The 57,671-nt window shown below is 35.3% G+C and carries 60 protein-coding genes, 1 pseudogene and 1 riboswitch; of the genes and pseudogenes, 25 read left to right on the top strand and 36 right to left on the bottom strand.

Going from position 1 to position 57,671, the window contains the following annotated elements; translation table 11 throughout:
* Positions 1-233: 233 nt before the first annotated feature.
* The 5 genes from hemL to BOQ62_RS23135 all read right to left on the bottom strand — a co-directional run bounded on the left by hemL (position 234) and on the right by BOQ62_RS23135 (position 5,212).
* Complete coding sequence (hemL, locus tag BOQ62_RS10185; protein WP_129039186.1) at positions 234-1,523, bottom strand: glutamate-1-semialdehyde 2,1-aminomutase; 1,290 nt, start codon at positions 1,521-1,523, stop codon at positions 234-236.
* 19 nt (positions 1,524-1,542) lie between these two features.
* Positions 1,543-2,511: a hypothetical protein gene (locus BOQ62_RS10180; protein ID WP_129039184.1), complete on the bottom strand. Its 969-nt coding sequence runs from the start codon at positions 2,509-2,511 to the stop codon at positions 1,543-1,545.
* A gap of 16 nt (positions 2,512-2,527) precedes the next feature.
* Positions 2,528-3,586 (bottom strand): glucosaminidase domain-containing protein, encoded by a 1,059-nt coding sequence (locus BOQ62_RS10175; RefSeq protein WP_129039182.1) that lies wholly within the window; start codon positions 3,584-3,586, stop codon positions 2,528-2,530.
* A 66-nt stretch (positions 3,587-3,652) separates the two neighbouring features.
* On the bottom strand, positions 3,653-4,561 hold the full coding sequence (locus BOQ62_RS10170; RefSeq protein ID WP_129039180.1) for a 1-aminocyclopropane-1-carboxylate deaminase/D-cysteine desulfhydrase: 909 nt from the start codon (positions 4,559-4,561) through the stop codon (positions 3,653-3,655).
* Between the two features lie 324 nt (positions 4,562-4,885).
* Complete coding sequence (locus tag BOQ62_RS23135; protein ID WP_129039178.1) at positions 4,886-5,212, bottom strand: hypothetical protein; 327 nt, start codon at positions 5,210-5,212, stop codon at positions 4,886-4,888.
* 40 nt (positions 5,213-5,252) lie between these two features.
* Here BOQ62_RS23135 and BOQ62_RS10160 point away from each other — a divergent pair, with 40 nt between their 5' ends.
* The 3 genes from BOQ62_RS10160 to BOQ62_RS10150 all read left to right on the top strand — a co-directional run bounded on the left by BOQ62_RS10160 (position 5,253) and on the right by BOQ62_RS10150 (position 8,285).
* Entirely contained in the window at positions 5,253-5,435 is a 183-nt protein-coding gene (locus tag BOQ62_RS10160) for a DUF5522 domain-containing protein (protein ID WP_047434227.1), read from the top strand.
* A 1-nt stretch (position 5,436) separates the two neighbouring features.
* The gene (locus BOQ62_RS10155) at positions 5,437-5,964 is read left to right on the top strand and encodes a DUF4136 domain-containing protein (protein WP_089690099.1); all 528 of its coding nucleotides are present in this window, start codon (positions 5,437-5,439) and stop codon (positions 5,962-5,964) included.
* Positions 5,965-6,494: 530 nt separating this feature from the next.
* Complete coding sequence (locus BOQ62_RS10150) at positions 6,495-8,285, top strand: endonuclease (protein WP_129039176.1); 1,791 nt, start codon at positions 6,495-6,497, stop codon at positions 8,283-8,285.
* 200 nt (positions 8,286-8,485) lie between these two features.
* Here BOQ62_RS10150 and BOQ62_RS10145 read toward each other — a convergent pair whose 3' ends face one another.
* The 19 genes and pseudogenes from BOQ62_RS10145 to namA form a co-directional block, all read right to left on the bottom strand.
* The gene (locus BOQ62_RS10145; RefSeq protein WP_129039174.1) at positions 8,486-9,196 is read right to left on the bottom strand and encodes a hypothetical protein; all 711 of its coding nucleotides are present in this window, start codon (positions 9,194-9,196) and stop codon (positions 8,486-8,488) included.
* Between the two features lie 105 nt (positions 9,197-9,301).
* Positions 9,302-9,955: a hypothetical protein gene (locus tag BOQ62_RS10140; protein ID WP_129039172.1), complete on the bottom strand. Its 654-nt coding sequence runs from the start codon at positions 9,953-9,955 to the stop codon at positions 9,302-9,304.
* 90 nt (positions 9,956-10,045) lie between these two features.
* On the bottom strand, positions 10,046-10,354 hold the full coding sequence (locus tag BOQ62_RS10135; protein ID WP_129039170.1) for a hypothetical protein: 309 nt from the start codon (positions 10,352-10,354) through the stop codon (positions 10,046-10,048).
* Positions 10,335-10,895 carry a LemA family protein gene (locus BOQ62_RS10130; protein ID WP_129039168.1) on the bottom strand — a complete coding sequence of 187 codons (561 nt, stop codon included), beginning with the start codon at positions 10,893-10,895 and terminating at the stop codon, positions 10,335-10,337. The genes BOQ62_RS10135 and BOQ62_RS10130 overlap by 20 nt, the downstream gene beginning before the upstream one ends.
* A complete protein-coding gene (locus tag BOQ62_RS10125; RefSeq protein ID WP_129039166.1) occupies positions 10,895-11,677 on the bottom strand; it encodes a hypothetical protein in 783 nt (260 codons plus the stop codon). Before BOQ62_RS10125 ends, BOQ62_RS10130 begins: the two co-directional genes overlap by 1 nt.
* A 69-nt stretch (positions 11,678-11,746) precedes the next feature.
* Positions 11,747-12,517 (bottom strand): hypothetical protein, encoded by a 771-nt coding sequence (locus BOQ62_RS10120; RefSeq protein ID WP_129039164.1) that lies wholly within the window; start codon positions 12,515-12,517, stop codon positions 11,747-11,749.
* Positions 12,518-12,520: 3 nt separating this feature from the next.
* Entirely contained in the window at positions 12,521-13,108 is a 588-nt protein-coding gene (locus BOQ62_RS10115; RefSeq protein WP_129039162.1) for a hypothetical protein, read from the bottom strand.
* A 10-nt stretch (positions 13,109-13,118) separates the two neighbouring features.
* Positions 13,119-15,911, bottom strand: coding sequence for an OmpA family protein (locus BOQ62_RS10110; RefSeq protein ID WP_129039160.1), 2,793 nt, complete (start codon positions 15,909-15,911; stop codon positions 13,119-13,121).
* A gap of 11 nt (positions 15,912-15,922) precedes the next feature.
* Positions 15,923-16,411: a DUF4280 domain-containing protein gene (locus BOQ62_RS10105; protein WP_129039159.1), complete on the bottom strand. Its 489-nt coding sequence runs from the start codon at positions 16,409-16,411 to the stop codon at positions 15,923-15,925.
* 29 nt (positions 16,412-16,440) lie between these two features.
* Positions 16,441-16,824, bottom strand: coding sequence for a hypothetical protein (locus BOQ62_RS10100; RefSeq protein WP_129039157.1), 384 nt, complete (start codon positions 16,822-16,824; stop codon positions 16,441-16,443).
* A gap of 296 nt (positions 16,825-17,120) precedes the next feature.
* On the bottom strand, positions 17,121-17,483 hold the full coding sequence (locus BOQ62_RS10095) for a LysM peptidoglycan-binding domain-containing protein (RefSeq protein ID WP_129039155.1): 363 nt from the start codon (positions 17,481-17,483) through the stop codon (positions 17,121-17,123).
* A 75-nt stretch (positions 17,484-17,558) separates the two neighbouring features.
* Positions 17,559-18,524 carry a DUF2931 family protein gene (locus tag BOQ62_RS10090; protein WP_228413924.1) on the bottom strand — a complete coding sequence of 322 codons (966 nt, stop codon included), beginning with the start codon at positions 18,522-18,524 and terminating at the stop codon, positions 17,559-17,561.
* Between the two features lie 258 nt (positions 18,525-18,782).
* A complete protein-coding gene (locus BOQ62_RS10085; RefSeq protein WP_129039151.1) occupies positions 18,783-20,246 on the bottom strand; it encodes a phospholipase effector Tle1 domain-containing protein in 1,464 nt (487 codons plus the stop codon).
* Between the two features lie 41 nt (positions 20,247-20,287).
* Positions 20,288-21,289, bottom strand: a complete 1,002-nt coding sequence (locus BOQ62_RS10080; protein WP_228413922.1) for a DUF2931 family protein — start codon at positions 21,287-21,289, stop codon at positions 20,288-20,290.
* Between the two features lie 64 nt (positions 21,290-21,353).
* Positions 21,354-21,524, bottom strand: coding sequence for a hypothetical protein (locus BOQ62_RS22460; protein ID WP_164723274.1), 171 nt, complete (start codon positions 21,522-21,524; stop codon positions 21,354-21,356).
* Between the two features lies 1 nt (position 21,525).
* Positions 21,526-23,456 (bottom strand): annotated as a pseudogene (locus BOQ62_RS10075) (type VI secretion system Vgr family protein).
* Between the two features lie 148 nt (positions 23,457-23,604).
* Positions 23,605-24,009 carry a type VI secretion system tube protein TssD gene (gene tssD / locus BOQ62_RS10070; RefSeq protein ID WP_121488640.1) on the bottom strand — a complete coding sequence of 135 codons (405 nt, stop codon included), beginning with the start codon at positions 24,007-24,009 and terminating at the stop codon, positions 23,605-23,607.
* A 189-nt stretch (positions 24,010-24,198) separates the two neighbouring features.
* Positions 24,199-24,477 carry a DUF2752 domain-containing protein gene (locus tag BOQ62_RS10065; RefSeq protein WP_129039147.1) on the bottom strand — a complete coding sequence of 93 codons (279 nt, stop codon included), beginning with the start codon at positions 24,475-24,477 and terminating at the stop codon, positions 24,199-24,201.
* A gap of 28 nt (positions 24,478-24,505) precedes the next feature.
* Positions 24,506-25,558 (bottom strand): NADPH dehydrogenase NamA, encoded by a 1,053-nt coding sequence (gene namA / locus BOQ62_RS10060; RefSeq protein ID WP_129039145.1) that lies wholly within the window; start codon positions 25,556-25,558, stop codon positions 24,506-24,508.
* A 98-nt stretch (positions 25,559-25,656) separates the two neighbouring features.
* Between namA and BOQ62_RS10055 the strand changes: the two genes are divergently transcribed.
* Positions 25,657-26,139, top strand: coding sequence for a cytidine deaminase (locus tag BOQ62_RS10055; protein ID WP_121488642.1), 483 nt, complete (start codon positions 25,657-25,659; stop codon positions 26,137-26,139).
* Positions 26,140-26,355: 216 nt separating this feature from the next.
* Here BOQ62_RS10055 and BOQ62_RS10050 read toward each other — a convergent pair whose 3' ends face one another.
* The 7 genes from BOQ62_RS10050 to BOQ62_RS10020 all read right to left on the bottom strand — a co-directional run bounded on the left by BOQ62_RS10050 (position 26,356) and on the right by BOQ62_RS10020 (position 30,397).
* Positions 26,356-26,661: a barstar family protein gene (locus tag BOQ62_RS10050; protein WP_129039143.1), complete on the bottom strand. Its 306-nt coding sequence runs from the start codon at positions 26,659-26,661 to the stop codon at positions 26,356-26,358.
* The gene (locus BOQ62_RS10045; RefSeq protein WP_228413920.1) at positions 26,658-27,281 is read right to left on the bottom strand and encodes a Zn-dependent protease; all 624 of its coding nucleotides are present in this window, start codon (positions 27,279-27,281) and stop codon (positions 26,658-26,660) included. Before BOQ62_RS10045 ends, BOQ62_RS10050 begins: the two co-directional genes overlap by 4 nt.
* Positions 27,282-27,350: 69 nt before the next feature.
* Positions 27,351-27,854 (bottom strand): ribonuclease domain-containing protein, encoded by a 504-nt coding sequence (locus BOQ62_RS10040; protein ID WP_129039141.1) that lies wholly within the window; start codon positions 27,852-27,854, stop codon positions 27,351-27,353.
* 27 nt (positions 27,855-27,881) lie between these two features.
* The gene (gene nadE, locus BOQ62_RS10035; RefSeq protein ID WP_129039139.1) at positions 27,882-28,673 is read right to left on the bottom strand and encodes an NAD(+) synthase; all 792 of its coding nucleotides are present in this window, start codon (positions 28,671-28,673) and stop codon (positions 27,882-27,884) included.
* A 12-nt stretch (positions 28,674-28,685) separates the two neighbouring features.
* Positions 28,686-29,219, bottom strand: coding sequence for a GNAT family N-acetyltransferase (locus tag BOQ62_RS10030; RefSeq protein WP_129039137.1), 534 nt, complete (start codon positions 29,217-29,219; stop codon positions 28,686-28,688).
* Positions 29,216-29,746 carry a GNAT family N-acetyltransferase gene (locus tag BOQ62_RS10025; protein WP_228413918.1) on the bottom strand — a complete coding sequence of 177 codons (531 nt, stop codon included), beginning with the start codon at positions 29,744-29,746 and terminating at the stop codon, positions 29,216-29,218. Before BOQ62_RS10025 ends, BOQ62_RS10030 begins: the two co-directional genes overlap by 4 nt.
* A gap of 12 nt (positions 29,747-29,758) precedes the next feature.
* Positions 29,759-30,397, bottom strand: coding sequence for a leucine-rich repeat domain-containing protein (locus tag BOQ62_RS10020; protein ID WP_129039133.1), 639 nt, complete (start codon positions 30,395-30,397; stop codon positions 29,759-29,761).
* 52 nt (positions 30,398-30,449) lie between these two features.
* On the opposite strand from BOQ62_RS10020, the gene BOQ62_RS10015 reads away from it, so the two are divergent.
* The 13 genes from BOQ62_RS10015 (at position 30,450) to BOQ62_RS09955 (ending at position 41,476) form a co-directional block, all read left to right on the top strand.
* Complete coding sequence (locus BOQ62_RS10015) at positions 30,450-31,433, top strand: gliding motility protein GldB (RefSeq protein WP_129039131.1); 984 nt, start codon at positions 30,450-30,452, stop codon at positions 31,431-31,433.
* A gap of 133 nt (positions 31,434-31,566) precedes the next feature.
* Positions 31,567-32,469 carry an ABC transporter ATP-binding protein gene (locus BOQ62_RS10010; protein WP_129039129.1) on the top strand — a complete coding sequence of 301 codons (903 nt, stop codon included), beginning with the start codon at positions 31,567-31,569 and terminating at the stop codon, positions 32,467-32,469.
* 9 nt (positions 32,470-32,478) lie between these two features.
* Positions 32,479-34,680, top strand: a complete 2,202-nt coding sequence (locus BOQ62_RS10005) for a thioredoxin-like domain-containing protein (protein ID WP_129039127.1) — start codon at positions 32,479-32,481, stop codon at positions 34,678-34,680.
* A gap of 31 nt (positions 34,681-34,711) precedes the next feature.
* Positions 34,712-35,035: a gliding motility protein GldC gene (gldC, locus tag BOQ62_RS10000; RefSeq protein ID WP_121488652.1), complete on the top strand. Its 324-nt coding sequence runs from the start codon at positions 34,712-34,714 to the stop codon at positions 35,033-35,035.
* Between the two features lie 135 nt (positions 35,036-35,170).
* Positions 35,171-36,310 (top strand): cystathionine gamma-synthase, encoded by a 1,140-nt coding sequence (locus BOQ62_RS09995; protein WP_027374511.1) that lies wholly within the window; start codon positions 35,171-35,173, stop codon positions 36,308-36,310.
* 19 nt (positions 36,311-36,329) lie between these two features.
* Positions 36,330-36,806, top strand: a complete 477-nt coding sequence (locus tag BOQ62_RS09990; protein ID WP_129039126.1) for a DUF4440 domain-containing protein — start codon at positions 36,330-36,332, stop codon at positions 36,804-36,806.
* Between the two features lie 6 nt (positions 36,807-36,812).
* On the top strand, positions 36,813-37,262 hold the full coding sequence (locus BOQ62_RS09985; protein WP_129039124.1) for a GNAT family N-acetyltransferase: 450 nt from the start codon (positions 36,813-36,815) through the stop codon (positions 37,260-37,262).
* 99 nt (positions 37,263-37,361) lie between these two features.
* Positions 37,362-37,874: a DinB family protein gene (locus tag BOQ62_RS09980; RefSeq protein WP_129039122.1), complete on the top strand. Its 513-nt coding sequence runs from the start codon at positions 37,362-37,364 to the stop codon at positions 37,872-37,874.
* Positions 37,865-38,158: a hypothetical protein gene (locus BOQ62_RS09975; protein WP_129039120.1), complete on the top strand. Its 294-nt coding sequence runs from the start codon at positions 37,865-37,867 to the stop codon at positions 38,156-38,158. Before BOQ62_RS09980 ends, BOQ62_RS09975 begins: the two co-directional genes overlap by 10 nt.
* Before the next feature lie 157 nt (positions 38,159-38,315).
* Positions 38,316-38,933 (top strand): hypothetical protein, encoded by a 618-nt coding sequence (locus tag BOQ62_RS09970; RefSeq protein ID WP_129039118.1) that lies wholly within the window; start codon positions 38,316-38,318, stop codon positions 38,931-38,933.
* Positions 38,934-39,020: 87 nt separating this feature from the next.
* The gene (locus BOQ62_RS09965) at positions 39,021-39,569 is read left to right on the top strand and encodes an L-threonylcarbamoyladenylate synthase (RefSeq protein WP_105701788.1); all 549 of its coding nucleotides are present in this window, start codon (positions 39,021-39,023) and stop codon (positions 39,567-39,569) included.
* A 106-nt stretch (positions 39,570-39,675) separates the two neighbouring features.
* Positions 39,676-40,020 (top strand): nuclear transport factor 2 family protein, encoded by a 345-nt coding sequence (locus BOQ62_RS09960; protein WP_129039116.1) that lies wholly within the window; start codon positions 39,676-39,678, stop codon positions 40,018-40,020.
* A gap of 37 nt (positions 40,021-40,057) precedes the next feature.
* Positions 40,058-41,476 carry a CCA tRNA nucleotidyltransferase gene (locus tag BOQ62_RS09955; protein WP_129039114.1) on the top strand — a complete coding sequence of 473 codons (1,419 nt, stop codon included), beginning with the start codon at positions 40,058-40,060 and terminating at the stop codon, positions 41,474-41,476.
* Positions 41,477-41,643: 167 nt separating this feature from the next.
* Here BOQ62_RS09955 and BOQ62_RS09950 read toward each other — a convergent pair whose 3' ends face one another.
* The 4 genes from BOQ62_RS09950 to BOQ62_RS23130 form a co-directional block, all read right to left on the bottom strand.
* Positions 41,644-42,699, bottom strand: a complete 1,056-nt coding sequence (locus BOQ62_RS09950) for a YncE family protein (protein WP_129039112.1) — start codon at positions 42,697-42,699, stop codon at positions 41,644-41,646.
* A 20-nt stretch (positions 42,700-42,719) separates the two neighbouring features.
* Positions 42,720-44,546 carry a TonB-dependent receptor plug domain-containing protein gene (locus BOQ62_RS09945; protein WP_129039110.1) on the bottom strand — a complete coding sequence of 609 codons (1,827 nt, stop codon included), beginning with the start codon at positions 44,544-44,546 and terminating at the stop codon, positions 42,720-42,722.
* Positions 44,547-44,579: 33 nt separating this feature from the next.
* A riboswitch (cobalamin riboswitch) is annotated at positions 44,580-44,758 on the bottom strand.
* Positions 44,759-44,893: 135 nt separating this feature from the next.
* Entirely contained in the window at positions 44,894-45,625 is a 732-nt protein-coding gene (locus BOQ62_RS09940; RefSeq protein ID WP_228413916.1) for a T9SS type A sorting domain-containing protein, read from the bottom strand.
* Complete coding sequence (locus BOQ62_RS23130; RefSeq protein WP_228413915.1) at positions 45,558-45,980, bottom strand: hypothetical protein; 423 nt, start codon at positions 45,978-45,980, stop codon at positions 45,558-45,560. Before BOQ62_RS23130 ends, BOQ62_RS09940 begins: the two co-directional genes overlap by 68 nt.
* Positions 45,981-46,134: 154 nt before the next feature.
* Here BOQ62_RS23130 and BOQ62_RS09935 point away from each other — a divergent pair, with 154 nt between their 5' ends.
* Positions 46,135-47,763: a helix-turn-helix domain-containing protein gene (locus tag BOQ62_RS09935; protein WP_129039108.1), complete on the top strand. Its 1,629-nt coding sequence runs from the start codon at positions 46,135-46,137 to the stop codon at positions 47,761-47,763.
* The gene (locus tag BOQ62_RS09930) at positions 47,723-48,892 is read left to right on the top strand and encodes a tetratricopeptide repeat protein (protein ID WP_129039106.1); all 1,170 of its coding nucleotides are present in this window, start codon (positions 47,723-47,725) and stop codon (positions 48,890-48,892) included. Before BOQ62_RS09935 ends, BOQ62_RS09930 begins: the two co-directional genes overlap by 41 nt.
* Before the next feature lie 62 nt (positions 48,893-48,954).
* On the opposite strand, the gene pafA is transcribed toward BOQ62_RS09930, so the two are convergent.
* Complete coding sequence (pafA, locus tag BOQ62_RS09925) at positions 48,955-50,601, bottom strand: alkaline phosphatase PafA (protein ID WP_129039104.1); 1,647 nt, start codon at positions 50,599-50,601, stop codon at positions 48,955-48,957.
* A gap of 95 nt (positions 50,602-50,696) precedes the next feature.
* Between pafA and BOQ62_RS09920 the strand changes: the two genes are divergently transcribed.
* The 6 genes from BOQ62_RS09920 (at position 50,697) to BOQ62_RS09895 (ending at position 57,617) form a co-directional block, all read left to right on the top strand.
* Positions 50,697-51,491, top strand: coding sequence for a DUF6896 domain-containing protein (locus BOQ62_RS09920; RefSeq protein WP_129039102.1), 795 nt, complete (start codon positions 50,697-50,699; stop codon positions 51,489-51,491).
* 94 nt (positions 51,492-51,585) lie between these two features.
* On the top strand, positions 51,586-52,122 hold the full coding sequence (locus BOQ62_RS09915) for a GNAT family N-acetyltransferase (protein ID WP_129039100.1): 537 nt from the start codon (positions 51,586-51,588) through the stop codon (positions 52,120-52,122).
* A gap of 115 nt (positions 52,123-52,237) precedes the next feature.
* Complete coding sequence (locus BOQ62_RS09910) at positions 52,238-52,471, top strand: hypothetical protein (RefSeq protein WP_126651879.1); 234 nt, start codon at positions 52,238-52,240, stop codon at positions 52,469-52,471.
* Positions 52,472-52,803: 332 nt separating this feature from the next.
* Positions 52,804-54,411, top strand: a complete 1,608-nt coding sequence (locus BOQ62_RS09905) for a T9SS type A sorting domain-containing protein (RefSeq protein ID WP_129039098.1) — start codon at positions 52,804-52,806, stop codon at positions 54,409-54,411.
* Positions 54,412-54,480: 69 nt separating this feature from the next.
* Positions 54,481-56,808: a hypothetical protein gene (locus BOQ62_RS09900; RefSeq protein WP_129039096.1), complete on the top strand. Its 2,328-nt coding sequence runs from the start codon at positions 54,481-54,483 to the stop codon at positions 56,806-56,808.
* Positions 56,796-57,617: a hypothetical protein gene (locus BOQ62_RS09895; RefSeq protein WP_129039094.1), complete on the top strand. Its 822-nt coding sequence runs from the start codon at positions 56,796-56,798 to the stop codon at positions 57,615-57,617. The genes BOQ62_RS09900 and BOQ62_RS09895 overlap by 13 nt, the downstream gene beginning before the upstream one ends.
* The last annotated feature ends 54 nt before the right edge of the window (positions 57,618-57,671 follow it).

Here is a 57,671-nt window from a genome sequence, read left to right as displayed (position 1 = left end):
AAAGGGACAACCTTTACTTTTTGTATAAAACTAAGACTAGCAATTACGACTTGTATAAAAATAATACACATAGTTTATCATTCCGTATGAATCTGGATGATGATGCTTTTACGTTGCCGAGACTCCTACGGAGTGACAACAAACATTGCGTGGAACATTTTGTAATCTCAACTATTGGAATCAATTTCTTTTGCATAAAAAAACCGGATTTAAAAATCCGGTTTCATTTATTACTATTTATTTGAATATTCAAATTTTCTTACAGCTTCCAGTGTTCTATCAATCTCTTTATCTTTGATGGCATCACTGATGAAGTATGTTTCATAGCCACTTGGTGGAAGATATACTCCGTTCTGCAACATTTGATGGAAGAAATTATTAAACAATGAATGATTTGCTTCCTGTGCTTCATCAAAGTTGGAAACACTTTTGATATGGAAAAATACGGACATCATAGAACCTTTTCTGTTGATTCTGTGAGCGATTCCTTTTTCGTTCAGAATTTTTCCGATTTCAAAATCTAATGTTTCTGTTGTCTTCTCTAATCTGCTGAAAAATTCAGGATCATTTTTAATAAGCTGAAGTGTTTTTAATCCGGCTCTCATCGCTAAAGGATTTCCACTTAATGTTCCAGCCTGGTAAACACCGCCTTTTGGTGCCAGATGGTCCATAATTTCATTTCTTCCTGCGAAAGCTCCTACCGGAAGACCTCCTCCGATTACTTTTCCATAAGTCACTAAGTCTGCTTTCACATTGAAAAGCTCCTGAGCACCTCCGAACGCCAATCTGAAACCGGTCATTACTTCATCAAAAATTAATAAAGCTCCATTTTCATTACAAATTTTTCTCAGCTTTTGCAAGAAATCATTTTCAGGCAGTACGCACCCCATATTTCCTGCTACAGGCTCTATAATTACGGCTGCAATTTCTCCCTGGTTGTGACGGAATAAATCCTCAACCTGTTCAAAATCGTTATAACGGGCTAACAAAGTATCTTTTGCTGTTCCGGCAGTTACACCTGGTGAATTGGGATTTCCGAATGTTGCAGCACCACTTCCCGCTTTGATCAGGAATGAATCCGAATGCCCATGATAGCAGCCTTCAAATTTTACAATCTTATCTCTTCCTGTATATCCTCTTGCCAGTCTAATGGCGCTCATACATGCTTCTGTTCCTGAAGAAACCATTCTGATCTGGTCAATATTCGGGACATTTTCTATGATGAATTTTGCAATTTCTGTTTCCAGTTCTGTAGGGGCTCCGAAAGAGAATCCTTTCTCTGCCTGTATTTTCAGTTCTTCCAATACTTCAGGATGAGTATGTCCTAAAATAGCAGGCCCCCAAGAGTTGATATAATCGATGTAAGTATTATCATCTGCATCGGTAAGGTAAGCTCCTTTTGCCGATTTCATGAAAACGGGCACTCCTCCTACGGATTTGAATGCTCTTACCGGAGAGTTTACGCCTCCCGGAATGTATTTGTAGGCTTCATCAAATAAAGCCGAACTTCTTTGATACTTCATTTTTCTTTTATTTTATTATTTACCCCTCAAAGTAAAGGGTTCCATCTTCTCCTGCATAATTTTTCTGCCCATTACTTATCATGTAATATATCTGAAAAGGATTGCCATTTTTCAAAACTATCATAGCTGGCTCAAATTTTCCGTATAAAACCTTATTATTGGGAAGAATCGTCTTAAAAATCACATTATTTCTGTTATTCGAATCAGGTTCTGAAAGAACAACTAAATGGCTGTCATCTATCAGATTGATTGTTTCATATCGTATAGGATAAACCTCCCGCAAGTTTTCATCTGCTAACCCCAAAAAACCTGAAACGTTGGTTGTCAAAATATAAGGTTTATCTTTATAAAACTTCCATCCTACGTATGCTATATCCTGTGTATTGAGAAATATTTTCTTCAGTTTAGGGACATACATCCCGACATAGGTATTTCCGTCCATGATCTCCAGAAAATCAGCTTTGTAATTCCATTGATAATCATCATTATCATATGGCTCCAGCATATCCAGATCGTCATCATCAAGATTTTGCCTGCTTAATGTCAATTTTGCGTTATTTCTGTTAAGCGGACTATAATTTTCCCAGCCACTGTCTCTTACAGGATAACTTTCTTGCTTAATATATTTGTCAAGACGCATTTTGGTCTTGATGGAATAGTAATAATAATCCCATCCATCAAAAACCAGATATTTATCTCTTTCTACAGATATAGGTGTATTGGAAATAAATGGCATGATGATAACAGCATTTCGATCTACAATTCCAAATCTTCCATTTTGTTCTGCATGAAATCCTCCTATGGATTCATCATAGCTGCTTATACTACTATATTGCGGCTGTACAGCTATAAATTTATTAACATCACACAATCCCCACAACTTTCCTTTTCTGTAAGGAATATAATTTTGATCCTGTGAAAATATTGTACACGACATGAATATCAGAAATATCGACAGATATTTAGATTTCACATTTAATATTCTCATGGCTTTGGAATCGTTATTAGTTTCGTGGTTTTTTGTCTATTAAATAAATCAGCTGTCCTGCAGAAGGCTGCTGTCCTTCATCCATTCTGTTTTTAGCATATAATTTATTTAATTTGATTCCGAATTTCTGTGCAATATCATGCATATCTTCTCCAGACAACGCTTTATAGGTAGCTGTATTTCCTGTAGAATTTTTTGATTCAAGGAAAACGATGTCATTTTTCTTCAACGTTTCATTTTCCAGTTCATTCCATTTCATCAGTCTGCTCTCGCTTACTTTGAATTTATTGGCAATGAATTTCACATCGGTATCTTCAGGAATGACGATATATTTCAGCCCGTCGTTAGGGTGGCTTTTGATAAGAATAGAATTCAGAATTTCAGCTTTCGTTTTGATTCTCTCTACTCTTTTTTGCTGTTGTGCATAAGAAGTCTGTTTGTAAGGAACTTCTACCGTAACCGGTTCTTTAACTTTTCTGGTGGCTTTTGAAGGCTCCAGTTGTGCCATGAAAGTTCTGTCGTCTTTCAGATCCGGGTACATCTTAAGAACAGCATACAATACTTCGTTTGAATTGGTATTGTCGTATTCGTATAATTTATACTTTTCAATTTTGGTGATCAGAATAGAAGCATAGCGTGGATTGGTAGCATAACCTGCTTTTTTTAATCCGTAAGCCCATGCTTTGTAATCTTTCATATCCAATTTGAAAAGGTTTGCGTAATATTTTCTTGTGGATAAAAATATAGAATGGTCTTCATAAGACTGTCTTGGATCGTCATACACACGGAAACACTCATTGGGTGCATCATCGGTATGCTTCATTGTTCTACCGGTCCAGTCTTCTTTACATTTTATACCAAAGTGGTTTTTACCTTCCTGTGCCAATCTGCTTTGCCCGCCCCCGGTTTCTAATAATCCCTGGGCAAGGGTAATAGAAGCCGGAATTTTATATTTTTCCATTTCTTCTACGGCATATTTAGCAAATTTCTGAATATACTGATCTTCAGTTGCCCAAGTCTGGGCAGAAAATTTTGATAAAACTAAAAGGCTTATGGATAGGAAAAGTCTTTTCATCTTATAATTTTTATTGTTTTAAAATGAAAGATGGAACACCAGGTGTTTCATGTTTTTCAATTTTACTTATATAATTAAATTTCTATTCTGTTTTTCTAACAGTAAATTAGCTCCCTCCACTCCCTGTAATCCGCCAGTGTGAAAGCATAAAATCTTACTGTTTTCAGGAAAATAATCTTCATCTATCAATTCAAAAACCTTCTCCATCATTTTCCCTGTATAAATCGGTTCCAAAGGAATACTGTATCTCTCTTTGAAATCATTGATAAAACGGATGTTTCCATCACTTATTTTACCATAACCTCCAAAACATGAATCTATTAGATTAAAATTCTGTCTCAAAGTTAATTCAAAAATTTTATTCTCCAGTGAAGCATCGTTAACGGCCTTAAATCCTATAACTTTCTGATTCTCTTTACAAAATTTTGAAATCCCTGCAATGGTTCCTCCGGTTCCGACTGCGGTGCAAAGATAGTCAAAATCTTTTGTTTGTTCATTGAGCATCATTTTCACCCCTTCTACTGCCTCTTCATTGGTACCTCCTTCAGGAACCACCAATGCTGCCGGGAACTCCTGTTGAAGGAATTCTGTGAGTTTTTCTTTGTGGCGGTATTCTTCACGGGTGACAAATTTCAGGTTCATCCCGTTTCTTTTCGCAAAAAGTAGGGTTGGATTATCCAGCCATTTATTCGCAAGCTCTTCTCCTCTGATGATTCCCAGTGTTGGAATACCTGCCAGACTGCCTACAGCTGAAACTGCGGCAATGTGATTGGAAAAAGCGCCACCAAAAGTGATGATATAAGGATTATCAGGATTTTTTTCCAGATAGTGATTGACATTATAAAAGAGTTTCCAGTATTTATTCCCTGAAATTAACGGGTGAATCTGATCTTCCCTTTTAATGAAAAGTCTTACTTTTTTATGAATTGGAATTTTCTGGATGGAAACAGGTTCTGTGGGAAGTTTTAATAGCATTTCAGTTTTACGAATCAGGGTTTATTCTTTGCAAAAGTAACAAAAGATTTAGTGTTGTAAGGGTTTTCTTTTTTCCCACAGATAACGCAGATTTACACAGATGATTTTTAAATTTTTAGGCTTTTAAGTTTAGGCTAAAGCCAGATAAAACCTGTTTTTTATAAACCGGGCTTCCTTCGTGAACTGACGTTCGTAACCTGTCAGGTTATGCTATGGATTATAGCCCGCTCCTATTCAATATTGTAATCGTTAACCGAAATCCCAAACCCAAATCCAAACCTCGAATCCTGAAAACACGCAACTCATCACTCATTATTTATAATTTCAAAGATATTTCCTGAAATTCCAGAATTTTCTTTTTTTGAGATAATTCAAATTCCTTTCATTTGCGTAAGCTTCCCTTTCAAATGAGATTCTTCTATAAGCCAGATAACTGTCTTTGAGTTTAAAAAACCAGTAATAATATTCAATAACATAGAAAATATAGAAGAAAATAATGAGCATTTCCAGCTGTTGGCGCAAATGAATTTTTTCGTGATTGATCAATACATTATTTTCCTTATCTTCGGGTTTCCTAATGAAGATAAAGGGAAAAAGAGCAATGCCATTAATTTTTAATTTTTTTAAGGGCTTTTGGCATACAATTATCATACTAACAAATATAAAAAGTTTTTTGACTAGCATTTAACTTATGGCCCATTATGACATCAAAGAAGGTGAAGACTTCTACTATAATGAACAGGGGTACAAGGTTTTTACAGAAAAATTCCATCTAAAAAGAGGTTATTGCTGTAAAAGCGGCTGCAGACACTGTCCTTACGGGTACGATAAAAAGACTGATACATTCATTAAAAGTGATAAAAAAAATAAATAAAATGAAAAAATATATTTTTATTTTGTTGGCATCTGCTACTTTAGGTTTAACTTCTTGTAGCCCGTTTCAGGTACGTTCAGATTATGCTGAAACAGCCAATTTCAATTCTTTCAAAACTTATAAAATAAGAATTGATGATTTAAAACTGAATGATATTGATAAAGACAGAGTACTGAATGAACTGTCCAGACAACTTCAGAGCAAAGGACTTCAGTCTGGAGAAAATCCGGATCTGATTATCAACGTAAAAGCTAACCATAAAAAGGTTACCGATATCAATTCTTCTTCTCCTTACGGAATGTGGGGATGGGGCGGACCATTCGGATGGGGTGTTGGTATGAACAGAACGTGGACAACGAATTATAACGAAGGTGCTCTGATTGTAGATTTAATTGATGCAAAAACCAACAAATTGGTTTGGCAGGGTATCGGAAGCGGAATTTCTGTAGATTCTCCAAAAGCGAAACAGAGACAGATTCCTGAAATTATGGCTGAGATTATGAAGAATTATCCGCCACAAAGAAAATAAGATGTAAGTCATCCATTATATAAGCCGGTACTTTTGTACTGGCTTTTTTTATGTTTCTTTCCTGAGAATAGCAAGAACTTGTATGGCTGCTTTTATTTTTCCCACGGATTACGCAGATTTTCACAGATCTTTATTTTTGAGTTTTTTTAATTGAGAAATTAGGTTTTGGCTAAAGCCGGATGAATGGATTTATAATTTATAAAGTGGGCTTCCTTCGTCTACGCTCTGGATTATAGCCCACCCCTATTGAATTTATTTTAACCGCAGACAGCAAAGATTTGCACAGATCAGTTTTTTTGATTTTGATGGATAGCCCAGTCATATTGAATATAGAAAATATTGAGATTCAAAACCAAAACGCAAAAACTCTAAACCCAGATCTCAAACCCTGTAACCCGGAACCGAAACCTCATCCCCACAACCCTAAATTCACCACCTAAAGCTTCTTACATGCAATACATTTCAAAATTAACGATTCCGTAATTTTTTATTCACAAAAATGTGGTATTCTTGTTGAAACTTGTATTGATATGAAAAAAATCATCTTATTTTCTGTATTTGCGGGACTTGCCCACGCTCAGGCTCCTGCAGGATACTACAATTCTGCCAATGGGCTGAGTGGTGCGGCACTGAAAACTGCATTAAGCAGCATTATCACCAGCGGACATCAGGATAAAGGCTACAGCGGATTGTGGACCGCCTATAAAACTACTGATATTGATAAGGACTACGAAAATGACGGTTCTATTCTTGATATGTATTCTGAAAAGCCGAATGGTACTGATCCTTACAAATATACTCCGGGAACGAACCAGTGCGGCACCTATTCTACGGAAGGAAATTGCTATAACAGAGAGCACGTTGTTCCTCAAAGTCTTTTCAGTGAGGCTTCTCCAATGGTTGCGGATATTCATTTTATCAGAGCTACGGACGGAAAAGTAAACGGAATGAGAAGTAATTATCCTTACGGAAAGGTTGGAAGTGCTTCTTTCACTTCAATGAACGGATCAAAGCTTGGAACATCTGCTTCTTCTGGGTATTCGGGGACGGTTTTTGAGCCGATTGATGAGTTTAAAGGAGATGTTGCCCGTATGATTTTCTATTTTGTAACTCGCTATCAAAGCAAGCTTTCTTCTTTTTCATCAGGGAATATGCTGGGAAATTCTACTTTCCCGGGATTGCAGACATGGGAGTTGAATGTTCTGCTGGCATGGCACAATCAGGATCCGGTTTCTCAGGCTGAGATTAAGAGAAATAATGCTTCTTATACTTATCAGGGTAACAGAAATCCGTTTATTGACAATCCTAATTATGCGAATCAAATCTGGGGTTCTCAACAGCCGGCAAGCGATACTCAGGCACCTACTACAGCAACAGGTCTGAATATTTCAGGAAAAACTTCCAGCAGTATTTCTCTTGCATGGAACGCTTCTACGGATAATGTAGGGGTTACGGCTTACAATGTTTATATGAACGGAAGTCTGAAAACTACAGTTAGTTCAATTTCAGCAACCATTTCAGGATTAGCTCCTTCCACTACTTACAGCTTTTATGTTGTTTCAAAGGATGCAGCAGGAAATTCTTCGTCAAATAGTTCTACTGTTTCCGGGACAACCAATGCAGGAACAACTACTCCGACTACCAACTGTGTGAATGAAAGTTTTGAAACCATTCCGGCTTCCAGCGCTTCTTATGCAAGCAGAACATGGAGCAACGGTAGTATATCATGGACGGCAACGGATGCAAGAACTGATCAGACTTTAAATAATAAAGCAATTACAGTACGAAACGGTTCATTAACTTCAAGCAGTTCTGCTAATGGTATCGGATCTTTAACGGTAACTACACAGCTTAAATTTACAGGTTCTAATGATACTTTTGATGTAAAAGTAAATGGAACAACTGTAGGAACAATTCCTTACAGTGCTTCAGCAACAACTACAACCATCAATAATATCAATATTTCCGGAAATGTAACGGTAAGTCTTGTAAATAATTCAACCAGTAACAGAGTGGCTATTGATGACCTTACATGGACCTGCTATTCCGGTTCTTCAGCAAGAATGGCTCCAAGTACAGCTGCAGAAACAGCTTCAAATAGCTTTAAAATTTCTCCAAATCCTATTACGAATCAGGAGATCTTCGTAAAAGGAGATCTTCAAAAGGTAAAGAAGGCTGAAATTTATAATCTTCAGGGGAAAACTCTTCAGACGATAGATCAGCCTTTCCGAAATGGGAATTCTATTAAAACAAGAAATCTTGGTCAGGGAGTGTATATTTTAAAACTGGATCAGGTGACGATGCAGTTTATAGTGAAATAATTCGAATAGTCATTTGATATAAAAAAATGCCGGTCTTTTTAGGCTGGCATTTTTGTTTTTGAAACTCTTGCAGATTGAGTGGATTTTTTTGATGCAAATGCTTTATTTTTTTAACGTGTTATTTTAGGGAGCAAAGAGGAATCAGCAAGCTGATTGGATTAAGCGAATGTTTTATTTTTTTTGTTTGTTTTTATTTTAATTCAATGAATTTTATCCAAATCGGGATATCCTGATCCTTTTAAAAGGTCTTTCCATTCTTTATTTTTGAATACAAAGAGGTTGCAGCGGTATTCGTCTGGTCTGTTATCTATTTTGGTTTCGCAATAGTAATAGAGCATATCTTTATCTCTCCAGATCGCTACCTCCTGTCTGAGCTTGTTATGAGTCTGAATGATCTCATTGTCTTTCACTTCTGATTCAAATCCTTCACGGATGGTATCAAAGCTAGGTTTCTGTAATGTTTTGTTCAGGTTATCCAGGAGTGCTGTTTTTTCTTCCTGTGTATAAATATCAAGCTGATACATTCCCAATTGGTCTTCTTTTTCGTTGGCAAGAGGGCCTATTTCCTCGTCTACTTTTCCGAAGTGTAGAATTACTTTATTGGTATTTTTATCATTTTTCCCTTCTAGATCTATTCCGTTGAAGTGTAATAATTCTTTGGATGAAAAAGCCAGTTTTTCATTTCCAATCAAGGTAACATCATTGGTGCGTACAGCTTCTTTTGCTGTGGCTCCGGCAGATTTTAAAATTTCATTGATATTTTGTCCTACAGCAATTTTGGCAAGATTAAAGGGTTCTGTCTGTGTACTCCCCTTTGTTTCAAGCATCAATTCAGTATCTTTATTTTTCTGATCACCACATGAAACAACAGTAAAACAGATTATTGGCAGTATATATTTTAGTCTTTTCATAATGTTAGTGTTAGCATCAAGTTATTAATAATAGAACAGAAAAACATGGATTCAAGTATCTGGAAATGTTTTTTATTCGTTTTTTTCTAATTTAACTCCCTTTATTTACTTCATATACTTGTACCAAGGAGAAGCAGGAGGCGTGGGATATTTCAATCCAAAAACTGCGTTGTTACGGTAGGCATCTTTGGTTACAGAAATGTATTTATTTCTTATTTTCCCATCACCTTCAATGGAGATACTTAGTATAGAGTAATTTTTCCCGTCATCCCAAAAGAAAGAGGTAGGATATGTAAAGGAATTTTTCTCATTCTGATTCCATGAAACTTTTTCCGGAGAAAGTTTTTTAAGCTTTTCAAAAATCGGTTTTACCAGTTGGGTATCTACAGTTGCTTTGTCTGTGATAGAAGCAGTAGGGTTTCCATTCCTTTTTACTATTTTTTCTACGAAATCCAAAGAATATTTTTCAGCAGCATTGGTATCTACAGCGCCTACTTTTCCTTTGTATACTGTAATCCTTGTACCCATCGTATTATCTAATGGTATATTTCCATAGGTTATTCCTTTGTTTTCATCAGCATAATATTGAATGATCTCCGGTTTTGCTGCATCCTTCAGAAATAAATCTTTGTTTTCAAAATCATACTTTTTTGCATCATCACCCAAGGAAACTGATGAAAGATCAAATGATTTATTTCCACAACAGATATTGATCAATACAACAAAAACCAATATCAGCACTCTTGCTTTTTTCATCATGTTCAATGTTTTTTCAAAATTACTGATTTTCTTTTTCTTTAATTATTTTAGACCAATCGGTAAACATTTTGGTAATGGTATTGGCATTGATTAGGCTGAAAAAAACATTCCCACGAGTACCGTAAGCCAGCAATAGGCCAATTTCACTCCATTTTTATCAGTAATAAAGAAAAGGATGAATATGGTTAGAGTTCCTATTATAAATGTAAAAAGCAAAGTATACATCAATACATGAATGATATACATGTTGAATTTAAGCTTTCTGAAAATCCATCCTATTACTGCAATCGGAATAAACAACAAAAGCGGCAGAAACATCGCTCCGAAAATGGTTACTTCCGGATATTCAGCTATTTGACCTTCCAATCCGAAAAAGGTATTAAAACTGAACCCCGTCATACTGTTTTTCTGCGTTTGTAATTTCCAGTAACGTTTTGTCTTTATAGCCTAACATTTTTGCCAGTATCACATTGGGAAATTCATGAATTCCTATGTTATACAGGTTAACGCTGTCATTAAAAAATTCTCTTCTGTCTGCTATTTTGTTCTCCAGATCGGAAATTCTTTTCTGCAGTTCAAGGAAATTATTATTAGACTTCAGTTCGGGATAATTTTCTGAAACGGCAAAGAATGAAGAAAGTGCTTTTGAGGTTTCATTAGCAATCTCTGTTCTTTTATCGGCATCCGTACTGTTATTATAAAAAGTTCTAAGCTCTGTAAGGCGGGCAAGGAGCTTTTCTTCGTAGTTCATAAAGTGTTTGGCAACGGTGACAAGGTTAGGAATCTCATCTGCACGCTGTTTCAGCACGACATCAATATTTCCATAGGCTTTATCAACATTAAATTTAAGCATGATCAGCTTGTTATAAAGATTGATCAAAAAGCTGATGATAACTACTCCCAGCAGAATAAGTAATATGATTGCGACCGTCTGATTCATTATTGTGTAAGTATATAAATAATTATTAAAAGGATGATGGAACAGGTAAACATAAATGACCTCAGCAACGGCTGGTATTTATTCCAAACCGTGATTCCTGATGAGGAAGTAATCCCGAGGACTTTATAATGTTCATCTTTTCTTATGAAAGGTATTCCGTTTCTGGAATCAACATAGCCTACCAGCAGCATCTTCTGACCTTCTTTTAAAAGGGTTTCTTTGTACCTTTTACCACTATGACTGCTTATATTGGTTTCTTCTAATAAAACCAGCTCTATTCCCTCCGGCTCTACTTCTATGGTTCCTGTATCGTCTTTAACCTGAAAGATATTGCATTTCGTTTCCCGGTGGATGGTTCTGTAGCTTTCTTTGCCGTCTGAATCTCGATCAATATCCTCAATGGTATAATAATATCCTATGCAGGCTTCATTATTTACGGGTGAAAATAAAGGGTTCATCATCATTAATGTTCCTTCAATTTCTGCGAGCCCTTTTGCTACAGAATGGATCTTCGAGGTGGGAAGTGATGACTGCAGACGTAAAAAACGTTTGGCAGCATTTGGCTTCATTACTATGATAAAGATGAAAACGAAAAAAAGTAAAGGAAAAAAAACAATCGCTTTCTCTGCGTAGCTATCATAGTTATTGGCAATTTCATAAGCATATTCATGTAGTGGCATTTTTTCTTTGAAAATAATCCACAGAATAAAATAAATAAAGCCTGCAGCTATTATTCCTAAAATGCTATATACGATGTATGGTTTTTCCTTTTTAACTCCCATCTATTCTTTTCTAAAAACTGGTGATAATATCTGAATATTATTTCCAGTGTTTCTTTCTTTTAAAGATTGCTATATAATCTCAAACTCATCTTTCCCTTCCGGGATATAAAATGTTATGGGCAGAACTAATTCCTCTTCACTTTCCGGATTTTCCAGACGTAATGCAGACATCATATCTGTACATTTTAGTGCGGCCAGCTTTCCGTATGCTGAATATTCTACCAGAATATCATCCGGAAGGCTCTGTGCTTTGTATCCATTCTGCATATCCGAAATAATCCCCTGTATTCTCCCTTCTGCCTGACTTTTACTAAGATACATGGCTAAGGCATTATTATTTTCTCTTTTTTGATATTGTGTCATGAACGAACTGTAGTTGCCTCCATTGATCAGCTTTATAATTTCGTTATACTTTTTGATCAGTTTTTCTTTAACGTCGAACTTAACGTCTTTAAGGTTGATTCCGTTCTGCCATGCCTCCAGTTTATAGGGTACATCTGCTTCAAAGGTACTTGCATGTCCTATAAGAGGTATGTTTTTATCAGGTTTTTTGGTAAAATATTCATCAAACTGTTTTACAAAAGCGTATTCTCCGGAAGCCATATCATAGAGATTCACCCTGTATCTTATATAAGAATCTTCGTGTAGCTCCTGATGTCCATCCATGGGCAGTCCTTTCACTTCAATTGTTTGTTTGCCTCCTTCCAGAATAAGATGATTGATGGGAAAATCTGATCTCGTCTGTCCCTCAATACTCAATGAAATTAATTCCACATCATTAATTTTGATCTGAAATGAACACATTACCGCACTAAAATCTATTTCGTAATAAGGTTTCATCTTTTATTTTTTAGGATAAGCTAACGTAAAACTGTCTAAGATGGAGAAAGTGCCGGCATCTGAAGAATTCTCCACTCTGGTCCCTTTCTTTACTACGATCAGTTTGGTATTGGTATATTTTGTGTTGCTTTGGGTCAATTCCTGGGTTTGGGTTAAAAACAGCCATTTATTTTTAGCTGATGCATCCCAGAAGTAAGCAACTCCTGTTTTATCTGTGGATCTTTTTTCCGGAGTACCATATGTTTTAGTAAGATAATCGATCAGCTTTTTTCCTTCGTCTTCTTTAGCAAGGTTCAGTACAAATCCCAGATATTGGTTGTTCTGATAAGAGTTTACGAATAATGCCAGATTATTGTTGGAATATTCATACCCTTTAGGCACTGCATATTCGGAAAATGTGGCTGTCCCAAGCTTATAATTGTTAATATTGGCCTGTTTATAAGATAATAATCCGTAATTGGCTTCTGTATCCTTCTCTCCCTTCAAGCTGTTATCCGGCAGTTTTTCATCAAATTTAAAGGATTCCAGGTCGGTCTGTCCGTTGCAGGACACAATAGCCAAAAAGCTAAATAATAAGATAAGATTTTTCATTGTATGAGTATTAATCATTTTTAATCAACGGAATATTTGCGCTTATTCCAAAATAAGATTCTAATTCTTTGATGACATCAAAAGGAGGAATTACATTTTTAAAGTCTCCTTTGGCAATTTCATATTTTCCATTTCTGCTTTCCTGCACTTTATGTTTATTCTTTGCAATTTTAATAGCAAGGCCAACACTTATTGTGACTACATATTGGGCATCAAGACCATCAAATCCGAGAACAGGACGGTAATACAAACCTTTCTCATCATAATTGATTCCCTGTCCAAATGTAATGGAAGCACTTCCGGAAGCTGAAGCCTCAAAGTAAGCCTCTGCTTTGATAACAGCCAGTGAAACTTCTCCCTGAATTTTCACGCCTACTTTTAATTCCAGTTTAAGTTTACTCTTACTCGAGATTTTAAAGTCAGAGTCTTTCAGTTTTCCTGCGGTATTAAATTTAAATTCAGATTCCACTTCTATTGTACTGGAAATAATAAGATCCATAAAGATATCTACAGATGCCTTAAAGCCAACATTATCGTTTCCTACATCTATCCCGGATTTCAGTTTTCCCTGAATTTCCTGATACAATCTTGTGACTCCCGGCGCAGCTGTTCCTCCGCTTACCGCTCCTGAAATCCCGAATACCAAAGCTCCCAGAAGGTCAACTGTCATTTCCAGACCAATCAACGGACTTGCTTTTAAGCCAATCGTTACATCTGTCCCGATAATGGCGTTATTATCTTTGGGATGTTTTAAAAGCCAGTTACCAGACAACTCCATATTAGGAGGTTTCACGGCAAAGCTAACCGGAATTCCTTTAGGAGAAATGGAGCGTACTTTTCCTTTTGCCTGATTGAGAACTCCGTCTGACATTGCTCCTATAGAAGCAAATGTATCATATATTTTTTTAAACTTGGTTTCGTATTCGTATTTTAACTCTTTTTCCTGCTGATCATTGTTCCATTTTGCTTTTAAGCTGAAGGCTAATGAGGCATCTTTTTGTTTCCATCTTTTTTCGGCTCCCATTTTACCTGCTCTTTTCTGCAGTTCTTTATGTTCATGCGGATCCATATTCATCCACTTTACGCTGAGATCATTGGTGAGATTCAAGGTAAAGCTCAATGTCCAGTTGATATCCGGATAGGCTTTTATTAATACAGTGGTTCTTTTCTCGTTGCTATAATATCTGCAGGTATGAACATGCAAATGAAACTGATTCGGGTTTGTCCCCGCAGGCCAGATATATTGTATAGGATAGGCAGCGAATTGAGATAAATCTGAATATACTCCATAAGTAAAGGAAGGTGTGGTAAAAGTTTTTACGGTATCTCCTTTATCTATTGCCTGCCCTACGTCTACCATCTGAATCTGTTTTTTATGTTTTCCTTTGCTGTCTCTGAAGCATTCATTGGTTTGAAAGCCTGTGACATCAATGATCAGATTTTTCTTTGTAGACACGCTTGGTGCTGTTACCTCATAGTGTATCGTCTGGGCATCATGAGCATTGAATACAAATGAGATATCTACTCTACGGTTGTTTTCGTAGTCTTTCTCATTTTTGTATTTGATATTATCTCTTCCCATTTTATCATCGGTAGGGTCTACTTCTCCTTTTCCTACTGAGATGATTCTTCTTGGATCTAATCCTCCGTCTGCAAAGAATTTTTTGACGACGTCTGCCCTTTTCTGGGAAAGTCCTTTGTTATAATTTTCTTTTCCTATCACACAGGCATAGCCGCTGAGATTCATGGTGGCATCTTTATGTTCTAAAAGGAATTTGAGTACGTTATTCAGGATTGCAACACCGTCTTTATCTATGACTGTGGAATCGAATTTATAAAAGATCGTTCTCTGAATGTGCTCCTGTAAAGCGGCAGACTTTATCAGCTTGACTCCGTTGCCATTGTCAAAGACTTTGACTATTGTATTGCTGGCTTTTCCATCTTTTGTTTCATTTTCAGTGATCTTGATGACTTCAAACTTACAAGGTTCCAGCCTTACGGAGTTTACGTCCGGTTTATATACTTTGGTCGGAGTCTGGTTCTGGGCTCCGTTGGTATTAGTTGTAACAACTTTATTTTTCACATTAAGATAGATGGCGTGAAGATCATCACCTAATTTATCTTTAATGTATTGTTTTGATGCGGTATCTTTTACTTTAACATAAAATTCTTCTACATTCTGGATATTATCTACATAGGCCATCCAGGCAAAAGTGTTTTCTATTTTCAGATTAACTTCTCCGTCTATTACCTGTACATTATTGTAGGTATGTACCAGTTTATCTGCTTTAGCTGTCTGCTGATTCCAAAGTTCAATACTCACTGTATTTCCATTCAGTCCTTCTGTGATCAGGTTCAGGTGTACAATGTGCCCGTAGGAAATGTATTGAATCTTTTTATTATTCTTAATGCTTTTGCTGTTTTTTTGTGTGGACCACTTGCTGCTTACAATTTTGGGCTCACACCAGCCTTTTACAAATATTCCTGTGTTACTTTTAGTATCTCTTACTCCTGAAAGACTGGCTTCAATATAAAACTGATAGCTTCCACAGTACTGTTTTCCAATTAAAAATTTATATCCGGTAGCAGAGGTTATCTGATTGATGATAATCTTTTTGCTGCTGTTTTGCCTCATCCAGGTCAGCGGTTTCTTTTTGTCTGCATCTGTCGTATCTGGCAGCCATTCGCCCACGCCAAACTGCACCCACTGATCAGGTTTTATGGTAATTCTCTGCCCTAATACAGACATTTTGGGATAGTACAATCCGCTTACAACTTTTATTTTTTTTACGCCTTTTGCCATTTTCTTATCATTTAGATTGCACCATCCTGCCCTCCTCCTGAAGGCTGTTCGTTATACATTTCCTCGGAGTCTACCAACGGATTGATCTGCTGCTGAACATCTTTATCGGCATTTTTAAAATTCTGCTGGCTGGCTTCTGCTCTCTGCCCGTGGTCTATGATCTCAATACATGGGGTTCCGGCAACCGCACACACTGCTTTGCTGTCTTCTACAATGATATATCCGCCATTGCTAAGCTGTACTTTATCATAAAACTTCTGCCATTCTGTAACCATAATTTTGCAGGGCGGCGGCGGACCTCCCATTTTGGTACAGTTTCCGAATGTATTTTTTTCAAATGTGGCTGCTCCTATTTCTTTCGTGGTGACGATCAGTTTTTTGGAACCGCTTTTATCGTTGGCATATTCTTTTTGGTGTGTAAGTACTTTGAGCTTGTCCGGAGCCTGTCCGAACTGGCATTTGCACATGGCGCCCTGTACTACAATATGTTTTTCTGCCATATTAATTTTATCTTTAGTGAAATGGTTTTTTATTTTTCATCAATTCCTGAAACTGATACTGAAATCTTTTTCTCTTCCTGCAGCATGATACTGCATTCCAGGTAAAGAGATTCCGGAAGTGAAGTTTCTCTTTTCAGATAGCTTATGATTCTGAAATTCCCTTCTTCATTCATTACAGGGTTATCTTCTATAATTAATGAAAAGGGTGATTTCCTTATAAAATCATCTGTATCTCTTTCTTCATATAATGTTCCTGATCCTTCTATGGTAATTAAACCTGTTTCTTCTTTCAGCGGATCAATTTCCAGTGTCAATTTATATCTGGGTTCAATGGCATTATCCACTACGGGAAAAGTTGCCGTTATCTCTGTTTTATATTCTTTTCCGAAGCTCTGGTATATCCCAAAGAACAAAGCACGGATGAAGTAATCATTTTTGATATAAAGGTTGATGGCTTCAGGTTCGTTGATTACTTTTTCAATTTTTCCACAGTATTCGTCTACGGTTTCGCCTTCAAATTCTTTATATAATTCTTCTTTTACGGCCGTCCATCTTGTGGAAAATACCTCAGCATTTTCTACATCTTCAAATTTTCCATGTTCATCTGTGCTGATCTGTAAGGGAAATAAAACAGCGGATGTTCTGTAAGCCAGCAGGTCTGCAATTTCATTGACTTCTTCTTCATTAAGATAGAGATTGGATGTTCTGTCTATCTCAAAAAAAGTTGTCCTTTCTCTGTTTTCAGCCAGCGGACTGATGTTTCGTATTTTAATTCGTTTCGAACTTCTCCTTTTTCAATGGTAATGACTACACTGTATTTTCGTAGTGCATTTTCCGGCTGAAGCGTAAGGCGGTTTCCTTTTCCGAATTTTACTAAACTGTTTTTATCTGCAACGGCCGTTCTGGGAACAAAAAGTTCTTTCTGCCCGTTAAGATTGATCAGTATCATATCCTTAACAGCACAGTGATTATTATGAAAGTGTTTTAATGCATCTTTATCCAATCCGTACAGCGCGGCTATACTTTTTAAAGTTTCTTCTTTCTGAACGGTATGTATGTTATATTTCTGCATAATAAATCCTCCTCTTACCTTATGACTAGTATTTTTCCATGTTATCAGAGATTGCCGTCCAATTACGGTTTTACATTATTTTGATTTATATTTTTTAAGCTCCCAGATATTGTCGACATCGATTTTCTGTATAGGAAATTCATTATTTCCCTGTTTTATAACCAATCTTCTATTGGTAAGATCTTCATTCATCTGGAGAACAATTTCTATTGGTTTATTTTCATCCAGTTTTTTAAATAATGAAAATATCTCATCTTCATCTAAATATTTTACTTCAAAAACAGTTTGTTTACCATTTTTGTCTTCAAATAAATAAGATAGCAAACGTGGGATAGCTCTTTTCTTAAAAGGATTTTTGTTAATGGTCTCATTAAATAATGTTTCTTCTTCACCATTATACATTTCCAAAGTCACATTTTTGAAAGTGTGATTAGGAATTTCTATTGTGGTTCTCCAGTTGTATTTTTTACGATAGGTATCCCAAATTCCAAACTGAATTCCTTTTTCTTTATATTCTCTTTCCAGTTCGGGATCATCTAATTTTCTAAACTGATCAAAATATTCTTTTTGAGAAACCGTAGGATTTCCGGGAACATAATCTTTCATAGAAACAGAGGTTTCTTTTGCCTGATATCGTCCTATTTCTACCTGCTGATCGTTACCATACATCCAAACTACTACCACTCCCCCGGGTGCTAGTCCTACAACAACAGAGGAATAACTTTGTTTTTCATTAGTTCTCCAATTCACTGTTCCCTCTTTAAAAAGTTCTTTTATTTTATCTACAGGTAAATCCCAACTTCCGGTATAAAATTTATTTTCACTAAAAGAAGCCCAGGTTACCTCAAGTTTAACAGGAACTGCTTTTAAATCACTTCCCTGGCTATGTGTGGAACCACTGTACCCCCAACCTGTATGGGAACTCCCGGAACAAGGGATATAAACACTACTGCCATCTTCAAGAAATAGATGACCCTGATAAATATTCATAGGATATAAGAGAGGAGAACTTTCCGTAGGAAGCCATTTGTATTTTTCCATTTTATTTTGGCATGAGATTAATGTACTTATAAAAAGTAAACAATAAATTATATTCGTTTTAAAATGCATTTTTTTAGATTTTAATTAAAAATGTTTCTACAAAAACATAACCAAACAAAGCAAAAAATAAATACAATGGGACTTCATCCAAATCATAGGTTCGTCCTTTGAATCCGCTTTTTGCAAACATAAAATAAAACCCTAAATAGGGGATCATCAATATAATAAGTCTGAACAGTATATGTTTTACAGGTACTTTCATGAATTAAAAGCCATTACTCGAAATCTTTTTATTTGTAACGTTTTTTTGTCAAAGGTGAAATGAGGATTATACCCAATATCTCCGAATTTTGAATTCCAGTGCAGATATCTGTTTCTTAAATACATTAATAAATTATGATCTTGTACAATTCTATTAAATTTCTCTGCAGTTATTTTTTTTGCTGCTAATTGTTTTCTTAGTATTTCTATTTCCGTATTCGTATAATAGGTCATTTCAGGAGCCAATCCATTGATATAGTCATCGAGTCTCTTTTTAACCTTAGTTAAATCAAGCTGATAATATTCATCCTCTTTTCCATTAGAAATTTTATATGCCAAACTCAAATTATCCATTTTTATAGTATTTGAATAATTTTTGTTAACCTGTTCACTCATTATATGCAGGGGAATAAAGCTGTACTTGTTACTAATCTTTGCTCTGTTAATATAAGTCTCATGCCATGAATTCGGGCCTACAACTTCACTGCGCTTAAACCACCCCTGCTCAATAAGATTATTTAAATCTATATTTAAGGCTCTATTATAGTCTTCATCGCTCAAACCATCCCCTACAGTATTATCAAAATCCATTATCTGTTTATTTTCCGGCATATTATGGATATAACAGCCGCCTACATCAGAATGGACGCCTGGTAGAAAAAAATCTTCACCTCCAGGGGCAAGCCTTACTCTTGTAAGCATAAAGTTCTCTCTATGCTCATCTGAAGCACACAAATGAATAATTTTTTTTGCTTTTAATGTATTTAAATTCAGCTCCTCTACATCATTATTAAAATTGGGATGTACTGTAAATTCGCCCGCATTGGGATCATAAGAAGACACGGTATCATATACCCCAAGAAATCTAATTTGAATGGATCCGTATTCTACTTTATCATTTTCTAAAATAAATCCTAATAATCCATTTTTTGGTTTAGTTTGATTAACTTCATATACAAAATTTCTTGCTGCAGCAGCACCTCTACTAAAGCCAAAAACATCTAATGTAATTGTATTGATTTCAAATTTACCTTTAAGATCATTAATTTTTTCAGCCACTAATCTACATCCCTTTTGCACCTTGGCTATTACCCCTGTACTACCCGCTCCATAAGCTACACCTTTATGGTTTGTGGGTTTATCTACATCACTTTGAAGATCTTCCGTTGCAATACCTTCGATGTAGATTTTACCTATATATTTACTTTTATCTTCAAGATAATGATACTCTTTTCTTGCAACATTTGACAGATCATTGGTATAGCTGTCATCAGATTTGTTAGAATTTTTTTTGTAAGCTGCTTTCTCTTCAGCGGTAGGTTTATATCCGGGTTCATTTCCCGCAGCTTGTGAATTTTTTCTGTTATTCTGTGTACCGTCAAAAAAAACTCCAATTCTAATATTTATTTGTCCTTTTGGTGGTGGAGGTGGTGAATAGTCTCCAAAAACTACATTTGACATATGCTTCTATTTATCTTATATTACATATTTATCCATCTGTTTTACCGGATATTTTTTCCATTCTGTTCTATGTATACATCTGCATTGCTTCCACTGCTTATATCAATAACAATATCTGTAGGAGCCTCTTTATCCAATTCACCAAACGTTTTATATATATCTGTTTTTTCAAAGTCCAGCGGAAGAAAAGTACCGTTATATACCTTATTGGCATCTTTTATATATTGTTGATTGCCTGTAAATACTATTTGTGAACTTTGTTTTTTTCCCTCCTTATTTTTCCATTGGAAATAAAAAAGATAAGGTACAGCCCTCTTTTTAGATGCTAAAGTAACAGCAGAATTATCCTGCAGTGTACTTTCACGCTCTCCATTAGCCATATAAAAATTTCTTTTCTCAAGGGTACTTCCTGCCGGTAAAATAAGCTTAGGACTCCAGTTCAGTTTTTCTCTGAAAGTTTCATACAAATTGGGATCCGGATATCCTTCTGCTTTTATTTTATTGGCCACAATAGGCTTTACAATTCCCGGATCACTGAGGATATCTTCTCTATACTTTGGTTCAAATACATATTTAAATTTGTCATAAGCTTCTGCCTGTGTAATCTTTATTTCCTTTCCCTGAAAATTTCCTACTTCCACCTGATGCCCATTTCCATATAACCAAAGTACCAATTTCCCTTTTGGTTCCAACCCAATCACAAAGGTATCGTAGGTTCCTTTCTTTAAGGAATCAAAATAAGTCTGGCTAAATCCTTCATTAAATAATTGGGTAATTTTCTTGGTATCCAGCTCCCAATGTCCTGCATAAAATTTGTCTTCCACCAGAGAATACCAGGTAAATTCTAAAGTATGAGGAACTTTTACAAGGTTATCAGTTCCGCCACCATATTTACCGGGTTCTCCCCAGCCTCCATCGGCAATACCCCAGATATCGGAAAATGGAAATTGATAATCATCTGCTATAAGCTCTCCGTAATAGGCCTGCATTGGATATTCATTAGGAGCTGATAATGTTCCGGTCCATTTAAATTTTTCTTCCATTTTTTTATTTTGACAACTTACTAATGAGAAACTTCCTATAATGAAAAAAATAAGGATCTTTAATTTATTTATTCCCATGAGACATTATTTTCTTATTACTGGCTAACACCAAATTGTCTTTTTGTGCTTCCACATTAATTTTCTTTGCTATTTTCTCCACCTTTTTTCCTACGCTCAGATGGTAAGAATCTTTTACTGTAATGCGCAGATTGGTTGCTGTTTTGATGATCGCCATACTAGAAAAGTTTTGATTTTTCAGCACTGTTGAATTCTACAATCTTTCCGCTCTGCATGGTCATATTTTCCAGTTCGCTGAACATGGAAATTTCCCCTGCTATCTCGTTAGATGTTTCAGATTGTCTTTTGAATTCTTTTTCAATCATCTCTGTTCGGGTATCAGAAGTCTCTGTAATGTCTCCCGAAGCTGTAAGCTTCATATCTTTTCCTGCTATGGAAACTATATTATCGTTGGCAGTACTGGTGATACTTGCGCCTGCTCCTATCGAAATTTCTTTTCCTGCAGTGATATTGATATTATCCCCTGCATTTAAAGTAAAGTTTTTTGGGGCTTTCATGCTGATATTTCCCTGTCCGTCCATGTAATAAGTATTTCCGCTTGGATCAAGAATGGTTACACTTCCTTCTTCATCATTCATTAAAATTCGGATTCCGCTTCTGGTTTGGATAGATTTCAAGTGATTATTAACACCGCCACCTAAAGCAATCCCTCCGTGAAACATTCCTCCCATTACGAAAGGTCTGTCCGGGTGACTGTGCACAAAATTCACCATCACCTGATCTCCCACTTCCGGAATGGCAACGTAACCACGATTTTGGGTAATCTGGTCTGTTCCTCCGGCATCTGGGCTCATCATACGGATAAAATGGGTGGTATCATTCGTCTGCCAATCGAATCTCACCTGTATTCTTCCCTGTCCTTCGGGATCTGTGTTGGAAATTACAGTGGCAGTCTGTGGTTCAGCCTTTGGAACAGTGTATTCCGGTTTTGGAAGAAATCCTGTGTCTGCGGCTATTCCTACGAAGCTTCCGTTATAATGACCTATGGTGTCAAATTCATGTTCTGCTTCTATAATCATGATTCTTGTGAAATAAGAGGTTTCATTAGAATCCTGTTTACGCATCTGCACATCTGCCACACAACCTGGATGAAGGAAAGGAACTGTTGTATTTCCTGAGATGGAAAAAACATTCACTGCTTCACTTCCTGACGCACTTTTTGAGAGTACTCTACGTCAAGATGGGTCGTAGCTTTAATGGGTGCCATCTGCAAAGCTGGCGTTTTATAAATAGTTTCGTTATGGCTGTAAGCAGTTTTTGCCAGATCCCCCACATGTTTGATTGGTGTAGAACCGGAAGTCAGCTTTTCATGTTTATTACTGTTATATCCGTAGAATTGGGGCTTTGTATGGACCGCTTTCAATTCAACTTTTATATCATTGGCGCTGCTTCCATAAGTAAGGGTAATAGGTTTATTCTGAGCGGGAAGCTTTCCAAAATGCAATACTTCACCATCATAGAAAAACTGTTCACCATAAGCTTCCGCCATTCTCGCCAGATAGTTATAATGGGTTTCATCATACTGGCTGCTATATATAATCTGAGAAAAATTATTGGCATCTACTCTTACATCAAATCGACTTTTATCAATTCCCTGCTTGATCACTTCTTCTGCAATGATTCCTACGTTGACAGACTGAGTGCCTCCAAAACTCTGGATATGCGGTGCACCATCAAGAAGAATGGTAGGACTATAACCTGTAAGCACAATATTTCCTAAACTCATGTGCTCCTGACTGAATCCTACTCCTGTAATTACTCCTACGAAGGTTCTCTCCGGACTGTTGTCTATATCTTTATAAGAAATAACGGCTGTAAGTCTTTTTCCAAGGAATTTATTGGCTTCTTCCAGAGAATGGGTCTGTCTATCCCCCAAAGTATCGTGTGCCAGCGTTAATGTAAATTCATGATGTCTTCTGGTACTTTGCTTTAGTTTGAAATGCTTATAGAACTTGATAATTTTCCCTTCTATAACAAGAGAAAGTTTTACCAGACGATTAATACCTGTATGATGATTTTCGGAAATACCATCTGCATTCTGCGCCGGACGAAAGGACGTCGATTTTGAGTTTCCAGGTGTATTTGACATATTTTTAGTGATTTGATTAGTTTTTCAAACGATTATTCAACAGGCCGGGAGTTTAAAAATAAAAACAAAAGATCCTGCAGAGTATAGTTTTAGGTAAAAAAAGACCGTCTTATGAAGGACAGTCTTTTATTTTTAATTCATGAAAGACCTAGCTCATTGGCCAAAGTCCGTCATAGAATGAATTTCCATATGTAATGCTTTCAGCACTTACTACAAAGCTGATCAGCATGTTGTTGCTGTCTATAGCATCAAAGTCTACTTCATGCTGAATGACATATCCATTTTCCCACTTCAAAGAAATCAGTGTTCCTTCTTCATGAGATTTATTAAACTGGATTTCTCCGTTTGTAGGTTTATATTTGCTGTTTAGTAAGCTTTCTAAAACATCAGATTTTTCTGTTGCTTCGATTGTTACTTTAATGAGTGCATTTGATGGATCAGATGCTACACGTCCTGAAACGTCTGTAGATCTTGATACGCTATAGTTAAGTTTTAATAACTTCTGTCCTTCACCTCCATTAAATTTTAAGATTCCTCTTGAATTTCCTGCCATATTCTTATATTTTAATCATTTACTAGTGTTCCCTGATATAGGATTTATATAACAAAGATAGACTTCATGTTCTAATGTAAAAAGTTTTTAGACCACTCTTTCAGAAATTGTAGTAGTTCTACGACATTTTATAAATTCCGAATTGGAAATCAATTATAGAATTTTAAACTATTTTATTCCTCACTTAAGTTAATAATGCTTATACATATATCCGATTACCATAATGATGAGATTAACGATAATCATTATCATTAAAATATTACCGTATTTTCTTCTCTTATCGATAAAGCTAAGACCAAGAGTAAAAAAGAATAACAGTAAGGTATATACGGCTGGATACATTTGAAAAGCTTCCGCAAATTTCCCTTCAAACACCAATACGATGGCACGCTGGGCACCACAACCCAGACATTCTACCCCCAGGAATTTCTTACTGGGACAGGTAAGCATGAAATCATTAATATCCATTTCTGAGAATTATGAGGGATTCTGTTAATTAAGAAGAGATTTTGGCTCTGGTATATTGGTGAGGAAAAAAGCAGTTTTCATTCATTTCAAAAGAACCCTGAACAGCAATATAGGGTTTTCTCAAAATCTCCCTTGCTACAAAAATAAGATCTGCATCACCTTTCTGAAGAATTTCTTCAGCCTGCTCAATTTTGGTAATTAAACCTACCGCTCCGGTTTTCACTTCAGCTTCATTTCTCACCTGTGATGAAAAAGGAACCTGATAACTGTCAAAAACCGAAATTTTCGCTCCATGAATATTTCCGCCGCTGGATACATCTACAAGGTCTACAGCGTGTTCTTTTAAAATTTTTGCCAGCTCTACACTGTTTTGAATATCCCAGCCGTTCTCAGCATATTCTGTTCCAGAAATTCTTACAAAAAGGGCTGTATTTTCATCCAGCTCTTCGTTTACAGCATCTACAATTTCGATCAGAAACCTGATTCTGTTTTCAAAGCTTCCGCCATATTCATCTGTTCTGATGTTTGAAAGTGGTGACAAAAACTGATGAATCAGATATCCATGGGCTCCATGAATTTCAATAATATCAAAACCAGCATCTACTGCTCTTCGGGCTGCTTTTTTAAAATTCTGCACCTGTTCCTTCACCTCATCTGTCGTTAATGCATGTGGAATTCTTTCTGTAGGATGATAAGGAATAGGGCTTGGTGCAATGGTTTCCCAGCCTTCTTCAACAGGGATTTGTATATTATTCCATGTAGAGCCTTTTCTTCCGGCATGAGCCAGCTGGATTCCTATTTTACTTTCTGAATTTTCATGAACAAACTCTACAATTCTTTGCAATTTCTCCGCCTGTTCATCATTCCAGATTCCCATGCAGTGATTGGTAATTCTTCCTTTGGGTTCTACTCCTGTAGCTTCTACGATTAATAATCCTGTTCCACCTTGTGATCTGCTTCCGTAGTGCACAAAATGAAAGTCGTTAGCTTCTCCGTTTTCAGATGAATACATACACATAGGAGACATTACCCATCTGTTTTTTAATTCTACATTTCTGAATTTTATTGGTGTATATAACATTTTATTTTTTTAAAATTGAACTTCTGTACGGGAGGAATAAATATTGCCTACCTCATTAAAAAGAACTAATTTTACGCCCCTTTTTTAGTTGACAATATATGAAAAAAGACATACAGATCAGTTACGAATATTTTAAAAATAGCAGTGAACTGAGCGATATAGAAAAACAATTATTTGAAAGAGCCAAAGAGGCTCGTGAGAATGCTTATGCACCGTACTCTCAATTTTTGGTAGGATGTTCCGTATTATTGGAAAATGGTGAAATCTATTCCGGGAACAATCAGGAAAACGCTGCTTATCCATCCGGGCTATGTGCAGAAAGAACGACTGTTTTTTGGGTAGCCGCCAATTTTCCGGATATGAAAATAAAAAAGATCTTTGTTGTGGGTGGGCCTAAAGAATTTCATGAGAAAAACCCTCCGATTCCTCCTTGTGGGGCATGCCGCCAAAGTCTGATAGAGTACGAGACCAAGCAGAATGAAAACATCGATCTTTATTTTTCAAGCATGAATGAGGAAGTTGTAAAGGTACATGCGGTGAAGGATCTGCTTCCTTTTTACTTTGATTCAACGTTTTTGTAACCAAAGTAAAACTTGATTTTGAAACCATGACAGGTTGTGAAGCAAAAACTTCACATTGACTAATCCTCAATAAACGTTACAGTTAAATAAGATAAGAAACCTAACAGGTTTTGGAAACCTGTTAGGTTTGTATGTTAAAGAATAAAGATTTGAATGCTATAGAATAAAGATCAGCATAAAAAAGTTGTTTCATACGTTGAAACAACTTTTTTTTTATTATTCTTCAGATTCTACATCATCTTCATCTTCGTATTGCTCCAGATAGTAGCTGAAACTAAATTCTTCCACTTCTTCTTCGGCATCTTCAAGGGTTGTCAGCAGGTCTTCAAAAATCTCAAGCTGATCTACAGTCATGTTGACGAATTCTAAATGGAGCGGCATTTCCAGTTCTCCCGTGATGGTATCAAAAAGGGCATCAAGATTGTCACCAAAATGCTCAGGAAGCTGAACTTTTTCCTTTAGCTGGGTGTAAAAATCTTCATAGTCACCTATGTCTGTAAAATCTATATATATTGTCTTCATATTGAACTAAATTTCCAATTTTTATTGATTAAAAAAGTTTTGCATTTTTTGCAGAAATCCGTTTCTTCATTCGTAGGATTTTTGCCTTCTGCATCTCTCATAAAGCACATTTTTTCCGGGCAATGGGGCAGCCCTTGTGTATGACCGAGCTCATGAATGGCTACTTTATAAAACTGCTCATCCCGATTTTCTTTACTTAGCCTGAAATTTGAAGCTACACAAGCTTTCCCAGGTCTGTACCCCAATCCCATAATTCCAAAGTCTTTTATTTTTCCTCTGGTAGCACTGATATCTTTTGTTGTGAGACCAATTGTAACAAAACCTTCTTTTGTTTCCTTACTTAAAAATTTAATGATGGAATCGGCTCTATACCGGCTTCTCTCTTTATAATAAGTATTTTCAGGAAAATCTATGGCATTCAGAATTTTCACATTTGGATATACATTCTTTATTCCTTCGGTTACTTTTGCTACAGTTTCCGATTTAACATCTTTAAATGGCTGTATAAGTATTGTTACGGCTGATTTTTCTGCTTTTTCCTTTATTAAATTTTTCTTTTCCGAACATGAGTATGTCAGAAGTAAAATAATTAAAAGGTAAAGAAATCTAATATTTTTCAAAATTAATACTTATAACTATTTAAATGCAAATTATACTTTGGTCATTACGAGGAGTGACACAACTAGGTCTTACTGCTTTTCAAAACTTTTATAATGATTTTTGGTAAGGTATACATCGCCATTCTGAGTGTAAATGATACGATCAGCATTTCTTCCGCCACAATGATAGTTTACATCTGCTTCAAAGTATTTTTCTCCATCTGGCAAACGACCTTCTCTGTTTCCGAATTTATCTCCACCAATTGCTTTTCCGGGAAGTACCTCACAAAGATTTCCTCTGGAAGGATCCCATCCTTGTTTTCTAGCCTCATTTTTAGTGATGTAATATTCCGGGAGTCTATGATTTTGCTTTACATAGCTGATCACCGTTTTTTCTTCTGTAAGCTGATCTATAGAAACCTGAGCAGATGAATTTCCATCTGAAGAGGTACTGCCATAGCTCACGGTTTCTGTTTTTGCCGAACCAGCCTGATCTTTTTTATCCTCAATAAAGTTTCTGTAGACATACATTATTGACATTCCGAAAAGAAGCCCAAGACATATAAAAAATACTGATCTTATTTTACCGTTCATAACTCGTATTTTATGGAATAATATTTTTTAAGCTCTCCACTCTTCCGGAATATCACAAACCGGAATAGGATCCATTTTATGCTTTGCTGCTTTGTGCATTCTGTCAAAAATCTGGAACACTTCTTTATCTCTTCCTTCATAATCGTCGGCAGTTTTGGTTCCATATTCTTTCTGAATTTTTTCCAGTTCCGGATAAGTAGCACCAATTTGCTGCTCATCTGTTCTGTCAACATCCCAAAGTCCATCCGTAGGAATGGCTTCCTGAATACTTTTGATCAAATTAAGACCTTTAGCAAGCTCATAGACTTCAGTTTTATAAAGGTCTGCGATTGGAGAAACATCTACTCCGCCATCACCATATTTTGTATAAAATCCAATCCCAAAATCTTCCACTTTATTTCCTGTTCCACAAACCAGAAGCCCGTTCAGCTGTCCGTAATAATACAAGGTAAGCATTCTCAGTCGGGATCTTGTATTGGCAAAAGCCAGTTTTTCGTTAGGATACAGATCATCTTTTACATCAAAAGTTTTGTACAATTCCTCGAAAGCAGGTGTCAGATCTACTGACATTGTTTCTACATTCGGAAATCTTGATTTAAGATCATTCATATGATCCTGTGCACGGTCTACCTGATCTGCTTTTTGGCGTATGGGCATTTCTATCAGTAATGTTTTTAATTCGGTCATTGCGGCCAGCGTGGAAACCACTCCTGAATCTACTCCTCCTGAAACCCCGATTACGTATCCGTTCACTCTTGCTTTTGTAGCATAATCTTTTAACCAGCTTACGATATGATCTATCACTTTTTGTGTCTGCATCGTTTATATTTTTTAGTCTATTCCAAATTCCTGAGGGTATTTCACCACTCCTTTTTTATCTTTTAATCCGTCTTTTACCAATTCTATTGCCATTCCGTTTTCTTCCGGAATATCGAATGGAAAAGAAATTCCAAAATTACTTGTTTTTTTGTAACCAAAGCGTGGATAATATTTTTCGTGTCCAATTAATATCACTGATTCATATCCCAATTCTTTCGCGATGTGATGTCCCTCAAGAATCAATTTTGCTCCAATTCCCTGACTTTGAAATTCAGATTTTACGGAAACAGGCGCCAATGCAAGAGAATCAAACGATTCTTTGTCATTCACAATTTTAATTTTTGTGAACAGAATATGTCCGGCAATTGTACTGTTTTCATCTTCTGCTACTAATGATAATTCCGGGATAAAGGCATCAGACTCTCTTAGCTTTTCAACCAAAAACTGTTCCTGATGATCACTATGCTCCATATCCTTAAAAGCCTCTGCTGTAAGCTGAAAAACTTGTTGATAGTCTTTTTTTTCTTCCTGTCGTATTGTTATCATTTTTTATTATATTTTTCACTCTTCAGCTCATACCAGAAACAAATTCCGTCTGGTTCTTCAAATTCGCCGGTTTTTTCAAATCCTAATTTTCTTAAAATATGGTTGGAAGCATCATGTTCAGAGTGAGCATAAGCGTAAATTACTTCTGCATCAAGTTCATTAAAGCCATAATCCAGAGAAGCTATTCCTGATTCCATTGCATATCCTCTACCCCATGATTCGGGTAGAAAACGGTATCCCAGTTCCAGTACATTTTTGTAGCCATTGGTTTCATGGGTCAGTAATTTTAAGCCACTCCATCCAATCAAAAGTCCGCTTTCTTTTTCTACAACCCCCAGTCTTCCCACTCCGTTCTCCTCATATTGTTTCTGAATCATTTTGATGACTTTTTTTGACTCATTGATATCCGTTAAAACCGGTACACCAATATATTTCATGACTTCCGGATCGGAATCCAGAAGAAATATGCGTTCAAAATCTTCATCTTCGAGTTTTCTTAAAATCAGTCGTTCTGTTTCTATTTTCATAATCATTAGTTTTTATTCTCCAACCCCAAAAATGGTTACCTCTGTTTTTGTTCCTTTTTTGATATCCGAGTCTTTTATCGTATTCCCACTGGTGTTCAGGGTTTGTAAGAAAGGATTACCGGAAATATCAATTTTTTGAAGTTTATTATGCTCCAGATTTAGTTTTCTTAATCTTTTAAACTGAGTCAGGTCTATTGTTTTTAGTTGATTTAAAGATAATGTTAATTGGTCAATTTTGGGAATCCCTGTCAGCGAAATACTTGCCAGCAGATTATTATCCAGATATAAAGAGGTTAAATTTTTAAGATTTTCTGCTTTGAATGAAGAGATTTTGCATCCTGTACATGAAAACAATTCAAGCTGATCCAGATTATTTACCACAATATTAGAAATCGTATTATCATCCAGAACAATCATTTTTACATTTTTAAAAAGGTGCAGGTCTTCTATGGAGGTAATTCCTTTTTGAACAAGGAAAAGATTGCTAACCATTCCAGCTTCCTGGGATTCCAGGATTCCGTTTTTATTCAGATCAAAATTTTCCAGTACTGCCTTTTCAAACTTTTTATCTTTAAACTCAAGCTTTTGTCCAAAAAAAAGAGAAAGTCCTGAAATAATAAAGATAACTGTAAATATTTTAATTTTCATCATGAATTGTGCATTTAATCCTTATTTTTGTCAACTTAAATTCCATGTAAAAATAATGAAGTTTTTTAGATATATTGCGCTTTCTTCTATTTTAGCTGCCGGACTTATTGCCTGCAAAAAAGAACCTGAAAATCAATGGAAGGTAGAAGTAAAACAAACTGCCGAAAAAGTTGATATCACAGATATTTCCAAAGAATTCTACAATACTAATGTTCCGCTGGATCAGTTTAAAGCTAAATTCCCATGGTTTCAGGGAAGTGTTTCTGATGCCGATTTCGGGAAAAGAAGAGCGGATGCTGAAGAGATAAAAATCTACAAGGAGGCGATCGGAAAAATAGATCAGACAAAACTTCAAAATGAGCTTCAGAGTTTATTTTCACATATAAAGTATTACTTTCCGCAGTTTAAGAATCCAAAAGTATATCTGTTCTCATCCGCTTTACAGATGGTTCAAGATCCCATATTTTATGACGAGAAAGGTAATCTTTTATTTATAGATGTTACCGGTTTCATGGGAGACGGAAATGCCAATTATAAAGGATTGGAACTGTATTTCCAGAAGTCGATGAATCCACAGAATATGATTCCGAAAGTTTCACAGCTTTTTGCTGAAAATATTGTAACAGAATCTCCTGACCATCAGAAATTTATTGATCAGATTATTCTAAACGGAAAAGTAATGATTCTTCAGGATGCTTTTCTTCCTGATACTCCTGATTATCTGAAAATGAATTATACTCAAAAACAGTATGACTGGGCGAAGAGCAATGAAGCCAATATCTGGAATTATTTTGTAGAAAGTAATCTGATCTTCGGAGATGATCCAAGACTTGGAGAACGTTTTATTTCGCCGGGCCCATTCTCAAAATTTTATACGGAGATAGATAATGAATCTTCGCCACGAATCGGAATTTTTACAGGATGGCAGATTTGTAAAGCTTATCTTAAGGAAAAACCTGAAACAAAATTAACTGCATTCTTAAAAATGGATGCTACCTCAATTTTTAACCAGTCCGGTTATAAACCAAAGTTAAAATAATTCTATAAAATTAAATATTTAATCCTTTAGTATAAGCTAAAGGATTTTTTTTAAATAATATTTAAACACACATACTACTTTGTATTGCATACTACCTTTTTATTGTGTAGATTTGCATTAAATAAATCACACAATGAAAAATATTATTGAAATTCGAAACTTAAATTTTGGATTTTCACAGAAGAAGAAAATTCTAAAAAACCTTAGTATTTCGATACCGAAAGGCAGTATTTTTGGGTTCCTGGGAGCTAATGGAGCAGGAAAATCCACAACAATGAAGATGCTTATAGGAAGCATTCCTGACGAAAAGAAAAACATACAAATTTTCGGAGAAAATCTTTCAGTACTTTATCCGGAGGGTTTTAACAGAATCGGAAGTCTTATCGACACTGCTACTTATTATGATCATTTATCCGGCTGGGATAATCTGATGATCATTTCTCAATTAAGAAATCTACCAAAATCAGAATGTGAAAGAGTATTGCATCTTGTAGACCTATGGGAAAGCAGAAATCTGAAAATGAAGAAATATTCCTTAGGAATGAAACAAAGGCTCTCCATTGCAATGACCCTTTTGGGAAAACCCGAACTGTTGATTCTGGATGAACCAGTGAATGGACTGGACCCTAATGGAATGCTGGAAATCCGTGAATTATTGATAAAACTTAACAAGGAAGAAGGAGTAACGATACTTATCTCAAGCCATTTGCTGCAGGAAATTGAAAAAATGATTACTCATCTTGCCATTATTTCTCATGGAGAGATAAAATTTACAGGAAGTATAAAAGAATTGAATGAACTGTACCGATACAGCCACATCAAAATTGGATTGAATGATGCCCACAAGCATATGAGTGAAATTCCGGAAAATTATTCCCCGAAATTAATTGATGAGAATACAATAGAAATTACTTCCAAATCAAAGGAGGATATTGTTGACCTTGTGAGAAAGCTGGTTTTAAACCATGCCGAGATTTTTGAAATCAAAAGCAGTGCAGGTTTGGAAGAATGGTTTATGGAAATTACAAAAAATTAAATTACACAAATGAAAAAGTTAATCACTGCCATCAATATAGAATGGCTAAAAATAAAAGGGTTAGGGCTTATTTACATTGCTATTGTCTTGGGGGCACTAATACCTCTCATCAATTTTATTCCGTCTTTTTTCAAACCGGATCCCATTACTAAAGAATCACTTAAATATTCCATTTTTGAAGCAGCCATAAGTGGAAGCTCTTTGAAATATTTTACATTTTTCATCTTGCTTCTGCTCCTGATCATTGCAGCCAACAGAATTGCACAAACTGATCATAAAAATAACGGATGGCAACTGATGGAAACGCAGCCTATCAATAAATTTCAGCTTTATTTTTCGAAATACATTATTTTACTAACCCTCACTTTCATATGTATTTTTTCTTATTTTATTTTTAATATAACTTTATCGCTAGCAGAATATTATATTCATCCAAATCCTGTAAAGTTATTGACCTTTGATATGGTATGGATGCTTAAAACCTATGTAAGAATTGTCGCTGCTATCTTAGGAATTGCTGCGTTACAGCTATGTTTTTCTGTAGTTTTCCATGGGTTTATCTGGTCTTTTCTTATAGGTTTATTAGGATTGGCTTCCAATATTTATTCGGTGGTGGAAAAAAAGAGTTTCTTCTTTAATCCATACAGTTCATTATACACATTCTGGAACGCTCCGGAAATAAGAGATCTGAATCATTTTATTTCTCACTCAGAGTATATGAGCTTTTTCTGGATGGTTGTTTTTCTTATTATAGGATATTTCTGGTACAGCAAAAAGGGGTTTAAAAATGCTTTCCTTAACAATAAAAAACAAATTGCCATTTCAACAGTTTTATTCATTGCAGGAACAGGTCTACTCTATTGTATACAAAAACCCAAGCCTTATACAAGTGTTGGATCAGGAACTACTATCACAGGAACATTAGAAACAGATCTTAAAATTGATTCTGTAAAAATTGTTTCAAAGGAATTTCATAAAAAAATAGGATCTGTTGCAGTTAAAAACAATTCTTTCAGCTGGTCTACCACTCAAAACCTTCCTTTAGATGAATATATTCTTGAAATCGGTAACAAAAAACTTGAAGTTATAATGGGAAGTGGAGACTGGTTTGATTTTGACATTCATGTAAACAGTACCAGAATGACATTCAATTTACAATCAAATAGAAAATCGGATCAGGTTTATAATAAAACCAAAAGTTCTTTTGGAATAGAATTTTGGCTCGCTCTGGAAAATCAGAACTTAAATAATAATCCTGAGAAGTTTTATGAATTAGCCCTATCTGACTGGAAAGACAATAAAAGGATTTTAGAAGATTTTGCAGATGCCGAGAATAATGCCCTTTCAGAAGGTTATAAGACCTATAGAAAACAGCTGATGGCGATTCAGTATCTGAATGAAATTAATAATTACAGAAGAATGACCTCATGGTCTGATCCTAAATTTGCTGCTCCAAAAATATTTTTGAATGAATTGAATGAAAATATTTTGAAACCCACTCCACTTTTGAGTAAAAATGATGATTATCTGCAATTTAAATTGGATCAAATGCTTACAGATGATGATCACCGTTCTAATCCTGACAGTATTTTATTTGCTAAAATCAATTTGCTTCCCCAAGGAAAAACGAAAGATCAGTTATTATCAAAACATCTATCAAAAAGCATTGAAATACAAACAGACAGTACAGTCAGAAACAAGCTTTTTGCCGCTGAGATTAGCAAAGTAAACGGTACTGATTATAAAAAAATGCTTTATTCACAGCTTGAACAGATCAATATTTCACAGAAAGGGTCGCCTTTCCCGGATCTGAAACTTCTGCAGGATAATGGAAGTTCTCAAAATCTTTCAAAATATAAAGGAAAATATATTGTAATAGATTTATGGGCAAGCTGGTGTGGTCCCTGCAAGCAAATTCGTCCTGTATTTGAAACAAGAAGTTATCAATATAGAAATTATGAAAATATCCTGTTTATTTCAATCAGTTTAGACCAGGATAAATCAAAATGGCTGAATTATCTCAAGACAAAACCATCCAATATTCCACAGTATTGGCTTGAAAATGCAGAACAGTTCATGAATAAATACAAAATCCAATCTATACCGAGATTTATCATTCTTGATCCTGAAGGTAAAATATTTAACTTTAATAGCCCATTTCCTGATGAAGATAATTTTGTAGAAGCTTTGGATAAGCTGAAGAAGTATTAACTTTGCACGAAATTAGAAACAAAAGAAAGTTATGAGAAAAACTCAGATTACGATAGATGTAGAACTTGATGAAAATCATGTACCGGAAAACATCACATGGAATGCTCAGGATGGAGGTATTGAAAAACAAGATACCAAAGCCACAATGATTTCTGTTTGGGATGAAAAAACAAGAGAGGCACTAAGAATAGATCTTTGGACCAAAGAAATGCCTGTAGACCAGATGAAGATGTTTATCCACCAGATTTTAATATCTTTAGGAAGCACCTATCAGAGAGCGACAGGTGAAGAGGATGTAGCACAATGGATGGAAGAAATTGCAGAGGAATTTGCTGTGAAATCTGCTATTAAGTAAAAAATAAATATGCAATAAGCTTTAGACAGTAAGCGGTAAGCTTTTTGTACTCAGCTAGGCAAATTTTAATAAAAAACAATTAGTATTAAACAGTAATTTTATTGTTTAATGCTAAAAGTCTAAAAGCAAAAAATTATGAATTTTAATACAAAAGTAATTCACGGAGGGCAGCACCATGAGTCTGCAACAGGTTCTGTAAATGTACCTGTATTTTTAACCTCTACATTTGCACAGAAGAGCCCGGGTGTACATTCCGGATATGAATATTCAAGAGCTGCCAACCCTACAAGACAGGCATTGGAAGACTCTTTGGCAAGTATTGAAAACGGAGCGAGAGGTTTAGCTTTCGGTTCTGGTCTTGCAGCGATCGACTGTGTTTTGAAATTATTAAATCCAGGTGATGAAGTAATTGCTGTAGATGACCTTTATGGAGGTACTTACAGAATGTTCACAAGACTTTTCGAAAAATATCAACTGAAATTTACGTTCGTGAATTTTGATGATGTTTCTAAAATTGCGGATGTTATTACTGATAAAACAAAACTGATCTGGGTAGAAACCCCAACTAATCCACTGATGAAATTAGTTGATATCAAAGCAGTTGTAGACATTGCCAAAGGAAAAGATATTTTAGTGGCTGTAGATAATACTTTTGCTACTCCTTATATCCAGAGACCTATTGATTTAGGTGCTGATATTGTAATGCACTCGGCTACCAAATATTTAGGAGGACACTCAGATGTGATTGCAGGAGCTCTTATCGCTAAAGATGCTGAATTGGGAGAAAAACTTCACTTTATTCAGTTTGCGAGTGGTGGTATTTTAGGTCCTCATGATTCTTATCTTGTATTAAGAGGGATCAAAACATTGGCATTAAGAATGCAGAGACATTCAGACAATGGTCTTGCCGTAGCCAAATACCTTGAAACTCATCCAGCTGTAGATAAAGTAATTTATCCTGGATTAGAATCTCATCCACAATATGAATTGGCAAAATCTCAGATGAAGGAATCAGGAGGAATGGTTTCATTCACCTTCAAATCCGGAAAGAAAGAAGATGCTATCAAATTCTTAGAAAAAGTAAGAGTATTCACCCTTGCGGAATCTTTGGGAGGTGTAGAATCATTGGCTAACCACCCTGCTCTGATGACACACGCTTCCATTCCGGCAGAAAAACGTGCTGAACTGGGAATTACTGATGACCTTGTTCGTTTAAGCGTAGGTATTGAAGATGCAGAAGATCTTATTGCAGATTTAGAGAAAGCTTTTTCTTAATATTCTAAAATAAAAAATAATGAGAAGGGCTTATATTATTGTAGTTCTAGGCCTTTTCAGTCAACTGGTCTATTCTCAGGTTAAAAATACCGATGAATTATTCCTGACTGCAAAGAAATTGGATAGCTTGATATTCAATGAGGGGTTTAATCAATGTAATCCTTCTCATTATAATACCATCATCAGTGATGATATTGAATTTTATCATGATCTGGGGGGTATTACCAAAGGAAAAGAAGCTTTTGTAGCTTCTGTTAAAAACAATATCTGCAGTACCCCCGGAAAGGTAAAGCGTGAACTGGTTCCTAACAGCATGAAAGTTTTTCCAATGTATAGCAATAAAACGTTGTACGGTTTTATTCAGGAAGGTGATCATGAATTCTTTGAAAACAACAACGGAAAATGGAACAAAGTAGGACGTGCAAAATTTACCCACCTCTGGATTTCTGAAAATAACCAATGGAAACTTAAACGTGTTCTTAGCTACGATCACTAAATAAATATGAAAAATACAAGAAAAGCCGTTATTTCCGACTTACAAGAACTTGCGGAATTATTTGATCAGTACAGGATATTTTATCATAAAACATCGGATGTTCCTGCAGCAGCAAATTTTCTCCAGGAAAGACTTGAAAATAAAGATTCTGAAATTTTTGTTGCAGAAGAAAATGGAAGACTTACAGGTTTCGTACAATTATATCCTATTTTTTCATCTACAAGAATGCAGCGCTACTGGCTGCTGAACGATCTCTACGTGAATGACAACCACAGAGGAAAAGGGTATTCTAAAGAACTGATTGAAGAATCTAAAGAACTCTGCCGTTCATCAAAAGCATGTGGTATTCTTCTAGAAACTGGAAAAAGTAATGATATCGGAAATCAGCTTTATCCAGCCTGCGGCTTTGAAATTTATGACTCCGTGAATTTCTACGAGTGGACTAATCATGAGTAATAGGTAATAAGTAATAAATAAATTACTTACGCATTACACCCGCTATCCCGAACCTCAAAATCTCGAATCCCAAAACCACCACTAAAAACAAAAAATGATATGACCGAATTTCAAAAATACATTCAGAGATATTTAGATCAGATTCCATCAGGAGACTGGTTAAATGAACTTAAAATATCTGGAGATAAAACCATAGGAATTTACTCCAACCTTACAGAAGAACAGTCTAATTTCGCTTACGCAGAAGGAAAATGGACTTTAAAAGGACTCCTACTCCACCTATCCGATACGGAAAGAGTGTTCCAATACCGAATATTAGCTTTCGCCAGAGGAGAAAAAAACAATCTCCCGGGATTTGACGAAAACGAATATGCAGATCAATCTTTCGCCAATGAAAGAAGCTTAGAGTCTCTTTTGGATGAATACAAACTGGTGAGAAAATCTTCTCAAATTCTACTAGAAACACTCCATCCTTCAGCCTTACAGAATACAGGAACAGCCAATGGTCGTGAAATTACGGTTGAAACCATCGGAAAGCTGATTATAGGACACAACTACCACCACCTGAATATTATTGAGGAAAGGTACTTATCGAAATTGGGATGGATGTAGGAAAACGAATTCCCCTTGTCAGCCTGTTAATTTTTATAGTTTCTCTTTGTTTTACAGCTTTTAAAGTTGAAGATATGGGAGAGATTAAAGATTATAAATCATTTGAAGTATTTCTTATAGGTCCGATTAGCTTTTTAGGCGGGGGCTTATTTGAATTTCTGGTATGGACAGCTAATATGTGGTTCTTTATTTCAGTCATATTCTGCAATAAAAAAAAATTCTCAACCTCTTTGATATTGGCCACAATCGCTTTTTTAATTGCAGGATCATTTTTTCTGGAATGAAATTTTAGTTGCAGAAAATGGAAGAATGGGAAGAATATACAGCTTGGAAACAGGTTATTTTTTGTGGATAGCTTCTATTACATTTTTAATAGTTAGCTCATTATATTTATCCATAAAATCTAAACTTAACAACCCTAAAATATCATCCTAATTTCCAATGAGATCACTAAAAAATTTAAAGATTTCCGAGAGTATTCAATCTAAAAAATTAGTTTTTGAAGAAAACTCATACGATAAGTTTGATACTATTTCAATCTATTTTGGATTTTCAGTATTAGCAGTAACTTCTCTGCTCTTTTTAAAAGATTTAACGTTTTCTCGTAATAATAGTTTAGAATATTTGATCCTTACCTGTCTATTGATCTTTAGCTTATATGTGCTATACTGTAAATTTACCGAGAAGCATTTAAAGCAAATCACATTTACTATTCATAAAGAAGAAGCGAAAAAGAGGATCCTTGAGTATGGAAAAAAACACCATTATAGAGTTTCAAAGATTTCAGGGAATCTGATTTTTCTTAATGAACCTAGTGATATCTACAGTCCCGGAAAAGAATATGAACAAACTACCATTGTTTTCTTTAAAGACAATGCTATTCTTTATACTTTCATTAAAGAAGGATCAAGATCAAATTTCCCAGTATTATTTTCAAAATATCTGACCAAAATGGATTTCAAAGAAATACTGCACTCAGACTATATTGAACCAGTCAAGCGAACAACTTATTTTAATTCATTTTTCATGGATTATAATCATTGTGGGGATATGGTTTAACCAAATCCACTACATTTACATTCTAATTTTTTGCCTAAAATTCATAGATTTTCTACCTTTATCCATTCTTTGAATTCACATACAATTATGGAACATATTATTGAAATATTAAAATCCGGCGGAACAATTCTTTATCCTACAGATACCATTTGGGGGATTGGTTGTGATGCAACCAATATAGAAGCTGTCAATAAAATTTTTGACATTAAAAAACGTGAAAAAAACAAATCCATGATCATCCTTGTGGAATCTGAGAAAAGACTTCAGGACTTGGTAGATGTTCCTGAAATGGCCTGGGAAATTATTGATCTTAGTGAGAAACCGGTAACAATTGTTTATGAAAATCCGAGAGGGTTACCTAAAGAGCTTCTTGCAGAGGATGGAAGCATCGGAATCCGATTGGTAAAAAATGATTTCTGTAAAAAACTGATTACAAAACTGAACAGACCTTTGGTATCTACTTCTGCCAACTTCAGTGGCGAGAAAAGCCCGTTGAAATTCTCTGATATTTCTGAGGAGATGATCAGTCTTGTAGATTATGCCGTGGAAGAAGACAGAGAAAAAGTTTCAAAATATTCAGGTTCATCAGTGATCAAAATATGGAGTGACAATAGAATAAAAGTGCTTCGGGAATAAAATTCCGGAACATTTATATTTATTTTTTAGAGTCTTGCCCGTTCATATCGGCAGGATTTCTTTTTTTAGTTTTATCTTTGCAAACTCAACTCATAAATTATTTGCTATGAATCATCAGGAATTTGCTCAAATGTGGGTTAATGCATGGAATTCTCATGATTTAGAGGATATACTCACCCATTATTCAGATGATATTGAGATTACAACTCCTATGATTGTTTTGGCTACAGGCGGTAAAGAAAGCTCTTTACAAGGAAAAGCAGCTGTTCGTGAATACTGGAGAAAAGCCCTGGATAAGTTCCCGGATCTTCATTTTGATCTTATTCATTCCACTGCGGGAATAGATTCAATAGCATTATTTTATAAGTCGATTATGGATAAACATGCTGTTGAAGTCATGTTTTTTAATGAAGATGGAAAAATTAGTAAAATGTATGCTCATTATGATTAATGAGTAACATACGTAGAAATTGTCACTATTATTAACGATGAAAATTAATCTTAATCAAAATAAGAATTTAAAACTTTTTAAAATCATTTCTGAAGCAGCAGAAAGGAATAACCAGTCCGTATATATTGTGGGCGGTTATGTACGAGACCTTCTGATGAACAGAAAAGCTTCTACAGATATAGACTTTGTAACAGAACAAAGTGGTATTGAGCTTGCTCAAAATGTAGCTCAGGATATAGATCCTAAATTAAAAGTTTCCGTATTCAAAACATATGGAACGGCTATGATCAAGTATAAAGATCTTGAACTTGAGTTTGTAGGCGCAAGAAAAGAAAGCTACACAGAAAACAGCCGAAAACCGGAAGTGGAAGGCGGAAGTCTGGAAGATGACCAGAAAAGAAGAGATTTCACCATCAATGCGATGGCTATTTCTTTGAATAAAGATAACTTCGGAGAACTGATCGATCCATTCAACGGGATTGAAGATCTTGAAAATGGAATTTTAAGGACTCCTTTAGAACCTGCTCAGACTTATTCTGATGATCCATTGAGAATGATGAGAGCGGTACGTTTTGCGTCAACTTTAAATTTTAAAATTGAGGAGAATTCTCTGCAGGCTATTCAGCAGGAAGCAGAAAGAATCAAAATTGTTTCTCTGGAAAGAATCATGGTAGAATTCAACAAAATCATGCTTTCTGAAAAACCATCTGTCGGTCTAAGGCTTATGGAACAAACTGGTCTTATGAAATTGATTATTCCGGAGCTGATTGAACTGAAAGGAGTGGAAGAAGTAGAGGGACAAACTCATAAAGATAACTTTTACCATACTTTAGAAGTTGTAGATAATATTTCTGTAAATACGGATAATCTTTGGCTTCGTTGGGCTGCCCTACTCCATGATATTGGAAAAGCACCTACAAAAAAGTTTGTGGAAGGAACAGGATGGACCTTTCATGGGCATGAATTTTTGGGTTCAAAAATGGTAAAAAGCCTTTTCCAAAAATTGAAACTGCCTTTGGGAAGTGATATGAAGTATGTTCAGAAAATGGTGAAACTTTCATCAAGACCTATTGCTCTGATCACTGATGATGCTTCAGATGCAGCATTGAGAAGACTGTTATTTGATGCCGGTGAAAACCTTGAAGATCTGTTTACCCTTTGTAAAGCCGATATTACCACTAAAAACTCTAAAAAACAGGAGAAATTCAAAAGAAACTTTGAATATGTAGCGGTAAAAATTAAAGAAGTAGAAGAAAAGGATCAGGTAAGAAACTTCCAGCCGCCCATTACCGGTGAAGAGATTATGGAAATGTTTAATCTTAAACCCGGCCGTGAAATTGGCATCCTGAAAGAGAAAGTGAAAGAAGCTATTTTGGAAGGCGAAATTCCTAATGAAAAAGAAGAAGCTACCAAGTTTGTTATTGCTGAAGCTGAGAAACTGGGATTAACCATCTGATTCAACAGATAAATAATAAAATACAAAAGCCCGGCGGGATGTTCCATCCCGCCGGGCTTTTTCTATATCCTATAAAAACAAAGCCGGCCGGCTTCAAAAGAACCCGACCGGAAAAAAACACAAATGATGAAAAAATAAAAAATTATATTTTTAAACGTAATATATTATTAAGGGTTTAGAAAAGTTCCGTTAGCACCAAGGCCTCCTGTTTTCATAGTTCCCATTTTGCTGCCCGTAGCCGCTGAATATATTACCATCTCGCTTTCTGCTGTAAATTGGTGAACATCAGATGCGAAGATTCTTCCGTCAATAACGTTAAATCCGTAAAGCGTAAAGTACGGTCCGCCATCTGCAGCTGTTAACAATGGAGTTGTAGGAACTGTTGGTGTAGCTAAACCTGTTGTATACACTTTATTTCCAGCGCTGAAATAGATTTTATCGTTATCGATCTGAAGGTTGGTAGCATTTGGAATTCCTGTCAGTGTAACTACCGGCGTCATTGCTCCTGTGCTTGAAATCTTATAAATGTAAGAATCTGCAGTTGTTGAAGAAACTGTGTAAACATTAGATTTATATGAAATAGTACTGTTAATTTTACCATTCGGAACAGTAATTTCAGTCTTGCTGTCGTTAGAAGTATTGATATAAGTAATCATATTTCCAAATCCTGATGTAGCATTCTGTACAAAAACATTTCCACCTGCTTCTACTGTTTTATCAGCCCCACCTGTCATGGTAATTTTGCTTACAAATGTATTGTCAGAAACTTTATATTTCGTTACACTTGTTGCATTTGTAGAGAAATTCAGGTTGGCAACATAGATAAAGTCATTCGCAAAAGTAATTCCTCTTGGATTATCAATCTGGTCAGTAATTACCGCTAATCTTTTGAATGTATAACGATCTACTACAACAATTTTGTTTGAGTTGTTGATGACAAGATAAGCCTTATTTCCATTAAGACCAATAGTCTGAAGAACATCACCAAGGATCTCTTTATTGTTGTTATAGCCATAGACATCGTCCTGCTTCATGCTTAAATCTCTTGTCAGGAATGTTACTTTTGCACCCTGACTGTTGAAGTTACCTTCATTAGCTATAAAATATCCATTCTGGTAAGTGATCGGAGAGATTTCAAACTCCTGAGAATCACTTGTACACGAAGAAATGTTAAACAATAACACTACTGCAAATAGGACAGTTAAAAGTTTAGTTATTTTCATAATTTATTCAATTTTAATTTTTAAAAATTTATTGCTGCGTACACACTATAATTTCTTTTGGGTAAAGGATAAAAAGAAACTGTTTTATAGTAAGTATCCGTAAGATTATTCACTTTAAACCCTAGGGTATATTTTTTTGCTAAGGTTGCAGAAATACCCATATTTAAAAGGAAATAAGGATCAATGGCATCTGATCTCTTTTCATCACTTGTGGTGTAAGTAACACCATTGAGAAGTGCCTGTGCAAAAAACTTAAAGAAACCATATTCGTAATCTACATTCACGTTTCCTCTGTGCATAGGAACGTAAGGTCTTTGCATCTTTGTTTCTTTATCAATAGATTTTGCATAATAATATCCTGCATTCGCACGGATTTTATGATTTCCCAGCTGTTTGCTGAAAAATAACTGAGATTCCAGTCCGTAAGATTCTGATTTATTGACATTGAATGCCTGCCAGTAGCCCAAAGCAGTGGGAAGCCATACAATAAGATCTGTCACATTTATATAGTAAGGAGACAAAGTAAGTTTAAAATCTCCTACTTTGAACTCATTCGTCATATCCACCTGGGTAGAGGTTTCCGGTCTCAGATCTTTATTTCCTCCCGGTTCATAATAAATATCATTGAAGGACGGAAATCTGAAGTTTTTTGAAACATTCACACTTACATCATACCATTTTGCTGCACTCCATTTTCCTGAGAATGAATACATCAACGGTGAGTTGACATCTTCCACAAAATCTTTCTTGAATCCACCCTCAAAACGAAGGTCTTTCGTCGCAAAATACCTCAACAAACCTGATATTGAGCCAACATTTCTGCTGACACTTGATATTCCGCTTTGGTATCCTTCTCCTTTATTGATCTGAAATTCTCCGATGATATTAAAATTCCATTTAGAATTCAGGAAATAATTGAAATCATTTTTAAAGATATAATTCTTCCCTGTTCCGCCACTGGATTTAGGCAAATTTAATGACCCGAAATACTGAAAATTCTCTTCCGTATAAGCTGCTTTAAGGGAATTACTGAACTTTGCTTTGTTCCAGTCCCAGGAAAGCAGGCTTCTTACACTTTGCGTTTTATATTTCGTTTTTGTTCCTGTTTCCTCATACACAGGATAATGCTGTGAAGAATCAAAAAACTGGCTCTGCCACGAAATTTTATGATCGTTCGTGATTTTATAGGATGCTCCTACATTGAATGTTGTATTGTAATAATTTCCGTTTCTGTTAATGTAATTCAGATCACTGACCTCATAATTATTTTCACTTACAGAATAATTTCCGGAAGCTTTAAAACTGAACTTATCATTGCTGTAAGATCCTTTTACAAAATTATTATAGGTATTAAAAGAAGCGACTTCTGAAAATAAAGAACCATGGAACCCTTTATTAAAATCTAGCGTATTATTCAGGTGGATACTTCCTCCGATAGCCCCACTTCCGTATATGACACTTCCTCCGCCGGCTTTTATTCCGATCTGGTCATAGCCAAACAAGGCAATATTATTGATATCTCCCTGTCCTAAAAAATTGGAGTTGATATTAATTCCGTTCCACACAAAAGCGGTCTGCTGTGCAGTAGTACCTCTGAAAGATGGTGAAGAAACAGCGCCACGGCCATTTTCTTTGATAAAAACCTGCGATTGAAATCTAAGAAGCTCCGAAAGATTGCTTGAGTTTTTCTCAGCATCTTCTGCCGAAATTGTTTTTACAGGATGAAAAAGCTTCACCCTATTCATCTGGTTGTCGAAGACATAAATAGTATCGATGGCTTTCTCTTGTCCAAAAAGAAAACAGCCATACGATGAAAAAAGCAGTACTAAAGATCTTTTTATATCCATACTTTTTTACTTTTCCTCCGAAAGCAATATGTTTTTTTAAATTATAATTCTGGCAGGTCTCCTGACTTTCGCATTCTGCTCCTTCCCGTTTTTTTACAGTGGTTTTTTGCAGAAACTTTTGTTGCGATTTACAGTTGCGGGGACAGTCCGGGAGTTACACCCGATTCCCTTTTCATTCCAAAATACTGGAAACCAAAATTTTTGCAAAGATAGTTTTTTATATGTATTCGCCAAAAAACCACCCTACGCTTAAAAAACCTGTCTTTTTAATTCAATAAATAAAAAAGAACAGCCGCTTTCAATATTGAAAACGGCCATTCATCCCACTACTTTACTATTTATATATGTTATTTTTTAATAAACTTAAAGCGCTCCTGCTTTCCTCCTTTTACAGAATATTGCAGAATATAATTTCCTTTTGACAAGGATGAAACATCAATCTGCCTTTCTACAGTATTGAATGTTTTCACCCTTTGTCCAACCCAATTATAAACTTCAGCTTTCTCTATTTTTTCTGTTCCTTTAAAATATAATATATCAGCTACCGGATTAGGATAAATACCTATGCTGTTTTTCTCTTTTACAGCATCATTTACTGATAAAAAAGATGTAATATCCAGATAGAAAGCGATCATCTGCCCTGAAGCATTCGTCCCTGTTCCGGCAATTTTCTTTCCGTCCTGTGAATAAGTAAGTCCGCTTGCAGCATTCCATACGTAAGGATTAGGATTTGCAGCTCCTATGATGGTACTTCCGTCAGCAGAAATTCCGCCTGCTTCGCCTACATTATTTCCGTTATTATCTGTAATAAAGCTTTCTACACCATCCTGCCATTTTGCACCACTTCTCGTGCCTGTCGGTTCATCCTGCCATCCAACAATCACCGTTCCCGCCGCATTGATAGCATTGGCTCTTGAACTACGTCCGGGAACCATACTTCCCAAATCTACCATTCCGTTGGCTTCATCCCATTTCACGGCGTGTGCATTTGCTGCAGTAAGGAAGCCTAGTTCAACAATGGTATTTCCATTGGTAGTCATTCCCCAGGTAGAGCTTTCCGTCCCATCCGGTAGGAACAAGCCCGCCTCTGTTGACCCATGTGGAACTCGCTACATCATAGGTTGATATTTCATTAAATCCCGTTGCTGCATTGGTAATAGAAGAAGAGATTTTAGTTCCGTCATTGGAAACAATTGTTCTTCCGGCAGCCGGATATCCGTTGGATATTGAACCTATCTGTACAAGCCCTCCGGCCGCATCCCATTTATAAACTCCTCCGGCACTTGTATGCATACTTACCACTCCATTATCCGAAACTGCTCCTACATTATAATTTCCTAAACCTATTACAGTAAGCTGAGCTTCCGCAAAACCAAAATTCAGGAAAAAACAAGCGGCCAATATTTTCATTGACATTCTGTAAAAATTTTTCATATTTTATTATATTTAGGCTTTCGAATTGGTGAAAACAATATTAATACAATATTCACCCTGTCAAAAGAAATTGACTTTCATAATTCGTGAATTTTAAAAGAATTAAATTTTTAAAACACTAATAAACAACAACATAAGCATAAACGTTTTGAATATGGATTTTACCGGAACTATTCAAAAAAACACAAAAAACAAATTATTTACTCATCAATTATTTCACAATAACAGAAGAATCCTACTGTTTCTTTTCATTTTCAGCTCTCTTTTTATCAGCGGGCAATCTGGTCCGGACTTTACTATTTTAGCCGATAAGGCATTTCTGAAACTCTATCAGAACTCTGATGAATGCATCAGTTATACCCAGGGAATTCTCGTGAGTGATCAGAATACAGAACATAAAATAGTACTCCAAAACATCATTTCGCAAGCCTATGCTATGAAGGGTGATTATGTACAATCGGTGAATATTTTCGCTCAAAACGAAGATTCTGATCAAAAAACAGGACTTTCTTATTTTATGCAGGTCTTCAGTGGTTATAATCTTGCGGATCAGTATCAAAATTTAGCCTTGTATAATCAGTCCAAAAGAATCATCAGCCATCTTTTATCTGATCAGAAACTTCTTAAAAGCACCAATCCGGCTCTGAGAATCACTACGGCAAAGTTGTACCAGCTACAGGCATTAAACTCAGGAATCAACCGGGACTATCCTGCGGCATTACAAAATCTGGATAAAAGCAATCAATACCTCAGCGATTATAACGAAGAGAATAAAATTTTAAAAACGGAAAACAGCATTTTCCGGGCTTCTTATCTGCTGAAGCAGAATAAAATAATTGAATATAAAACACTTATAGACCGTATTATTTCAGATCTTGAACATCAGAAAAGCAAACCCTTTCTGCTAGGATTGGCTTACGAAAATCTTTCCCAGTATTATTTTCTGAAACAGGATTATACAACAGCTATTGAAAAGCTGGAAAGCGGACTTGCATTAATTGAAAGCCTGCCTTTTAACAATTTAAAAATTAAAATTTACGAATCACTCTCCCGCAACTATTACGCGGTTCATAATGATGCAAAACATCATCAGTACAATAAACTTTACAATGATTTAAAATCAAAAACGGATTCAAGTTCGAAGGAAGGAATACGATATCTTGTAAAGCTTGTGGAGACTAATCAAAATAAGAATATAGAATTTCAAAAACATGTACTTCTAAGGTCTTCATGGTTTTTAATACTCGTTTTATTATTGGCTATCGCTGCCTTATTGACTTATTTTTTATTCATTAAAAGCAAAAATAAAGACTTAAAAAAACAGTTTGATTTCTTTGAAAAACAGATCAATCAGAAACCTCAACCAATCATCTTAAACAAAACAAATGCAGCAACTAAAGATTCCGGTTCCACAAAGATATCAAGGGAGAAAGAAGATGAAATACTCCAAAAATTAGAAGAGTTTGAAAAATCTGACGGCTACCTGAATAAAAACATGTCATTATCGCTCCTTTCCTCTCAGATGGAAGTCAATACAAAATACCTTTCGGAGGTCATCAATAATAAGGAGAAAAATTTCAACGGATATATTAATAAACTCAGGATCAATCATATTGTACAGCTATTAAGGAACGATGCTGCTTTTCTTAATTATAAGGTAAGTTATCTTGCGGAATATTCCGGATTTTCATCACACAGTGCCTTTACCACCGTTTTCAAATCCGTTACCGGAATGTCTCCCAATGTTTATATTCAGGAAATCAGTAAAACCAAAACCGTATGAGACTATTTTTAAAGATATTACCATTTTCCTGTTATCATTTTATACTTTTGCGAAAGTTAAAAAGACACCAGACAGTGTCTTAATAAAAAAGGCTAAACTTGATATTTATGATAACCCTGATAACTCCATTAAAATTGGAGAGCAGTTGTTAAAAAATTCTCCTGATGTAAAGACATCCATTAATCTTTATATACTTCTTTCCACGGCCAATATTGCTAAAAGAAACTTTGAAGAATCATTAAAAAATATTTTAAAAGCTAAAGAACTTTCCCAAAAAACCAATGATCCCAAAAGTCAGGCCGGAGTTCTTATCTCAGTCGCTATCCAGTACCAGCAGATGGAACTTTTCAATAAAAGCCTTGAAACATTGAATGAAGCCGATCAATATCTGGCCCAAATAGCCGAAAAAACACCTACAAAATATATCGAAACCGCAAGAAGCTATGCTATTAGAGGAATGATTTATAAAAGTCAGTCTAATTCAGAAATTGCTCTTGAAAAGTTTTTAATTTCAATCCAGAATTTTGAAAAAATCAGGACAAAGAAGACGACCTATTCCAATATGAGTGTAGTGTATTACAATATCGGATATTGTTATCTTAATCTTAATCAAATAGATAAGGCACAGGATGCATTTATGAAAGCTATCAGCTATGCCAGAAAGAATTATGCAAAAAGTCTGGAAGCATTTGCCTTGAAAGGTATTTCTGAAATACACAAACAAAGACATGAAAATCAATCTGCCATAAACCTTTTATTAAAAGCTGAAAACCTTTGTAAAAAAACGGGAGATATCATCCTGAATGAAGGACTTTACAAAGAACTCGCTGAAAATCATCTTGCGATGGGACAGCAGAATCTCTATCAGCAGTATAATAAAAAGTCCTTAGAAATGCGCTTTAAAAGAAAGCAGAATGAACTAAAATCCATTAATCAGGTAATTGATAACCATAATAAAGAAACCGCTTTAAAAAGTGAAAAGCTGAAGTCTTATTATCGCAACATTAAAATGGGTGCGGTATTGCTGGGATGTATTTTGATCGTTATTCTTTTATATTTTATTGTCAAAATCAGAAAACAGAATAAGAAGTTTCATCAGCAGATACAGCAAATGATACGAAATTCATAAGTTCTGAAAAGCAAAAAAACATTCCGGAATGGAATGTTTTTTTATACTCTGTTATTTTTATTTTATTTACCAATAACTTCCGTAATCGGATTTCCTACATTTCCGCTTGGGAACTGGATTTTCAGTAGAGAAGATACCGTAGGTGCAATATCTGTCATGTGATATTCTTTGTTGCTTTCTCCCTGTTTTACTCCCCATCCCATAAAGATTAGAGGAATGTGTGAATCATAAGAGTTCCAAACACTGTGTGTAGTTCCGGTTTTAGAATATGGAGGAAGCATAGAGTCGTGAGAAATCAACTGGATATCTCCGCTTCTCTGTCTGTTGATCCCATTGATAATTCTTTGTTTGATTGGCTCCGGAATGCTTGATTCCTGCACTTTATCTACAGAAACAGCATATAAAACGGTAGGATCTTTTTCAATTTCTTTTACCGCAAAATTTCTTACATCATCCAATTCAAGCTTACTGTCTGCCAATACTTTTCTGTCGAAATAAACCTGGTAGTTATCTATTGCATTAACCAGTTTATCTGCTCCGAATTTCTCTTTCAGCTTCTGGTTCAGATTCTTTTCTGCATCTTCACCGAAGAAACCTGTCGGAATCTTGTGCTCTTTAAGGAATCCTACAGAGTGAGCTCCACCGTGGTCAGCAGAAAGAAAAACAGTATACTCTCCTTTTCCAACTTTTGAATCCAGATAGTTGAAGAACTCTGCTAAATCCTGATCTAATCTGATATAAACATCCTCTACTTCAATAGAATTCGGTCCGAATTTATGTCCCGCATAATCTGTAGAGGCAAGGTTGATGGCCAAAAAGTCTGTAATATTATCTCCACCCAGTTTTTCACCTTCTACAGATGCTTCAGCAAGCTTCAATGTCAGTGTATTTCCGAAAGGGGTATAACGGATATTGTCTTTTTTAGTCTGATAATCCTTTGCCAGGTTGCTGTAAGGGAATGTAGGTGTTTTTGCACTTCCCAGCAGACCTTCCCAAGGAGAATTGTCTGGTGCACTTTCTGTATATTGATTGATTGGAAGTAAGGTATTCCAACCGTTAGCTACTAATTTTTCAGGAAGATTCTGAGAATTGAATGATTTTACCCACTGAGGAAGGTCATTCATATACCATGTACTGGTAATGAAATTTCCTGTACTGTCATCAAACCAGAAGGCTCCGTTTGGAGTATGTCCTGCAGGAAGAATAGAAGCACGGTCTTTTAAAGAAACCCCCACTACTTTTCCCTGGAAGTTAGTAGCAAGTCTTAATTCGTCAGTTACTGTCGTTGACCAAAGATTTTTCGGAGAGTGGCTCCCGATTTTTGTATTTGTTGTTCCCACTGGCTGAACGCTTTCATCCGCAGTACAGTAAACTCCTTTCCCTGTTTCCTTATCTGTCCAGTCGTTTCCAGCAATCCCGTGAATGGCCGGAACAGATCCGGTATAGATACATGTATGTCCCAAAGCTGTAATGGTAGGCACATAAGGAATATGTACATTATTCAAAGAATATCCTGTATTCAAAAGTCTTTTGAAACCGTCATTCCCATACTTACTATAAAAACGGTACAAATAGTCCCAACGCATCTGGTCTACTACCAGACCTACGACTAATTTGGGCCTTTCCAGTTGGGTATTTCTGTTCTTCTGTGCATTGATTGTAACTACGGACAATAAAGTAGCTGCCGCAATTGAAATGTTCCTAAGCATCCAAGTAAATTTTTATTGCCAACAAATTTAAGAGTTTTGAAAGTTTTGGAGTGTGAAATTTTATTTAAATTTGAACAAATCATTGATTTAATGCTTTGGAAAGAACTACTCATGTAATAACTGCAAAATCAATACAAGAACTTCCTAGTATTGATTCCCTCAGAAATATTCCCCGTCAAAAAACGATTAGAATAATTTTTGATCATCCTATCAACCACATCAGAGAGGATTATGGCGAGCAATTAAAGAAAAACCTTCTCCATTTTCAAATTGGTATTCATTCCATGGAACCTAAAATAGAAATAAATAAACTGATTACAAAAGAAGAAATAATTGCCAATCAATTATTTTTTGTACAATGTGCAAAAGACTACAGAAAACTAGGAGAAGAACTGATACGTTTATTTATTAAAAAGAAAAAAATAATACTCAATGAAGATTTTCCATTTCTGGTTTTTAATTATTTAAAAGGTAGAAGTAGAAAAAGCCAGCATGGGAAAGTAGGGAATTGGGAGTATTTCCTTCATGGTTATCATTGTCACTTTCAAAACGTAATCACAAAACAGCAAATTGAGGTTCCTTTTATGTTTGGGATGGAGTTTGGAGACCTTGATCCTTACTTTTTTTCTCTTTATATTAAATCTACACCTGAGTACCAACCTCTTCCTGTTACTATTTATGAAAATTTTGCTGATGGAAAAAGAATATTAGATGTGATGCTTCAATTGGGACTATTGGAACGAATTAATTCAAACCTTGAAAATCATTTCGGACTCGTAATCAAAGACAGAAATAAAGTCGAAGTTAAAATATACAATCCTAATCAAGATTATGAGAAGCCTAAATTTCAATTCGGATTATTAAAACTTATTCAATTCTTTAACCTCTAATTAATTTAAAAAACAATTACTCTATCTGTATACTTTTACTTCAAAAAAACTTTCAATAAAATTTCTCAGCAACTATCTTATAAAAATATATAATGTGGAAATAAGAAAACTACAAAAATTGTCTTCCAACCCAAGTGTAAATTGGGGACTTAATGGCTATACAACAGAAATGATCTATTCGGTTTCCTCAATTGAATTTGGAGGTGCCTTTGAATTTATTTTAAAGGAAAAACCTTTGCCTTATACCAAAATCTGGGAGACAACTTCTGAAGATATTGAAGAGCTCAATACCATCATTGAAAAGGAAAATTCTTTCGGTGCTTATGTGAATGAAGAACTTGCAGGCTGGATTATTTGTGAACACAGAACATGGAACAACAGCTTTTATATTGAAAATATCCTTATCGATGAAAAACACAGACGGGAAGGAATCGGAATAATGCTTATTAAAAGTGCAATTAAAGAAGCTCGAAAACTACACTGCAGAGTCATTGAACTGGAGACCCAAAACACCAACTACCCTGCCATACAGTTCTACAGAAGAATGGGATTTAATATTACCGGACTGAATACAAGACTTTATAATAATACAGAGGAACTCGCTCTTTTCATGACTTTGGATATAGAATAAATTAATGACAAAATAGGTATTCTAATCAATTCATTTATTCTTTATTAATTAGAACACTTGCTGGTGTGCTAATTTTTATATACATTAGTAATCAACAAATTAAAATATGATTACTATGAAAAATTTAAAAAAATTAAAGAGAAATCAGCTGGTACTGATCAGCGGTGGTGATACTCCGTATGCAATCTGTGATATGGATGGCAACTGCCCTCCAACTATTGGTTCTTACTATTGTAGTGATGGTACCTGCTACAGAGTTTCTGGCGGTGGTGGTGGCAACCCAGGATGTAATGAACCTATGCGCCTTTGCCAGGAATGGGAAACCGGATGCGGTTGCGTTTATATGTAAAAAATATTTGTTAGATAAAATTTTGTTGAGGGCGGTTTTTACCGCTCTTTTTTATTAAATTTTAATGAATTTTTCAATGCAAGTCACCTGATCGGGTGACTTTTTTAATGATGAATATTCTTTAAATATTCATAAATAATACGACAGGTTTTGTCGTGACACATAGATATTTTTGCATTACAATAAGATAAATTTTAATATAAAATAAAGTGAATTCAATTATTAATAGTATGATTTAAAGCATACCAAATTAATTCATTTTTCACGTCTTAAAAAGTGTTAAATTTGCGCGGTTTTTAAAACTAATTAGTAAATCAGAAAACAACATTAAAATGAGAAAATTTTATCTCAGTGCATTTAGTATATGCACAGTCTTGGGCTTATCTGCCCAGGAAGTGGTGTGGCAAAAAGACATCAAATCCTCTACCCAGGATTTTCTAAGCCAGGTCACTACAACAATCGATCAGCAATATCTTATAACGGGAAGTTCTATACAGTCTAAAAGCCAATCGCCAGCAGCCAGTGGCCAAAAGCAAAACAACGGTTACGATTTTCACCTTGTAAAACTGAATCAACAGGGAGAAGAAGTCTGGGAAAAATATTTTTCGGGACAGAATCATGATTATTTATCTGCTACAGTCACTACTCAAGATGGAGGGTTTCTTTTAGCCGGAACGTCCTATTCAGGAAAAGGACTGGATAAAAAAGAAGATTCCAAAGGAGGATCAGATATCTGGCTAATCAGAATCAATGAATTTGGAGACGAGTTGTGGCAGAAAACTTTAGGGAGTTCTTCGGATGAAGAAGCGAGAGCTGTGATTCAGACTACAGATTTAGGATTCTTTATTGCCGGAAATGTACAGAATTCTTCAAAAGGCTATGGTTCCAAAGATGTTTTGATCACAAAACTGGATAAAGACGGAAAAGAATTATCACAATTAATTTTAGGTGGAAGAGGCTTAGATGAAGTTGAAAAAATGATTCCAACAAAAGATGGCGGAGCATTACTGGGAATGTATTCAAGAAGTTCCGAGGTTCGTGCTTCGGCTCCTGAAACTAAAACTCGAGAAACGACTCCGAACCCCGTAACCCGAACCTCGAAACAAACTGAAAACTTCGGCGAAGGAGACTACTGGATCGTAAAACTTGACAAAACTGGAAAAGTTGAATGGGAAAAGAACTTTGGAGGTAAAGGAGATGATCATATCAGAACACTGGCATTAACTTCAAACGGATTTATCATTGGTGGAGAATCAAGATCAGAAAGATCGGGGAACAAAACAGTAGGCATTGAAGAAGGAACAGATCTTTGGTTAATTTATTTAAACGAAAGGGGAGATGAACAATGGCAGAAATCCTACAATTTCAAAAACCGTGACATTTTGATGGGAATGAGTGTTCTTAATTCAGCAGACGACAAATCATCTAAAGGAATTCTATTAGGAGGTTACACTCAGGCTGAGGGAAGAATCCAAACTGATGATGAAACTTTCTGGATGTTATACCTCGATCAAAATGGTAATGAGCAGTGGAGAAAACATGTGAAAGGAGAATCCAGAAAGAAGGAAGAAAGACTTTCAGATTTAAAACTGAACAGAGATGGTTCCATTGTTTTGGCAGGAACCAGTGCAGAAGAACTGGGTAAAGAAAACTGGAAGATTGTAAAGCTTGGTGACAAACAGGTTAATGATTTGATTGAAAAATATGACATCAAAATCTATCCAAACCCTGTCTCAGATTATGCTTATGTAGAAATCGGCTTTGATTTCAAGGATGCTGATATCCTATTGTATGACATGAGCGGAAGACAGCTTCAAAGTATAAAAACAAAGAATAAAGTGACGAAGATTAATACCCAAGCACTCATTCAGGGAGCTTATCTGATTACTATAAAAACTGATACTAATAAAACGGCGAATGCCAAATTAATTAAGAAATAACCACAGATGAAAAAATATCAAATTATTAGCCTCTTGCTATTTTGTAATTGGCTGTATTCACAGAATCAAATGAAAGATACTTATTTAGGATTTACTCCAAAAACTCCTGATATAAGTTCACTAGGAAAGTACATTGACAAGCCAATATCTTTATCCAATGGTTCGGTAAATGTTTCAGTTCCCATTTATACATTACCTATTAATAGTAATTTTTCAATTCCTATTAGCTTACAATACAATACACAAGGTATAAAAGTAAGTGAAGTGGCAAGTTCCGTAGGACAAGGATGGAATTTATCATCAATAGGAACTGTTTCAAGAAGTGTTAGAGGCAAAAGAGATAATTATAGTGATTCTCCATTTTACTTACAGTCTATTGCCACTGCTAAAAATAGCTTGATGAACAATTCCACAGGTGTAAATACCGATGTTTGGCTGGATCAAAATGCTGAAAATGTTGATTTGGAACCAGATGAATTTAATGTTTCATTATTCAATATGAATTTTAAATTCTTTTATGACTTCTCATCAAATAAATTTGTGTCAACCCCTTTAAATAATATCAAGATCATTCCGACTTTAAATAATTATGGAAATATTGTCGACTTTAAAATTATTGATGGGGCTGGTAATACCTACTTTTTTGGAAAATCAGATGATAATGACAACAGATTTGAGGTTATTGAGGAAACCTCAAGTACAAGTATTAGTAATGACAGTTCATTTTCAAGTGGTACAGATCCTCAATTTGGCACATGGTTACTGGTAAAAATTACTACCAATGATAATAAGACAGTAAGATTTTATTATGATGGCAATACTATTCCAGTTACAGATTTGACAAAACAGGATATTTATCTTACCTCTCAGTATAAATATTTCGCCAATAATTTTGATTTTTTTAATGGAAAATATGATGTCGTTTCCTGGGCAAGTGGTAATCCTGTAGTGATAGGTAATAAATATCCAATATCATCAGAAATTGCTAAAACTAAAGACGGAAAAGTATATAATGTTTACAGCTCACCTGGAGTATCAGATAAACTTATAAAAAGAGTTGTATATGAAAATACAGAGATAGAATTTATTAAATCTACAATAGCCCGAAAAGACTATAATGCTTATTCATTAGATAAAATAAAAATTAAAAATGGTAACAACGAAATCAAAACCTATCAGCTTAATCAGGGATATTTCAATTCAGAGTTCCCAACTCCAATGAATGATTTTTCAAGAAGCAATAATTATATTTTCACACCGAACTTTGATAGAGCTATTCCGAGGCTAAAATTAAACGGGATATCTGAATATGATAAAAATAACCAGTTAATCAGTAAACATAATTTTGAGTATTTTCCTGGCGAACTGCCAAGTCGACTTAGTTTTGCACAGGATTTCTTTGGCTATTACAATGGTCATACAGAAAATACTGAATTAATTCCTAATATCAATTTTAAGTATGCGAATAGTGTAAAAACCGCAGGTACAGCAAACAGAGCCGTAAGAGAAGATTATTCAAAAATAGGAATGCTTAAAAAAATTACCTATCCTACAGGTGGTTCTACCGAATTTGAGTATGAAAATCATACCTATCAGGCGATTAATGATATTAATGAGGTCGTGATTGGAAATTTATTTTCAATGGAGACAAAATATGTAGCCTTCGCCAGCGAACAGGCAGCAGATCCTAATACAGGAGAACAGCTTCCTCCTGAAATGAATTATGAAATGAACTGGGAGTTTGAAGAAGATACCTCTGTTGATTTAAATACGCAGATTGAGCAGGTATTTGATGAAAATCATGGAGCTAATAATTCCTACAATATTATCATATACAGAAAAGTAAATGGAAACTGGCAAATATTTACTTTGATGAGTCATACTATAGATAAAACAGTAATGTTTCCAAAAGGAGAATATCTTTTAACAGCACATCGAGATGTGCTAACGGTAAATGAAGGAGGTATGTTTGATAGTGCAGGAGGTTTTACATTAATGATGTCTTTTCTAGGCCCTGTCAAGAATAATCAACAGCCAAATACTAATCCTGAAAGCATACAGAATGCAGGAGGATTAAGAATAAAATCCATTGTTCAGAAAGAAAACAACGTAGAGCTTTTACGAACTGAATATTCTTATAATGAAACGGTTGGTAGTAAAGTGTATTCCACAGGGATATTACATGGTTATCCATTATTAGTTACGGAAAACTTTTATGAAGGAATAAATAAATTTTATGGAGTTATTGATTATCCTTTTAGAAACTCATCAGGAACCAATATCATTTATGGGCAGGTTACTGAAACAGCAGTTGACCAGGTAAATAATAAAAAAATTAAAAAAGAGTATTTTTTGAGAATAATGCTCCTATTGAAGCGACTGATATGGCTACAATAGAGCATAGAACAAGAACACCATACATGGGATGGAAACTTGGAAATCTTAAAAAGACTTTATCTTACAAACAAAATGATAATGGTAGTTATGCATTAATTCAGAAGGATACTATTATCTATGACCGTAAGAATTTAGTACTAAACGAAAATTTTGGGGTAAGAATTGAGCCTAGAAACAGAGTTTTATTATCAACATTTGGAGGACAAAGTCCAGATGATTATGTTTATAAGACAGATTATAAGTATGAATATTATCCATTATTTTCTGATTTTAGTTTTGAGAGTAAGAAACAAATAACAGAGTCACTTAATGATAAAAAACTTATTACATCAATAGATAATACGTACTCCAATCCTAATTATCAGCTATCAAACAGAAAGACAACTTTTCCTGATAGCTCTTCAGGCGAAGTAAGTTACGCTTATGCATCTGAAAAAGGAAATCAGTTGATGATAAGTAAAAATTTGGTTGAAATTCCTTTAGAGACAGTAAGTAGTAAAACAGTGGGTACAACAAGTAAAATACTGACAAAATCAGAAGTAATTTATCCTCTAAATCAATCCGAAGCCAATACAAAAACATCAGGATTGGTTTTACCTATTTCTGTGTTATCTTACGAACTTCAAAATATATCCTCAGCAACTACGGAATTGACCTTTGACAAATATGATTCTAAAGGAAATCTTCAGCAGTACACAACAAAAGATGGTATTTCAACGGTTATTATCTGGGGGTATAATCAAACACAGCCTATTGCTAAGATATGTACGTCTTCAAACCAACTTAGACATTTTGGTTTAAATCCTTAAGGAGGATTTTCGGTTTATAAATTTACTAATTTTTGTTGGTTATATATTTGTCTT

Source organism: Chryseobacterium sp. CH21 (assembly GCF_004119445.1).
In the GTDB taxonomy this organism is placed as follows: Bacteria; Bacteroidota; Bacteroidia; order Flavobacteriales; family Weeksellaceae; genus Chryseobacterium.
This window is presented reverse-complemented; position numbering and strand designations above follow the sequence as displayed.

Excerpts from the sequence above, each read along its gene's own strand:
- hemL (WP_129039186.1), bottom strand. The coding sequence starts at position 1,523 with ATGAAGTATCAAAGAAGTTCGGCTTTATTTGATGAAGCCTACAAATAC.
- BOQ62_RS10180 (WP_129039184.1), bottom strand. The coding sequence starts at position 2,511 with ATGAGAATATTAAATGTGAAATCTAAATATCTGTCGATATTTCTGATA.
- BOQ62_RS10175 (WP_129039182.1), bottom strand. The coding sequence starts at position 3,586 with ATGAAAAGACTTTTCCTATCCATAAGCCTTTTAGTTTTATCAAAATTT.
- BOQ62_RS10170 (WP_129039180.1), bottom strand. The coding sequence starts at position 4,561 with ATGCTATTAAAACTTCCCACAGAACCTGTTTCCATCCAGAAAATTCCA.
- BOQ62_RS23135 (WP_129039178.1), bottom strand. The coding sequence starts at position 5,212 with ATGATAATTGTATGCCAAAAGCCCTTAAAAAAATTAAAAATTAATGGC.
- BOQ62_RS10160 (WP_047434227.1), top strand. The coding sequence starts at position 5,253 with ATGGCCCATTATGACATCAAAGAAGGTGAAGACTTCTACTATAATGAA.
- BOQ62_RS10155 (WP_089690099.1), top strand. The coding sequence starts at position 5,437 with ATGAAAAAATATATTTTTATTTTGTTGGCATCTGCTACTTTAGGTTTA.
- BOQ62_RS10150 (WP_129039176.1), top strand. The coding sequence starts at position 6,495 with ATGAAAAAAATCATCTTATTTTCTGTATTTGCGGGACTTGCCCACGCT.
- BOQ62_RS10145 (WP_129039174.1), bottom strand. The coding sequence starts at position 9,196 with ATGAAAAGACTAAAATATATACTGCCAATAATCTGTTTTACTGTTGTT.
- BOQ62_RS10140 (WP_129039172.1), bottom strand. The coding sequence starts at position 9,955 with ATGATGAAAAAAGCAAGAGTGCTGATATTGGTTTTTGTTGTATTGATC.
- BOQ62_RS10135 (WP_129039170.1), bottom strand. The coding sequence starts at position 10,354 with ATGACGGGGTTCAGTTTTAATACCTTTTTCGGATTGGAAGGTCAAATA.
- BOQ62_RS10130 (WP_129039168.1), bottom strand. The coding sequence starts at position 10,895 with ATGAATCAGACGGTCGCAATCATATTACTTATTCTGCTGGGAGTAGTT.
- BOQ62_RS10125 (WP_129039166.1), bottom strand. The coding sequence starts at position 11,677 with ATGGGAGTTAAAAAGGAAAAACCATACATCGTATATAGCATTTTAGGA.
- BOQ62_RS10120 (WP_129039164.1), bottom strand. The coding sequence starts at position 12,517 with ATGAAACCTTATTACGAAATAGATTTTAGTGCGGTAATGTGTTCATTT.
- BOQ62_RS10115 (WP_129039162.1), bottom strand. The coding sequence starts at position 13,108 with ATGAAAAATCTTATCTTATTATTTAGCTTTTTGGCTATTGTGTCCTGC.
- BOQ62_RS10110 (WP_129039160.1), bottom strand. The coding sequence starts at position 15,911 with ATGGCAAAAGGCGTAAAAAAAATAAAAGTTGTAAGCGGATTGTACTAT.
- BOQ62_RS10105 (WP_129039159.1), bottom strand. The coding sequence starts at position 16,411 with ATGGCAGAAAAACATATTGTAGTACAGGGCGCCATGTGCAAATGCCAG.
- BOQ62_RS10095 (WP_129039155.1), bottom strand. The coding sequence starts at position 17,483 with ATGCAGAAATATAACATACATACCGTTCAGAAAGAAGAAACTTTAAAA.
- BOQ62_RS10090 (WP_228413924.1), bottom strand. The coding sequence starts at position 18,524 with ATGGAAAAATACAAATGGCTTCCTACGGAAAGTTCTCCTCTCTTATAT.
- BOQ62_RS10085 (WP_129039151.1), bottom strand. The coding sequence starts at position 20,246 with ATGTCAAATGTAGTTTTTGGAGACTATTCACCACCTCCACCACCAAAA.
- BOQ62_RS10080 (WP_228413922.1), bottom strand. The coding sequence starts at position 21,289 with ATGGAAGAAAAATTTAAATGGACCGGAACATTATCAGCTCCTAATGAA.
- BOQ62_RS22460 (WP_164723274.1), bottom strand. The coding sequence starts at position 21,524 with ATGGCGATCATCAAAACAGCAACCAATCTGCGCATTACAGTAAAAGAT.
- tssD (WP_121488640.1), bottom strand. The coding sequence starts at position 24,009 with ATGGCAGGAAATTCAAGAGGAATCTTAAAATTTAATGGAGGTGAAGGA.
- BOQ62_RS10065 (WP_129039147.1), bottom strand. The coding sequence starts at position 24,477 with ATGGATATTAATGATTTCATGCTTACCTGTCCCAGTAAGAAATTCCTG.
- namA (WP_129039145.1), bottom strand. The coding sequence starts at position 25,558 with ATGTTATATACACCAATAAAATTCAGAAATGTAGAATTAAAAAACAGA.
- BOQ62_RS10055 (WP_121488642.1), top strand. The coding sequence starts at position 25,657 with ATGAAAAAAGACATACAGATCAGTTACGAATATTTTAAAAATAGCAGT.
- BOQ62_RS10050 (WP_129039143.1), bottom strand. The coding sequence starts at position 26,661 with ATGAAGACAATATATATAGATTTTACAGACATAGGTGACTATGAAGAT.
- BOQ62_RS10040 (WP_129039141.1), bottom strand. The coding sequence starts at position 27,854 with ATGAACGGTAAAATAAGATCAGTATTTTTTATATGTCTTGGGCTTCTT.
- nadE (WP_129039139.1), bottom strand. The coding sequence starts at position 28,673 with ATGCAGACACAAAAAGTGATAGATCATATCGTAAGCTGGTTAAAAGAT.
- BOQ62_RS10030 (WP_129039137.1), bottom strand. The coding sequence starts at position 29,219 with ATGATAACAATACGACAGGAAGAAAAAAAAGACTATCAACAAGTTTTT.
- BOQ62_RS10025 (WP_228413918.1), bottom strand. The coding sequence starts at position 29,746 with ATGAAAATAGAAACAGAACGACTGATTTTAAGAAAACTCGAAGATGAA.
- BOQ62_RS10020 (WP_129039133.1), bottom strand. The coding sequence starts at position 30,397 with ATGATGAAAATTAAAATATTTACAGTTATCTTTATTATTTCAGGACTT.
- BOQ62_RS10015 (WP_129039131.1), top strand. The coding sequence starts at position 30,450 with ATGAAGTTTTTTAGATATATTGCGCTTTCTTCTATTTTAGCTGCCGGA.
- BOQ62_RS10010 (WP_129039129.1), top strand. The coding sequence starts at position 31,567 with ATGAAAAATATTATTGAAATTCGAAACTTAAATTTTGGATTTTCACAG.
- BOQ62_RS10005 (WP_129039127.1), top strand. The coding sequence starts at position 32,479 with ATGAAAAAGTTAATCACTGCCATCAATATAGAATGGCTAAAAATAAAA.
- gldC (WP_121488652.1), top strand. The coding sequence starts at position 34,712 with ATGAGAAAAACTCAGATTACGATAGATGTAGAACTTGATGAAAATCAT.
- BOQ62_RS09995 (WP_027374511.1), top strand. The coding sequence starts at position 35,171 with ATGAATTTTAATACAAAAGTAATTCACGGAGGGCAGCACCATGAGTCT.
- BOQ62_RS09990 (WP_129039126.1), top strand. The coding sequence starts at position 36,330 with ATGAGAAGGGCTTATATTATTGTAGTTCTAGGCCTTTTCAGTCAACTG.
- BOQ62_RS09985 (WP_129039124.1), top strand. The coding sequence starts at position 36,813 with ATGAAAAATACAAGAAAAGCCGTTATTTCCGACTTACAAGAACTTGCG.
- BOQ62_RS09980 (WP_129039122.1), top strand. The coding sequence starts at position 37,362 with ATGACCGAATTTCAAAAATACATTCAGAGATATTTAGATCAGATTCCA.
- BOQ62_RS09975 (WP_129039120.1), top strand. The coding sequence starts at position 37,865 with ATGGATGTAGGAAAACGAATTCCCCTTGTCAGCCTGTTAATTTTTATA.
- BOQ62_RS09970 (WP_129039118.1), top strand. The coding sequence starts at position 38,316 with ATGAGATCACTAAAAAATTTAAAGATTTCCGAGAGTATTCAATCTAAA.
- BOQ62_RS09965 (WP_105701788.1), top strand. The coding sequence starts at position 39,021 with ATGGAACATATTATTGAAATATTAAAATCCGGCGGAACAATTCTTTAT.
- BOQ62_RS09960 (WP_129039116.1), top strand. The coding sequence starts at position 39,676 with ATGAATCATCAGGAATTTGCTCAAATGTGGGTTAATGCATGGAATTCT.
- BOQ62_RS09955 (WP_129039114.1), top strand. The coding sequence starts at position 40,058 with ATGAAAATTAATCTTAATCAAAATAAGAATTTAAAACTTTTTAAAATC.
- BOQ62_RS09950 (WP_129039112.1), bottom strand. The coding sequence starts at position 42,699 with ATGAAAATAACTAAACTTTTAACTGTCCTATTTGCAGTAGTGTTATTG.
- BOQ62_RS09945 (WP_129039110.1), bottom strand. The coding sequence starts at position 44,546 with ATGGATATAAAAAGATCTTTAGTACTGCTTTTTTCATCGTATGGCTGT.
- BOQ62_RS23130 (WP_228413915.1), bottom strand. The coding sequence starts at position 45,980 with ATGAAAAATTTTTACAGAATGTCAATGAAAATATTGGCCGCTTGTTTT.
- BOQ62_RS09935 (WP_129039108.1), top strand. The coding sequence starts at position 46,135 with ATGGATTTTACCGGAACTATTCAAAAAAACACAAAAAACAAATTATTT.
- BOQ62_RS09930 (WP_129039106.1), top strand. The coding sequence starts at position 47,723 with ATGTTTATATTCAGGAAATCAGTAAAACCAAAACCGTATGAGACTATT.
- pafA (WP_129039104.1), bottom strand. The coding sequence starts at position 50,601 with ATGCTTAGGAACATTTCAATTGCGGCAGCTACTTTATTGTCCGTAGTT.
- BOQ62_RS09910 (WP_126651879.1), top strand. The coding sequence starts at position 52,238 with ATGAAAAATTTAAAAAAATTAAAGAGAAATCAGCTGGTACTGATCAGC.
- BOQ62_RS09905 (WP_129039098.1), top strand. The coding sequence starts at position 52,804 with ATGAGAAAATTTTATCTCAGTGCATTTAGTATATGCACAGTCTTGGGC.
- BOQ62_RS09900 (WP_129039096.1), top strand. The coding sequence starts at position 54,481 with ATGAAAGATACTTATTTAGGATTTACTCCAAAAACTCCTGATATAAGT.
- BOQ62_RS09895 (WP_129039094.1), top strand. The coding sequence starts at position 56,796 with ATGGCTACAATAGAGCATAGAACAAGAACACCATACATGGGATGGAAA.